Below are 46,714 nucleotides of genomic sequence, written 5' to 3' on the forward strand. Positions count from 1 at the left end.
GCGGACGCCCAGACGTCGGTCGTCGCGGGTGCCAACCACGACCTGTTCGGCAATCACTAAGCGTTCTGTTCTAGACGAACCTCAAAGCGGCGGGCTTGTCCCGCCGCTCTGCTTTTACGCAGCCGGCTATCCGGAGGGCCGGCTTTGCGGCTGCTGATCAAGCATTCATCACGAAGCGGTGATGCCTGTAACGGGGCCTGGGCTGCCGTCGAAGTGGGAGCAAGGGCCGTTAGACGGGGCCGATGCAAGGAAATTCAAGCGAGTGGAACGAGCGGGCAGCACCCCGGGCGATGTCCGAGGTCGTCCTGGCACCACTGCGTCATCGGATCGTCAACCGTGCCCGATCGAAAAGCGCAACCCCAGAACCAGGAGTATTTGAAATGACCAAGATCGCACTCACCGCAGCCGCTATTCTCGTCGCCACGGGCTCTGCCTTCGCCAGTTCCGACCATTACGGCTCGGCCAACGCCAACCAACCGGACGTCACCATCGATCGGACCGTGACGACCTCGATCACGAAGTCGGACGCGGATGTCCGCAGGCCGGTGGCGCAGGGCACCAATCACGACCTGTTCGGCAACCATTGATCCGGTGCGGAAATACCAGCGGCGGGCTTGTCCCGCCGCTTTGCATTTATACAGCCGGCTACCGGCAATATGAATCACTTCACAAGTTTCTGTATCACAAGCATTTGTAATCGCTTGCCTTTTTTGGAGCGAAGTCGAAGCCGACGCTGCTCCGGCCGCTGAAAAAGCGAACGCGCCGGGAATAAATCGCGGCCGCCGCGGGTCTTCTCGGCAGCGGGGCCATCCTCCCAAGGCCACCGCGATGGAACGACACAAACAAGGAAATCGAACATGACCAGGATTGCATTCGTCGCGGCCGCCATACTTGCCGCCGCCATGGGCACCGCATCCGCTGGCAGCGATCACTACGGCGCTGATGGCGTGAACCAGGCAGCCGTTGGCGCCGACACCAACGTCACGGCTTCGATCCCGAAGCACAAGACAGTCAAGCCGGCTCCGAAGGTTGATACCGAGATGAAGACTGGCGCGACCGGCGCTGCAGATTGGCCGGGTCCGCCATCGGACAACTGGGGCAATTGAGCTCGTCTTTGAAGATATTGAAGGCGGCGGGCTTGCCCGCCGTTTCGCTTATGGGCCGGCAGGCTTTGGGCTCTACGTCAAATCCTTCGGCCGAATGCAATGGGTCAGCCGCGCGCCGTGGAAGTCGAGATGTGCCCAATCTCCGTCCAGCGTGAAGCGGGCAAGCGCTGCCGTCGGAAACTTCGCTTCGATCTTCTTGAATGAACCCTCATTCGACCCGGCGCCGGCCAGCCGCAGCGCAAAATGCTGCAGGCCGGGATTGTGGCCGATCACCAGCAGGTTCGTCGCCCTGGCCTGCCGCACGCGCGCCAGGATGGCGGCCGGCGCGGCCTCGTAGAGCTCGTCCGCGAATTCCGCCTGCGCGTGCTTCGGCAGTTCCTGGGCGACCAGCCTCCAGGTGTCGCGCGTGCGCAGCGCCGGCGAGACCAGCGCCAGATCCGGCAACCAGCCGCGCCGCGAAAGCTCCTGCCCCATCAGCGGCGCCGTCTTCAGCCCGCGCGGGGCGAGAGGACGGTCGAAATCCTCAAGCTTGGGATCGTCCCAACTCGACTTGGCGTGGCGCAGGATGAGCAGTTGTCTGAGGGGCATTGCAGCCTCTACGGCGTGATCCGCGCCAACTGTTCGAGGTCGGTCTCCTCGCGCAGCGGGTCGGGCGCCATCACCACCGAGGTGGCGTTGTCGGCGTCGTCGGCGAAATGGGCAAGCACGGTGTGGCCCTTTTCCATGCGCGCCTTGCCTTCCGCGACGAGACCCAGCGCCAGCGGGTAGAGCCGATGCTCCACCTTCAGCACCCGCGCGGCTAAAGTGTCCTCATTGTCGCCGACCATCACCGGCACGGCGGCCTGCGCGATAATCGGGCCGTCATCCATCTCGGGCGTGACGAAATGCACCGAGCAGCCATGGATGCGAACGCCGGCGCGGATCGCACGCGCGTGCGTGTCCAGACCTTTGAAGGCCGGCAGCAGGGCAGGGTGGATGTTGACCATGCGCCCCTGCCATTTCTCGACGAGGCCAGGGCCGAGGATCCGCATATAGCCGGCCAGGGCGACGATATCGGCGCCGAAGCCGGTGAGCGCCGCATCGATTGCGTCGTCGTGGGCATCCTTGCTCGGATGGTCGGCGCGCTGGATGACCTTGGTGGCGATGCCGCGCGACTGCGCGATGCCGAGGCCGGCGTTGGCGCGGTCGGAAATGACGCCGACGATTTCCGCCGGATAGCTTGGATCGGCGGCGGCGGCGATCAGCGCCGTCATGTTGGAGCCGCGTCCCGAGATCAGGACGACCGTGCGTTTCCTGCTCATAGGCCGATCGAGCCCCGATAAATGACGCCCGCGTCGCGGCGCGGCACAATGCGGCCGATCGGCGTCACCGTCTCGCCGGCTTCCTGCAGCACCGCCGCCACCTGAGCCGCCTGGCCGGAGGCGACGGCGAGGATCATGCCGATGCCGCAATTGAAGGTGCGCATCATCTCTTCCGGCGCGACGCCGCCGGTCCTGGCCAGCCACGAGAACACCGGCGGCACGTCGATCGCCTCGAGGTCGAGCTCTGCGGAAAAGTCCTTCGGCAAGACGCGCGGGATATTTTCCGGGAAACCGCCGCCGGTGATGTGGGCGAGGGCTTTGATGCCATGCGTGTTGCGGATCGCCTTGAGGATCGACTTCACATAGATGCGCGTCGGCTCGAGCAACGCCTCGGCGAGGCTGAGCTCCTCGTTGAACGGCGCCGGATCGCTCCAGCCAAGCCCGCTCGCGGCAACGATGCGGCGCACCAGCGAAAAGCCGTTGGAATGCAGGCCGGAGGAGGCAAGGCCGAGCAGCACGTCGCCCTCGACGATATCGTCGGTCGGCAGCAACTGGCCGCGTTCGGCCGCGCCCACGGCGAAGCCGGCAAGGTCGTAGTCCTTGTCGTGATACATGCCGGGCATCTCCGCGGTCTCGCCGCCGATCAGCGCACAGCCCGCCCGCCGGCAGCCTTGCGCGATGCCGCCGACGATCGAAGCGCCCTGGTCCGGATCGAGCTTGCCGGTGGCGAAATAGTCGAGGAAGAACAAAGGCTCCGCGCCCTGCACGACGATGTCGTTGACGCACATGGCGACGAGATCGATGCCGATCGTGTCGTGCTTGCCGGACTCGATGGCGATCTTGAGCTTGGTGCCGACGCCATCATTGGCGGCGACCAGCACCGGATCGGTGAAGCCTGCGGCCTTCAAATCGAACAACCCGCCAAAGCCGCCGATCTCGCCGTCGGCGCCCGGCCTGCGCGTCGCGCGCACCAGCGGCTTGATCTTCTCGACCATCAGATTGCCGGCATCGATATCGACGCCCGCCTCGGCATAGGTGAGCCCGTTCTTGCGCTTGGCCTTGTCGCCCTTGCTCATCGTCGGCTCGTCCCTGTTTCCATTGCGGGCTCTTCGCATGAATGGTTTCGGGGAGCAAGGATGACGGATGTTGAGATGGACAAAACCGTGGAAAGTGGACGAGGCGCCGAAGCCGCCCCCGCTACTTGCGCCCGCCGCCCATCTCCCTCATCTATTCCCTATAACCCACGACGGGACGTGCGGTGACCATCCCCAATCTGATCACCATCCTGCGCTTGCTGCTCGTGCCCGCCGTGGTGCTGGCCATGCTGCAGTCGTTTTGGGGTTGGGCCTTCGCCGGTTTCCTCGTCGCCGGCATCTCCGACGGTGTCGACGGCTTCATCGCGCGCCGCTGGAACCAGTCCTCCCGCCTCGGCGCCTATCTCGATCCGGTCGCCGACAAGCTCCTGCTGGTCTCGGTCTTCGTCGTCATGGGCTTTGCCGGCGAACTGCCGCTCTGGCTGGTGGTGACCATGGTCTCGCGTGACGGGCTGATCGTCTGCGCCGTGCTCCTGTCCAGCGTGATGAGCCATCCGGTCGAGGTGAAGCCTCTCTTCGTGTCGAAGGCCAACACCGCCGCACAGATCGTGCTGGCGGCGTTGGTGCTGGGCGAACTCGCCTTTTCGGTGCATCTCGGCCCGCTGCGGACCGCGCTCATATTGCTGACCGGGGTCTTGACCGTGGCTTCGGCCGCAGCCTATCTCGTGGCTTGGCTAAGGCATATGAGCGGCTATGGCGAAGGCTCCCGGACGAGCAACTCCCAAACCGGCGACATCGAGTCGGGCGACACCAAGTCGGGCATCGGCAAATCGGGCGGCTCCGGCGCGGACGCCTGACAGCGATGGCGCGGTGATCGTCGCCGACGACGTCTCGGGCGGGCTTCGCCGCCAGATCTTCTTCTGGTTGGCGACGGCCGTGTTGCTGGCGCTGTTCCTCTACATCTTCTCGGGCATCCTCCTGCCGTTCGTGGCCGGCATGGTGCTCGCCTATTTCCTCGACCCGGTTGCCGACTGGCTGCAGCGGCTCGGCCTTTCGCGCCTCATGGCGACGGTGGTGATCCTGATCGCCTTCATCGTCGTTGTGGTGTTGGCTTTCGTCATCCTGGTGCCGGTGCTGGCGACCCAGATGGCCGATTTCGCCCGCAAGCTGCCGGAATATCTCACCCGCTTGCAGTCGCTGATCACCAGTTTCGACCCGAAATGGCTGGAGCAGCGCTTCGGCGTCAACGCCGCCGGCCTGCGCGAAGGGCTGAATTCGCTCTTGACCTCCGGCTTCAGCCTGCTCACCACCGTCTTCACCTCGATCTGGAGCTCGGGCGTGGCGCTGGTCTCGGTGGTGAGCCTGTTCGTCGTCACCCCGGTCGTCGCCTTCTACATGCTGCTCGACTGGGACCGTATGGTGGCCGAGGTCGACGGCTGGGTGCCGCGCGACCATGTCGAGACGGTGCGTGCGCTTGCCCGCGACATCAACACCGCCACCGCTGGCTTCGTGCGCGGGCAGGGCACGCTCTGCCTGGTGCTCGGCGCCATGTACGCGACCGGACTGACGTTGACCGGCTTGAACTTCGCCATCCTCATCGGCTTCTTCGCCGGGTTGATCTCCTTCATCCCCTATGTCGGCTCGCTGACCGGGCTGGTGCTCGCCGTCGGCGTCGCCTTCGTCCAGTTCTGGCCGGACTGGACCATGGTGGTTGCGGTCGCCTGCGTGTTCTTGGTCGGCCAGTTCATCGAGGGCAACATCCTGCAGCCGCGGCTGGTCGGAAAGAGCGTCGGCCTGCATCCGGTATGGCTGATGTTCGCGCTTTTCGCCTTCGGCGCGCTGTTCGGCTTCGTGGGCCTTTTGATCGCGGTGCCGGCCTCGGCCGCGATTGCCGTGCTGGTGCGCTTTGCCATCGCCCGCTATCTCGAATCGCCACTTTACCAGGGTCACGTCGCCCAGCCCGTGCCGCCATTGCCGGCCGATCGCGGCGGCGGCCACCGCTCGACGCAGGGCTGAAATGGCTGCTCAGCCAGCAGATACGCCGCGCCAGCTGCCGCTCGATCTCGGCCACGGCACCGGCTATTCGCGCGATGAGCTCGTCGTCTCGGGCACCAATGCGCAAGCGGCATCGCTGATCGACCGCTGGCCGGACTGGCCGTCACCGGTCGTGGTGCTGGCCGGGCCGCCCGGCTCAGGCAAGACGCATCTCGCCCGGATCTGGCAGGATAGGGCGCATGCCGTCGCCATCGATTCCGGCCGGATCGGCGACCACATAGCCGGTCTCGGCAGCAAGCCGGTGCTCGTCGACGACATCGACAAGGCGGCGATCGACGAGCCAGGCCTGTTCCACCTGATCAACGCCGTGCGCGGCGCGGGCTCGACGCTGCTGCTCACGGCGCGGCGTTTCCCCTCAGCCTGGCGCGTCGCGCTGCCGGATCTCGTTTCGCGGTTGAAGGCGGCAGCGACGATCGAGATCCACGAGCCCGACGATCTGCTGCTCGCCGGCGTCATCACGAAGCTCTTCGCCGACCGTCAGGTCGAGGTCGAGCCGCATGTGGTGCAATATCTGGTGCGCCGCATCGAGCGCTCGCTCGGCACCGCCATGCGCGTCGTCGAGCGACTCGACCGCGCAGCCCTCGAGCGCAAGACGCCGATCACCCGCGCGCTCGCGGCCGAGACCGTCAGCGCCATGGATGAGGGGCAGGGCGAGTTCGATATCTGATGTTGAACTGCCCGCGCGACGTTAGAGTGGCTGTCCCATTCCGGAACAGTCTTTCCGGCATCGCTCTTGCAACGCAGACAGTGCCGGCTGACCCCGGCCCCGATCGCGTTCCAGATCGGGTTGTAGGCTCGCCGGGCTCGAGGTGTTGGGGTTCTCGCCCGGCGGGTTTACCGTTCTAGCGGCACGAAATGGGCTAGGTCCGCGTACCCTTGAGCCTGTCCCGCAGCCTTCGCCATTTTCGCCGCCACCATGGTTTCGGTTTGCGCGGGACCAGCACCATCTTGCCGTCGATAACGGCGTCATCCACCCAGTCATGCACCTGCATGCGCCAGCTGGCCGAGACGCGGGCAAGCAGGGGAAGCGGATCGTCACCGTCGATCCGCACCAGTTCCGGATCCTTCAGCACGAGGTGGAAATCGAAACCCTGGGCGATGAGCGCGCGCAGGAAGACGATCTGCCGGCCCATGCGATGGAAGTCGGTGCCCTCGCCATTGACCATCGTGCGGGCGCCGATCCACTGATGGAGGCGGGCGCCTCTTAGTGTTTCGGCGGGCGGGCGGAAGGAAACCTGTTGGCGCCCGTCTTCGATGCGCCTTGTCGGTGTCAGCGGATACCAGAAATCGAGCGGCGCGCGGATCGGCACCCTGATGCTGGCGCTGGCAAGCGCGGCCTCGGTCGCGCCGCGCCGGAGGCAGATCGCGCTATCGGCCATAAATCCCAGTCCCGCCAGCGCGTCGAGCAGCAACTTGCCGCCACCCATGGCGAAGGCTGCATTGACGCGGTCATTTATGACGGGAGACCACAGGTCGCGCGGCACCCATGTCAGCCGTCGCCTGGCGCCATCCACGACGACGATGATGTCGGTATTGGCGTCCCAATTGTCCCTGTCGAGGATCGCTACGACCACCGCTGCCAAGGTGAGATCCCCTCTGGCCGGAATGCAAGGACGCCGAGACCGGCTGGTCTAGGAAGGAAGCGATGGTCGGAGTGGCGTGATTCGAACACGCGACCCCCTGATCCCAAATCAGGTGCGCTACCAGGCTGCGCTACACTCCGACATCCCGCGGCGTATAGGGGGCGCGCGCCTGGAAGGCAACACAAAAACGGAGGTCGAAAATGACCGTTCAGCTCAGCGCTTCTGGCCGGCGATCTTCCTGGCGATCGCAGCGCCCTGGATTATTGCGTTGGCAAAGCAGCCGCGAATGCTCGGCCGCATGCCGGTGAACCAGAGTCCAGGGAGCTTCGGATCGTTCGCGGCGCCGTTGAACAGCGGCACGCCCTTGGCGTCGAGCACGCCAAGCCCACCCAGCATCGTCTCCAGCCCGGTGCGATAGCCGGTGGCCGCAATGACGATGTCCGGCGCGATCGTCTGGCCGTTGTCGAGCACGACGCCATCGGGCCTGAATTCGCGCAATTGCGGCACGACGATGATGCGCCCGGCCTTGATGGCTTCGACCGCTCCGTCATCCGCGGCGATCGCCGTATAGTCGGAACCGAGCCGGCTGGCCCCGCCCGCCGGGGCAGGCGGCAGGCCGTATTTCGTCAGATCGCCGAACACAAGACGCTGCGTTGCGGCCATGGCCGCGTCAGCGAGCCTTGTCGGTAGGCTCGCCATGAGCGGCGATATGCGGTGCACGGCGATCTTGGCGATGCGTTTGGGCAGCAGCGAAGGTCCGTTGCGCGCCGCAAGCCACATCTGGCCCGTCTCGACATGGGAAAGATGGTTGAGCGCGTCGAAACCGGAATTGCCGGCGCCGACCACCAGCACCTTCTTGCCGGCATAGTCGCTTGCCTTGCCGAAATCGGCGGAGTGGATGATCGATCCCGAAAAATCCTCCATGCCCTTCCAGGCCGGAATGAAGGGTTGCCGGTCGCGCCCGGTGGCGATCACCACGGACCGCGCCGCCATCAAGCCCGTATTTGTCTGCAGTAGCCAGTGGTCGTCGCGAAATTCGATTTCGTCGACCTTGACGCCGAAGGAGATCGGCAGCCGGTGCGTTTTGGCGAAATCGTTGAGATGACGGATGACGGCGCTGCGATGCGGAAAAGCCGGCGTCCCTGCCGGATAGGAAACGCCGGGCAATGAGGAGAGGTCGCGATGCGTGTTAAGATGCAGGTTGTCGTGACGGCGGTGCCAGGGCTCGGCCAGCCGCCCCTCGCGCTCCAGGATTTGCACCGTCACGCCGGCCCTGGCCAGCGCATGCGCGGCGGCAAGCCCCGCGGCGCCCGCGCCGATGACAATCGTGCCGTCCAGTATCGCTGGCTCGCCGACCCCCGACGGCAAGACTTTCGCTGCCGCGCCCATTCGTGTCTTTATCGTCGTCATCATGCCTTCAAGTGGCACGATCATGTATCTGACATATGCCGCCCGCCCGCCAAAAGGAATAGATGGCTGTTGCAAAAACCGCCGGCATTGTGTCGCGGGTTTTACAAATGCTGGCTAATGAACCGGGTCGGCGTGGCGATGCACCAGCTTGAAGGCGCCATCCTCCAGCCGGAACACTTCCGTCACCCGCAAGGTCATCTCGGTCGACTCGCCGTTTCTGCCCATGCGGGTTTTGGCATGCTGCAAGCCGGTCCAGAAGGCCAGATCGCCGCTCGCTGAGGCCTGCAGCACCTCGAGGTCGGTGCTGCCGCCCTTGTGGAAGCTCGCAGCATCGCGCTCGTAGCGGCCCGCAACCGCCTCGGCGCCTTCGAGATGGTCGCCGCGCGGCGAAAAGAATGTCGCCGGCCCGGCATGGGTGACGATCGCCTTCAGCGAGGTGGCATCGCCGTTGACATAGTCCTCGGCGATCTTCTCGCGCTGCTTCATGAAGGCATCGAAGGACGAGCCGCCCGGATGCACCCTCCTGATCCAGCTTTCCAGGCCGGCCATGAAGGTCTCGAGAAAGGCCGCGGTGTCGGCATTGGTAACGGCGCCCTTGTCGTCGAGCAGCTGCGCGACATTGCCGATATAGGCCTCCGGCTGCTGCATGACCGGCATGTCGAGGAAGACGAAGGTCTGCCGAAGCGCCTGGTTGGAGCCGAAGGCGCCGATCTTGCTCGGGCTGACGCTGACGACCCCGGCGGGCAGGCCTTTGAACACGCTCTTGCCCGGCGGACGCGAGCCGACATCGAGCGCATTCTTCAGACAGCCCGGGATCGAGCGGTTGTATTCCGGGGTGACGAACAGCACCGCGTCGCATTCGCGTATCGCCGCGCGGAAGGTCGACCACGCCGCCGGCGGGCTGTCGCCGTCCAGATCCTCGTTGTAGAGAGGCAATTCGCCGATCTCGACGAAGCGGCAGCGCACCGAATCCGGCGCACGGGCGGCCAACGCCTTGGCGATCTTGCGGCTGAAGGACTGGGCGCGCAGGCTGCCAACAAGCACGGCGAGCTGCAGGACAGCATGTTCGGTTGCATCGGTCATGGCGAAACGTCCGTTTTGGTGGTGGCTCACAGGGAAGGCCGGCACGGCTCGGCCCGACGTTTCGATAATGTCGGCAGCGGAGCGAGGTTCCCCGCGCCGTCGCGGGCGCCCCTCGGCACCTGCGGCCTTGCCGCCGCGGTGATTGCACAGTAATGACGGGTTGGCGCGAGGTTTCAGGCTCCCGGTGGGGTCCTGGAAGCGGCGCTGAACGAGAGTGCCCGGTCTTCGGGCGGCAAAGAGGTGGTCATGTCCGCGCGCATTTTCAGTCCAGCCAAAACCGCGATGCAGTCCGGCAAGGCAAAGACCGGGTATTGGGTGCTGGAATTCGATCCCGCCCAGCGCAAGAAGATCGACCCGCTGATGGGCTACACCAGCTCGGGTGACATGCTGAGCCAGGTGAAGCTCACCTTCGACACGAAGGAAGAGGCGATCGCCTATGCCGAGAAGGAAAAGATCGCCTACCGCGTCGAAGAGCCGAAGGAAGCCAAGCGCCGGCAGATTTCCTATTCGGACAATTTCCGCTATGACCGCAGGACGCCTTGGACGCACTGACTCTGTTATTGCGTCGCCTCGGCGTAACATCAGCCGGCCCGGGCGGCCGACGGTCCCGTAGCTCAGCTGGATAGAGCACCGGCCTTCTAAGCCGATGGTCGCAGGTTCGAATCCTGCCGGGATCGCCAGTTTGGGCAATTCTTGTCGATTGCAAATGTACGCGTATTGCTTACATGAGATTGACTCGTGTACGCTATCTGCTTACGTGAGGCATGATCAAGTCATTCAAGAGCAAAGCGCTGGCCGACTTGTTCGAGACCGGGAAAACCGGGAAGATCGACGTCAAGATGCATAAGCGCATCCTGGTCAGGCTTGATCGCCTTGAGGCATCCGAGCGGCCGGAAGATATGAACCTGCCGGGGTTTGATTTTCACGCGCTGAGAGGCTTCGACCCGACCCGCTATACGGTTCACGTGAACGGCCCGAGGTGCATTACATTTGAATTCGACGGCGAAGACGCCGCCCGCGTCGATTTCGAGCAGTATCATTGAGGCGGACAGACTGGGGAAGTTTGATTGATGAGCGAGCACAAGCCGAAGCGTCCGATTGAGCGTTGCCCGTCCCACCCGGGAGCGCTGCTTGAGGACATCATCCCGGCGACTGGAAAGACCAAGGTGGAAATTGCCAGGCTGCTCGGAATCTCCCGACAGCAGCTCTACGATATCACCCGCGAACGGAAGCCGGTATCGCCGTCCGTTGCGGCTCGGCTTGGAAAAATGTTCGGCGACGGCGCTGCAGTCTGGCTTCGCATGCAGGCAGCCCATGATGCCTGGCACGCCGAACGTGAAGTGGATGTGAGCGCTATACCGACTTTGCACGCGGCTTAGAAGTTTGCTCGGCGGTCCCGTAGCTCAGTTGTAAAGAGCATCGGCCTCCTAAGTCGATGGTCGCAGGTTCGAATCCTGCCGGGATCGCCATTTTTGTTCAATGGCTTACGAGATCCGGTTGACTCTGGATTTAAACTTTCGCCAAGAGATCTGCCACGAAATCCACGAACGCCCGCACCTTGGCGGTGCGGTATTGTCGCGAAGGGTAGATCGCGTGGAGCGGGAAGAGTTCGTCCCGCCAGTCGGGGAACAGCTCGATCAGCCGCCCGTCGCGCACCTGCTCGCGCGTCGCGAATTCCAGAACCTGCGCGATACCGGCGCCAGCAAGGCAGGCGTTGAGCATGGTCGGCGCGTCCGAAGTCATCAGCCTGGTCTGGACGCTGACCGGCAGCACCTCGTTGCCGCGGCGAAATTCCCACTCATAGGCGCGGCCATGCGCGGCATCCCAGAAGTCGATGGCGTCGTGGTCGGGCAGATCGCCGGGGCGCTGCGGGCGGCCCCGGCGCTCGATGTAAGCGGGAGCGGCGACGGTGAGTATGCGCGTCTCAAACAACTTGCGCGCGGTGAGCGAGCCGGACGGCGGATCGCCGAAGCGCAAGGCGAGATCGAACCCGTCGGCCACCAAGTCCCCCACCGCGTCGCGCATGATGAGTTCCAGGCGCAATTCCGGATATAGGGACAGAAACCGGCCGGCATGCCCGGCCAATACCAGTTGCGAGAAGAACGGGTCGACATTGACGCGCAGCCTGCCGCGAACCACCAAAGTGGCACCTGTGGCCTCTACCGCCGCTTCCTCGATGCCGTCGAGGTGAGGGCCGACCCGCTCGTAGAAGCGCCGCCCTTCGTCGGTCAGGTGCATGGTGCGCGTCGTGCGGTCTAGGAGCCGCACCCCGATACGGGCCTCCAGCCGCTGGACGGCGCGGCCTACGCCCGAGGCGGTCATGCCGAGCGCGTCTGCGGCCCGCGCCATTGAGCCGGCTTCGACCACCGCCATCAGGACCGTCACGCCGGATAGCAATCTTCCGTCATAAGGCATGTGTCATTCCCAACCTGAAGTCCGGATTATGATGACATATCGGCGCTGGAATCAGCAAGAAAAGGGTGGGACAAGGCCGGCACCGATTTCCGCTGGCCTGGTTCCTGTTTCGTCGGCCGCGATCCCGATCAACCAGAACGATCCGAAAGGCATAATCATGTTCGCTGTTACAGCAATCACCGGCCGCGTGGGCAGCGCCGTAGCCGAAACGCTGCTCAAGTCCCGGCGCAAGGTTCGCGCCGTTATTCGCGACCAGGCCAAGGCCGCGCCCTGGCTTGCCAGGGGCTGCGAGATTGCGGTTGCCGATCTCGGCGATGCCGGGCCGCTCGCCGCGGCGCTGTCGGGCGTCGAAGGCGCATTCATCCTGTTGCCGCCGGTCTATGATGCCGAATTTGGCTTCCCAGACGTGCTGCCGAAAATCGCCGTCATCCGCGAGGCGCTGCACAGGGCGTTGCCGTCCAAGGTCGTCGTGCTGTCGACGATTGGCGCGGATGCCGCGGAGCCCAACCTGCTCAATGTGTTGCGCCTGTTGGAAGAGGCGCTCGCCGATCTGCCTGTGGCCGTGACGTTCCTACGTGCCGCCTGGTTCATGGAAAATGCCCAGTGGGATCTCGCCGCGGCGCGCGAGGGCGTCATCGACAGCTACCTCCAGCCGCTCGACCGACCGGTCGCGATGGTCGCTGCCGCCGATGTCGGCAGGACCGCTGCGGAACTTCTGCTGGAGGATTGGAGCGGCCACCGGGTGATCGAACTGGAAGCGCAACACAGAGTGTCGCCGAACCAGATCGCCGCAGCCTTCGGCAAGGTCCTCGGCCGCAGGGTGGAGGCGCGTATCATCCCACGCGAACGCTGGGAGACGATCTTCCGCGACCAGGGCATGCGCCATCCCGCCATGCGCATGCGCATGCTCGACGGCTTCAATGAGGGCTGGATCGATTTTCGCGAGCCGAACGCCCTAAGACGGCAAGGAAGGATTGGCATCGAGGAGGCGATCGCCAAGATCGCCGGGGCGGCTTGCCGTACCTGACAACTGCCGACTTAAAACGACCACCTATCCCGCTGGCGCCATAGGTCCATGGGAGTTCGCCACAAGCGATACCAGCCGGCTCTCCTTATCTGCTCCGCAATTGGAGCGTCACCGTACATCTCGAAGAATTGCAGCACGCGCGGACTGGCAAAAGCTTTCTTTCCTCGGGTGTTGTAGTCGCTGACCGGAAGGTGGTGTCGGCTGACAGCTAGCTCATTTCGGGAGAGCGCAACACCGATGCAGAACTGCTCCGGTGCATCGGTATTGGTCAGTTCGCGTACGGCTAGCATCGCGGCATAGGCCTCGGTCAAGGCACTGATGTTGGCCCGATGAATGCCAAGGATTCCGCTTTGCCACATCGGTTCGTCGCCCGTCAGAGTGTAGTCTCCGATCTTGACGCCTTTGCCTGAGAGAACCGGATAACGCCGATGCCGGCCCTCACACTTGCGCATGAAAGAGCGTATCGGGGTAATTTGCCGAAATCCTCTGGTCGGATCGAGATAAGGGTAGTGGTCGGAGTCCATGAAGATGAGGCGGTCCGCCCGATTCAGGATTTCGATCAGGCACGCAGCCTTGATTCCGAAATGATAGCGCCAGCCGAAAGACATCAACTCTTTCTGGCCGGCCGTTATGGTCATCGTCTCGACGGGGTATGGACGAAAGAATTCGGGCCTGTCTGTTGCGACGATTATATTGGCATGAGGGCAATGGTACAAAAGCTTAAGTGCGCTTAGCAGTGCGCCAAAATGATAAACCTCGTTATCGCCATAGGCGACATAGCCAAAAACGTCGTTCATTCGATCATTTGGGAGAAGTGTCTGGGATGCTCCCACTACCAACACGCGCAAATCCAATCCACCCAAAAGTTCCCATGGAGGAGCTAGGTTTGGTGGATCGGTCCCTTGCGCCTGTACAAAGTTTTTTGGTTGATCGGTCGATCGGTCCAAGTCGCAACGAGCGTTGGGGAGGTATCTGGAATGTCGGCGCTTTCCAAATGGCTGAGGGACCTGCGTTCCAAATTGCCGGAACACGTCAAGGTCGGCCGTCACACTTACGGCGTGACATGGCGAAAGGTCCTGTTTTCCGCAAAGGACGCTCCGCTGGAAATCGGCGCCTTCTGCTCGGTCGCCGGTCAAGTGCTTTTCATTTGCTCTGGCCAGCATCCAACTGAGAGTGCAACCTCGTTTCCGATTTACAGCCGGTTGCTGAAGCAGCCCGAGCCGGTCGCAAATGCCGGCAGGCCAGGCGGCATTGCTGTCGGCAATGATGTCTGGATCGGCAATGGCGCGATGATCTTGCCGGGTGTGGAAATCGGCGACGGTGCTGTCGTCGGGGCAGGGGCGGTGGTCACGAAGAGCGTGCCGCCTTACGCGATCGTCGGCGGGTCACCGGCAAGGTTGATCAGATACCGCTTTTCGCAGGACGTCATCTCGAAACTGCTCGCCATCCGGTGGTGGCATTGGGACGACGAGAAGATCAAAGCCGAGGCGGCCGCGCTGACCGGCCCGATCGAGACTTTTATCGAGAGGCATTCTGTGGCAGGCACCGCGACGAAATGACGGGCAGCGGTTAGCGGAACGATGAAGTCGTGTTTCTTCCTGGCGGCGGATGCCAACTACTTTCCGTATGCCTGCCTGACAGTGCGCCGGATACTGGATGTCTCTGCACCGATCGACGGCTTTCTGCTTTACACCGGTGCGAGCGAAACGGATCTTGAAGTCGCCAGCCGCCTGTTGAAAGGCAGGGTCGAGCTGGTCGATGTCACGGACTTCATGACGAATTTCGGCTTCCGTTTCGGAACCTACAGCATTGCCGCTTACGTTCGGCTTTTCGCCGACCGGTTTCCGTTCTTCGAGCCATATGATCGCATCGCATACACAGACTGCGATGTTCTCTTCAATCGAGATATCAATGACCTGGCTGGACAACCGCTGCGCGCCCCTCTGCTCGCCGCGCATGACGACTATATGTATTTCAGGCCTTCTTACCGGCAAAGGCTCAAGCTGGCGCCCGGTGCGCCATACTTCAATTCCGGGGTCGTTGTCTTCGATATGAACGCCGTTCGCGAGAGTGCCCTGTTGGAGCAGACGCGAAAGACCGCCGTCGAAGGTCAGATGAACGACCAGAACGCCCTCAACATCGCCTTCGAAGGCAAATGGCAGACGATGCACCCGAACTGGAATTTGCAATCGCTGGGGACACGGGAATTTCGCTTCTCCCAGGCCTGGGCCAGGCATTTCGCCGGCGGCAAGCCGTGGGGCAACCAGGTCGGGGTCGAGCTGGAAGCGCTGAGCATCTGGCGCGACCTGGCAAAGGACACGCCCTGGCGTAAGCCGTTCGAGCAGCGCATACCCTTCGAGCGCGGCGTGATGAAGCGCTTCTTCCGCCGTTTCGACGCCGTCGCCGGTCTTTTCGGCAAGGATATCCAGCGCCGCCGCGCCAGATATGACGGCGCGAAAATGCATCAGATTTACGCCCGGCAGGCTGAAGAAGGCGCACTGGCGGTCCAGTTCCCGGAAGTTCTTGGTGGCTTTGCCTGATCCGGCCGCGCGCCCGATTGGCGCCGCGCCATTGTGGATAATAACCGCCCGTTTACCATGTCCCTGTGCTCGCGTTGCGACCTGCCGGCCGACTCGGCGAAATGGAGCGGCCTGAACCCGTCAGGCAACCCCAAAGCCAGGCGGCCGGCGTTTTCATGTACCCCACGGGACGCGTGCTTGAACGCGTTCCAAGTATGCGTCGGCCGTCACTGCATTGAAAACGCAAGCCCGCCGCGGCAATGGGAAACCGCGACGGGCTTGGTGGCGCCGCTCATAGGGCGCCGTGGGAAAATCGGGGCTACGCCAGCAGGCCGGCGACCTTGGCAGCCTTGCGCAGCGTCTTGCGGGCCTCCACCGGGCTGCGCAGGCCATCGAGCGCGTCGCGGCAGACACGGCTCGCCGAGCGCCAGGTGCGGTCGCGCGCCTGTCTGGGCCAGCGCTGGTCAAGACATTCCATGGCCTCGAAGCAACTCGAAACCTTGCGCTGGCCGTTTGGTTGGAAATCGATCACGACTGGCACGGAAAACCAGACATCGTTCATCACTTCCTCCGTTCTTATGATCGTCTTTTGAGCAAGCAATCGGCGCCGGACGGCGCCCGATGCGGCTCCGCGATTGCGGACCCGCGCGTTAACAAAATTCCGGGCGTTAGGTTCCGAAGAATTTCAAGCCCAGGCATTCCAGGCAAGGTGCGACCGGATAAGCTCCGGCAGCTTCGCTGTAGCTCCTCTCCGGAATTGTGTAAAAACAAAGAGATACAGCGATCCGTCGTTCTGTGAAACGATGAAACGCTCTAGGACAAGCACCCGGACGGGGGTCAAGCATCGGCCCATCGGTACTGGGTGCTTTTGTGACTTTGCTATCGATAGGCAGCCCCGTGGAGGGAAGGGCCCGTCATGCTTTATTCCACCAGCACATGCGCCTCGCGCGCGGCGACGATGAAGGCCTCCCTGGCGTTGTCCGCCGCAACGTCGCCGCGGATCGCCCGGCGGCAGGCGCGCAGTGCCGCGCCATGCAGCGCACTGCCGGCATCACGCCATTGGCCGGTCAGCAGTTCGATGGCCTGCTCGGCGTTGGATATATGGCGGATCGAGCCCGAGATCCCGACGGCGACTTCGACCGGCCTGGAAAACCATCCCTGGATCATCGCTGAAACCTCCCGAAGTATATCGGATCGCGATATATTTTATCGTAGCGTTGCGTCGCAAAACCTCAATTTAACGTGAAGTCGTTCTACGAAGGCGGCGCAGGCTCCTCATCTTCCAAGCGGCTTCCGCGAAAGCTCGATCAGTTCCGCCTCGTCGGTGATCCCCGCCATGTAATTGGCGATGATGCGCGAGGCGCGCGCTTCCTTCTGCTCGGCAGTCTCGCCTTCGAAATTGCCGTTTTTGTAAACACGGCCAAGCATGGCCGTCTCGTCGGGGTTGAACGTGTTGCGTACGATGGACATGGCTTCCTCCTCCAGCCCGGCCCCTCTTGCCCGGCTAATAATAGCACGCTTCGAGACTGGGAGTGAGTCGCGGCAAGATCATGGCCGAGGTCTCTTCAGCCAGGCACGCCGGTTGCTGTGCTTCCTGCCTGCAACTGGCTGTTGTTTGCCGGCCTCGTTATATTCTTGCCGAACGAGCGCTACGCTGATACGCATTAGCAGCGCGGAATTTTTCCGAGTCTGCATTGACTTGAGCCCAGAAAAACGCCGCGCGTTCTGTCCGAGACCAGCGACCCCGACGTGGTGGCAACCGGGTTTGCGAAGGGGTTCTGGTCGAAAAGAAGCAGGGCAGGTCCCGCGTCCAAACCGGGGCAGGCTCATCAACGCTCTGGAACTCTGAAGCCATTGCCCCCGTGGCCTTCGGAAGAGCTTGAACCATGGGGAAATCGATGGTTACCAAGAAACTTACCGCCAACGCAGAAAGCGCGGCAGCCTTTCTTGCGGTGATGGGCAACGAGAAGCGTTTGCTCATCATGAACTACCTCGCCGAGGGCGAACTCTCGGTTGGCGTGCTCGCCGACAAGGTCGAACTCAGCCAGTCAGCGCTGTCGCAACACCTGGCCAAACTGCGCAGGTTTGGCCTGGTCGAAACCCGCCGCGATCGTCAGATGGTCTATTATTCCTGCAAGTCTTCGGCAGCGCGCGAGCTTCTGGCGCTGCTCGATGGCCTGCTGGCCACGGAAAAGCCGCTTGCCGGACCGGCAAGACAGGCTTTAGTCGAGAGAATGCGGCGGCCGCAAGCTGCCTGAACGGACCGCCACGCACGGACGAGGCCGGGGGGCCTTCGTCCGCCGCGGCGCCCCGATGGCGCGGATGCAAAGAGACGGCAATCGGGGGGCTCTACCGCAGGCGTCTCGTCCCTTCGCCGAAGTCTTACGAACTCTTAATTTAGCGGCCACACGTCTGCCAGGAACGCGTTCGAAACGGGAACCCTGTCAAACGGAGCCGCACAGCATGGCCGTCGCCAGGACCTACACGTCCGCCCAGAAGTTTCTTCACTGGACGTTGTTCGTCCTTGTCGTCCTGCTCTACGCCCTGACCTACGGCGACGCCTTCTATGCCCGCGGGGAGCCGGCGGTAGCATTCTTCTGGCGATTGCACATCTCGTTCGGCCTTCTGTTGGCCGCTCTCGTGTTTTGGAGGGTGGTGCTGCGCAGCCTTCGGGGCGCGCCTGACCTTCCATCGGAAATGTCCACTGCCGAGCGGGCCGCGGCGAAGATCGGGCATTTCATCCTTTATGCCCTGCTGATCGCCATTCCGGTCCTCGGCATTTTGTTGACCTGGTTCCGAGGCGACGCGCTGAGCTTCTTCGGCCTGTTCACGATTCCCGCGCCCTTCGCTCCGGACAGGGCGACCGCGCGGACCATTCGCGAGCTTCATTCGCTATGCGCGAACGGCATACTGATCGTGGCCGGCCTGCACGCCTTGGCTGCGCTCTATCACCACCTGATTCGCCGGGACACGATCCTGACCAGAATGCTGCCGGGAAATCGCTAGCCAGCGGGGCTCCGCGCGGCCGCGGACAGGCCTTGGTCGTGCCGGTACCCCATCACTTTTGATTGAAGGGCACTGCGCCGGCGCGGCCGAGAATGTTGGAAGGCTATGATAATATGTCTCTTTTGCCGGCGCCGCTCGATCCTGCCGGCGCGAAGATTACGGATTTGTAAGTCGCCCGGCCGGGCGCTGTTGGCTAAATTCCGAGCTGATCCACACCCCCGGATCATCACGGCGCCGAACTTCCACTTCGGCCCGTAAGAGGCTCGCCGCTCCCGGCGGGCCTCTTCGTTTTGAGGTCCCGTGCCTTGCCGCGCCGACCAAGGGCGATCACCGGTTTGATATCGCCGGGAGGTTCCCTAGGCAGGTTCGGCCGCGTTTCGGTCAGGTTTGTTTGGGTTTCAGCGTGCGGCGCGCTGCCTTGTGACGACGCTGCGAACGACGAGCACCAGCACGGTGATGATGATCAGGATCACCGAGAGTGCCGCGATCGCCGGGTCGATATTGTCGCGCAGGCCCATCCACATCAGGCGGGGCAGGGTGATGGCGTTGACCGAGGTAATGAACAGCGTCACGCCGATCTCTTCCCAGGAGAGCACGAAGGAGAGCAGCGCCGCGGTGACGATGCCGAATTTGATGTTGGGCATGATGACACGCGTCGCGCGTTCCCACACGGTTGCGCCAAGCCCGCGCGCGGCAAGGTCGATACGGCGGTCGAGCTGGCTGAGCGAAACGAGGATCAGCACCGTCGCAAATGGCACCGTCATCACCGAATGCGCCATGGCGACGCCCAGCCAGGTGTCGTAGCCGAAGAACGAGGTGAGGCCGGAGACCGAAGTGAGCAGGAAATAGAGCGTCACCGCCGAGACCACCGGCGGCACCACCATCGGCAACAGCACGAAGCCGACAAGGGCGGCGGTGAAGCGCGGCTGGAACATCCAGCAACCAAGGCTGAAGGTGAGGGCAAGCGCGGTGGAAAGGACGCTGCTCACGATGCCGATTCGGAGTGACAGCAGGATCGAATCCAGCCAGCGCGGATCCTCGATCAGCGAGCGGTAGTGGCGCAGCGACAATTCGCCCGTCGGCATGGTCAGCATGCGACTCGGCGTCAGCGACACCGGGATGACCGCGAGCAGCGGCATCAGCAGGAACAGCGCCACCAGCACGGCGAGGATCAGCGAAACGGGACCGGGACGGTAGGTCGGCATCGCGCTACACCAGTTGCTTCGGTTTGACGTAGCGGAACAGAAGCGCCATCAGCGCGCCGACGAACACCACCAGCACCACGCTGATCGCCGCACCCAGCCCCCAGTCGGGACTCTGGAAGATGCGCAGATAGATCAGCTCCGCGATCATCACGCTGCGGCCGCCGCCGAGGATCGCCGGCGTGACGAAGAAGCCGAGCGAAAAGACGAAGGTGATCAGCGCCGAGCCGATGATGCCGGAGCGCGTCATCGGCACGAACACCGTCCAGAAGGTGCGCATGCGGCTGGAGCCAAGCCCGCGCGCCGCGAGCAGCACGCGCTCGTCCAGGCTGCGCATGGCGGACGCCAGCGGGAACACCGCGAAGGGAATGAGGAAATGCGACATGCCGACGATGACGCCGAATTCGTTGCGAACCAAAGTCAGCGGCTCGGAGATGAAGCCGATCGATTGCAGCCAGGTGTTGATCAGACCGCGGTTGGACAGCAGCGCCACCCAGCCGAAGGCGCGCGTCAGCACCGAGATCCAGAACGGCACCAGGATGCAGAATTCGGCGAGCACGCGCTGCGCCGGGCTGCCGCGAACCCACACCACGGTAATGGCATAGGCGGCGGTGACCGAGACCACGGTGACGATCGCCGCGATGCGCAGCGTGCGGATGAACACCGATCGCACCAGCTCGTCGGTGAGCAAGGCATGGTATTGGCCGAGCCCGGGCGTCGGCAGGGTAAAGCTCCACTTCACCACGCCGAGGAACGGCCAGGCATAGGCAAGGATCAGGAACAGGAGCAGCGGCGCCATCAACAGCGCCGCGCCCATCCTGTCGGAGAGGGGTCCTCTCATCGCCAAGTAGCTCTCGGCCCGATCAGGCCGAGATGATCTTGGTGTATTCGTCGAGTGCTGCGCCGTAATTCTTGGCGTACCACTCCATGTCGAGCGGGATCTGCTTCGACATGTTCGCCGGATCGACCGGGTTGATGCGCTTCTTATCGACCGGGATCAGCGCGTCGGCCGCCGGGTTTGCCGGGCCCTGTCCAAGCTTGTCGAACATCACCAGTTCCTTTTGCGGATCCTGGGTGCTGGCGATGAACTTCATCGCCGCTTCCTTGCCGCCTGGGTTGTTCTTCAGGACCGCCAGCGCGCCGGGCGAGATCAGGCCCTGGTCCCAGATGAACTTGATCTGGCCGCCAGAGTCCTGCTCGATCAGCGAGGCGCGTGTCGACCACACGATCGCCATCGAGGCCTCGCCGTTGAGCAGCACGCTCTGGCTTTCGGCGCCGCCGCCCCAATAGGAGACGACGTTCTCCTTGAAGGCGGCGATCTTGTCATGCGCGCGCTTGAGGTCGAGCGGATAGAGCGAGGCGGGAGCGACGCCGTCGGCGAGAAGGGCGGCTTCCCAGCTCGACACGCCCCATTTGTAGAGCGAGCGCTTGCCCGGGAATTTCTTGACGTCGAAGAAGTCGGCCATGCCGGTCGGCGCGTTGGAGCCGAATTTCTGCGAGTCGTAGGCGATCACATAGGAGAAGAAATAGGTGGACGCCGCATATTCCCAGCCGAAGCCCGGCCGCATCTTGCTCTTGTCGACGATCTTGTAGTCGATCGGCTCGAGCATGCCCTGGCCGCCGAGCGTGATGGCCGAGAACGGATCGACGTCGACGAGGTCCCAGGTCGGCGCGCCGCTCTTGAACTGCGCGGCGATCGCGCCTTCGGTCGGGCCCGAACCGTCCATCTTGACCGGGATGCCGGTTTCCTTGGTGAAGGCCTGGCCGTAAGCGGCGTCGTAGGCGGTGATCGCGTCGCCGCCCCAGTTCACCAGCACCAGCCCCTTGGTCTCGGCGTGAGCGCCGGTCGAGCGCAAGAGCATCGGCGAGCCAGCGAGCACGAGGCCCGCGAGCCGTGCGAACTGGCGGCGCGAGATCTCGCCGCGCTTGGTCCGCTCGGCAAGGGATTCAATCGTCTGCTTCTTCGTATCGTTCATGTCAGTTCCCCTTGTTGTCGTTGATCTGAACCGGATGCCGATGCGGCGAGTTCAGCCGCAGCGGCGATGCTTACTGTCCTCCGTCCGGAAGGAGGAAGCCCTTTTCCGCCGGCCAGGTCAGCCAGACGGAATTGCCCTTGCTCAAGGCAGCCGCCGCGACCTCGTTCGGCACTGAGACGGTAACTTTGGCGCCCTGGCGGGTGGTGAGGTCGAGCTTGGTCGCCGCACCCAGATAAGTCGAGGCGACAGCGGTCGCGGCAATGCCGTTCTGGTTGGCCGACGCTTCCGGCGCGATCGACATGTCCTCGGGGCGGATGGCGAGGATCGCGTCGCCTTTGATCGCTTCCGCCTTGCAGCGCATGTTGACCGCGCGGTCCTCGCACAGCCCGGTGGCGCCGTTGTCGGCGGGGCGCACGCCCTTTACCGGCAGCATGTTGATTTCGCCCAGGAACTCGGCGACGAAGCGGTTGGCGGGCCGGTCATAGACCTCGTCTGGCTTTCCGACCTGCAAGAGCTTGCCGTGGTTGAAGATGGCGACGCGCGACGACAGCGCCAGCGCCTCGCTCTGGTCGTGAGTGACGAAGACGAAGGTGGTGCCGGTCTCCTGGTGCAGGCGCTTCATCTCGGCCTGCATCTGGCCGCGCAGGCTCTTGTCCAGCGCCGAGAACGGCTCGTCGAGCAAGAGCACGCCGGGTTCGAACACCAAGGCGCGCGCCAGCGCCACGCGCTGCTGCTGGCCGCCGGAAAGCTGCGCCGGCAACTTCTTCTCATGGCCCTTGAGGCCGACGCGTTCGATCATCTCGCCGACACGGCTTTTGATCTCTGCCGCGGATTTCTTGCGCACCTTGAGCGGGAAGGCGATGTTCTGCTCCACGCTCATATGCGGGAACAGCGCATAGCCCTGGAACACCATGCCGGCGGCGCGCTGCTCGGCCGGCCGATCGGTGATATCGACGCCGTCGCTGAAAAGCCTGCCTTCGCTCGGCTGCACGAAGCCGGCCAGGATCATCAGGAAGGTGGTTTTGCCGGAGCCGGATGGCCCGAGCAGGGTCAGGAACTCGCCGCGGCCGATATCGAGGGTAAGATTGTCCAACGCCCGGAACGAGCCGAAGCTCTTGCCGATTCCGTTCGCCTTGATCTCCGCGGCCCGGCCGGGTTGCTGCATCCTGGCTCTTTCCTCAGTTCCCAATGAAATCGTAGGCATGGCTGCGGCTCACCGCAACCGAATAGTTTTCGCCTGATCGGCAAATTTGATTCACGGGTGGCGAAGGCGGCGGCGCTGGAGCTGCCAATCTCAATACTTCGCCAGACTGCTCTCCGACAGCTTCGCCCTCAGCCAGTCGCCGAAGGCATTGAGCACCGGGTGCCCGGCCTTGGCGTGCTCGAAAACCAGGAAATAGGATCGCGGCGAGGGCACCGACGCCTCGAAAGGCTTGACCAGCCGGCCTTCGCTCAGCGCCTGGCGGCCAGTCAGCTCGTCGCCGAGCGCAATCCCCTGGCCGGCAATCGCCGCCGAGAAAACGAGGTTCATGTCGGAAAAGAAGATGCCTCCCTCGGTATTGGGATTTTCCACCTTGGACAGCGCCAGCCAGCGCGCCCAGTCCTCGGTGTCGGAAAGATGCAGCAGGTTGGCGCGCAGCACGTCGGCGGGCTTTGAAAAGCCGCCGACCTTGTTGAGCAGTCTCGGACTGCAGAGCGGCGTGAAGGATACTTCGCAAAGCAGTTCCACGGCCCGGTTCGGCCAGTTGCCGACGCCGAAGGCGATGAAGGCGTCGGCATCCGGATTGCTGACATCGTCGAGCCGCCGCGGCGTCAGCACCGACAGCGTCACGTCCGGATACATTTGCTGGAACTCGCTGATATGCGTGCATAGGAACATCGAGGCGAAGCCCGGCGGGCAGGAGATGGCGAAGGAGCCGCCGACTCCGGCGCCGCTGTTCTGGGTCCTCGCGTCACCGAGGACGGTCAACGCCTTTCGGACGTCGGCCGCGTAGCGCTGGCCGCGCGGCGTCAGCGCCACGCCCTTGCCGATGCGCTGCAAAAGATCGAAGCCGAGGTCGCGTTCGAGCAGCCTCAGCTGGTGCGAGACGGCGCTGCGGGTGAGATGAAGCTCGTCGGCGGCGCGCCATACGCTGCCGTGACGGGCGAAGCTGTCGAGGGCGCGCAGCGCCTGCGTGGAAGGTATTCGCAAGAGGCCTCAGGTGAACCGAATTTGCACGAGCCGGGAAAACATATCACTTTTTGATGAGCCGCTTCACTGCTTTCTTTGGGGCATGGACAAACCGGTGACGACCTCGGCGCAAGAAACCGCGCTCGCCTGCATCGACAGCATCCAGCCGCTGCTGTCGGCCTGGACGCGCACCATCTTCGATTTCGGCGAGACCGCCTGGCGCGAGTACCAGTCGGCGGCCTGGTATGTGGATCGGCTGAAGCGCGAAGGTTTTTCGGTCGAGGAAGGGTCCGGCGGCATGCCGACGGCCTTCTGCGCCCATTGGACGAATGGCGACGGCCCGGTGATCGGCATGTATGGCGAGTACGACGCCGTGCCCGGCAACTGCCAGGATGCCGCGACGGTGAAGCGCGCGCGGCCGGGTCTCGGCGTCGAGGCGGGCGGCCACACCGATCCGCATTCGGGTCTCGGCATCGGCAGCCTCGGCGGATTGCTCGCCACCAAGGCGGCAATGCTCGAACACGGCATCAAGGGCACGCTGCGCTTCACCGGCGAGCCGGCGGAGAAGGTGAGGGGCTCGAAGCCGATCCATGCCGCCAAGGGCTATTATGACGGCCTCGCCGGCATGATCTCCTTCCATCCCTTCTACATGCTGCCGCTCTGCAACACCGCGCGCTGGGACACGCATTGCGGCGCCGCCTATTCGATGATCTACCGCTTCGTCTGCGACGAGCCTGAAAACTGGGTCCGCGCCGGCGACGGTGCGCCGATCCCGCAGGCACATTCGGCGGTCAGGGCGCCCGGCGCCAACGACGCGCTGATGATGATGTACATGGCCTCCAAGGCGCTGCGCGATTCCATGCTTACGCATCAGGGCGGCTGGTCGATCAGCGAGGCGATCCTGACGGCAGGCCAGGCGACCGCCGACAACCTGCCGGCCGGCCTCGCCGAGCTCCAATACATGATCCGCGTGCCGACCATTGCCATGGCCGAGCAGGTGACAGCCGTGCTCGACCGCAATGCGGAAGCGGCGGCGAAGATGAGCGGCTGCCGCTACGAGCGCCATTGGGTCTCGAAGTCGCGGCCGGGGCTCGCCAATCACGCCATGGCTGAGATCACCTATCAAGCACTCTCCACCGTCGGCGCGCCGCGCTGGAGCGAGGAGGCGAAAGGCATCGCGCGCGAGGTCCAGGTCAATGCTGGCGGGGAGGCGACCGAGAACCCGTTCATCGACGAGCTCGAACGGCTGATTTCGCCGCAGGAGGCCGAGGCTATCCTGCGTCGCGACCTGCCGCCGTCGCAGGTGAATTCGACCTCCGACGACTATACCGACATGAGTTGGCATGCGCCGACGTCGCGCTTCTATATCGCGCGTCCGGCGCTGCGCGCGGCCGGCGGCCACACCTATCCGGCGTGGGCAATGAATGCGCTCGGCGGCATCCCCGCCACCATCGATCCGATGGTCACCTGCGCTGCCAAGACGGTCGCGCTGACCGCGCTGCGCCTACTGGAAGACAAGGCCGCGCGGGACGCCGCCATGGACGAGTTCGTCAAGCGAACCGGCGGCGGCATTGGCGGCTCGAACTGGATCGCGCCGCTCTGCGATTACGAGCCGCCGATCAACTTCCGCTGGCCGGAATATGTCACCACGCCGCGCGGGCGCGACTGGTGGATCCCTTCCACTTCCACCGCATGACCGATCAACAGAATAGTCCAGAGGAGAACCCCATGACCGTCCATGACCGCATCGTCGCCGAGCCGTTCTCGCTGCAGCGCCGCAACCCCAATGGCGGAACCAAGCCGCTGACCGGCTGGGGCTTCGCAAACGAGACGGATGTGCTGACCGACGTGCTGCTCGGCTCGCCCAATTTCCTCCGGCATCTGTCGACCAGCTCGCTGTCGCGCAAGCATTTGCGCGAGGCGCCCTGCAACATCCAGATCGCGCAGGCACAGCACAAGGACCTCGTGGCCGCCTACGAACATTTCGGCGTCAACATCCATTGGCACGAGCCGACGCCGGAACTGCCCATGCAGGTCTATTCGCGCGACTCCAGCGTTATGACCCCATACGGCGCATTCATCACCGCCATGGCCAACTGGTGGCGGCGCGGCGAGAACTACGCCGCCATTCGCACCTATGAAAAGCTCGGCATCCCGATCTACGACATGGTGACCGCCGGCACCTTCGAGGGCGGCGATTTCAACGTCATCGAGGAGGGTGTGGTGCTGATCGGCTGCGGCGGCGCCCGCACGCAGGAGGAGGGTGCCCGCCAGGTGCAGGCCTGGTTCGACAAGGAAGGCTGGGAGACGAGGCTCGCCTTCATCGACGAATATTACGTCCATATCGACCTGATGGTGGTGCCGATCGCCGAAAAGCTCACCGCCGTCTGCCTCGCCTGCACCGAGCCCGGCATCGTCGACTGGCTGAAGGGCAAGGGCCACGAGATCATCGACGTGCCCTTCCAGGACACCATGGCGCTCGGCTGCAACTTCATGTCGCTCGGTAAGGACAGGGTGATCGCGCCGACCTCGAGCAAGACGCTGATCGGCCAGTTGAAGGCGCGCGGCTTCGAGGTCGCGGCGGTCGACATGAGCGAGATTTCCAAGACCGGCGGCGGCATCCACTGCATGGCGCAAGCGCTGAAGCGCGTGCCGGCATAACGGGCTTCAAGGTCCGAACCACGAAGGGGAACGCTTGTCCCCTTGGCCGCCGGGCCAAAGGGGATATTTTTCTTTGTCGACCCGACATGTCAGGAGGCTTCGCCGTGGCCGTTCCGATCATTCCGGCCCTGCGCTAGGCTCCGGTCAGCCGAAACAGGATGCCGTAACAATGATCGTTCAGGCCTGCATCAATGGCGCTCGTTCCGCCGACTTCCATCCGGCGCTGCCGCTCGACCCCGAGGCCATGGCGCGCGATGCGACGGCCTCGATCGCGGCGGGCGCGGCTGAGCTCCATGTTCATGCGCGCGGCGCCGACGGCCGCGAGAGCCTGGCGCCGGAAGCGATGGACAGGACGGTCGCGGCACTGCGCCGCGCCTGTCCGGGCACGCTGATCGGCGTCTCCACCGGCGCCTGGATCGAGAAGGACGATCTGCGCACGCTGGTCGCCATCTCCGGCTGGCGCGAGCTGCCAGACTATGCCTCGGTCAATCTCAGCGAGACGGCGGCGCCCGTCGTCATGGAAAGCCTGCGCCAGCGCGGCATTGGCATCGAGGCTGGTCTGGCGTCCATCGCCGACGCCGAGCGCTTGGTCGGGCTCGACCATGGCGGCCGGGTGCTGCGCGTGCTGATCGAGATTTCAGAGCAGACGCTGGACGAAGCCTTTGCGGTGGCCGACGGCATCGAGAAGGTCTTGCGGCGCGCCGGCATCCGCCGCTCGATTCTGCTGCATGGCGAGAACGCGACGGTTTGGCCCTTCGTCGAGCGCGCGGCGGCGCGGAAGCTGTCGACGCGGGTCGGGCTAGAGGACGGCAAGGAGTTGCCGGACGGCAGCGTCGCGGGCGGCAATGCGGCGCTGGTTGCGGCGGCGGTGGAGATTTATCGCGGGGCGTTATGACAGCTAATCTCCCCCCGCGGGGGAGATCAGCGCTCGGGCCTCACTGCGTGTCCGCGTTGGCCCTCAGCTCCGCCCGTTTCTCGTCCGACACCACGGCAAGGTCCAACACCTTCTGCAGTCCCGCAGCGTGGCGGAAAGTCGGCTCGGTCTGCACGCCGCTCCTCACCGCTTCGGCGAAGCGCTGATAATTGGTGGGCACGGTGCCGGGGTCGAGCTCTTCCCACTTGGCGTTTTCCACATTGTCGCCGACGCAAGCCTTGAGGAGCGAGCCGTCGAGATTGTGCACCACCTCGATGGCGCCCTTGTCGCCATGGATGCGCAGGCGCAGTTCGTTGATATGGCCGGTGGCCCAGCGGCTGGCATGGACCACGCCGAAGGCGCCGTTGGCGAAGTCGAGCGTCATGGCGAAACTGTCGTTGGCGTCGAACTGATACTCGCCGATGCGGTTGCCCGGCGCCTTGTCGAAGGCGCGCAGCCGGCAGAAGACATGGTCGATGCCGAGCGCGGCGCCATAGCTGGCGAAATCGAGGATGTGGATGCCGACATCGCCGAGCACCCCGTTGGAGCCATGGCCGCGCGACAGCCGCCACAGCCATTTCGGATCGGTGCGCCAGTCCCCCCAGAATTTCGACACCAGCCAGCTCTGCAGATAAGACGCCTCGACATGGCGCACCGTGCCGATCTCGCCGGCCTGCACCATCTGGCGCGCCTTCTGCAGCGCGGCCACGTTGCGATAGGTGAGGTTGACCATGTTGACGACACCGGCGGCTTCCGCGGCATCGGCCATCTCGCTGGCCTTGCCGAAATTCTCGGCCAACGGCTTCTCGCACAGCACCGGCTTGCCGGCGGCGACCAGCGCCATGGTGGTCGGGTGGTGGATGCGATCGGGCGTGACATTGGCGACCGCGTCGAAATCGCCCCAATCGAGCGCCGCCTCAAGCGAGGTAAAGCGCTTCGGGATCTTGTAGGCGTCGGCGTATTCGCCGACACGGGCCGCATCGACATCGACCGCGCCGACGATGTCGACGCCTTCGATGGCGCCGAAGCGGCGGGCATGTTCCTGCGCCATCCAGCCGGTGCCGAGTATCAAAAGCCGCATTTTCTGCTCCTTCGAGCGGTTTGGTTCGATTCAATAATGGAAGGCGAATGTGACCCAGGCACTGTTTCCGCGCAATCCCAAGCGAGGCGGAGAGGCGCCTTTTCTAGCGGAAGCCGGCCTCGCCATGCGCATGCAGCTTGGGCCCGCGCTCCTCGATCGGCTCCAGCGCCTTCTCCACCGGCACGTTCGGCGCATCGAGGATGGCGGGCTTCGAGCCTTGCGGGTTGTGTGCCCATTTCACTGCGTTGCGCAGCACCTTCTGCACGGTGGCGTCGTGATAGGTCGGATAGGTCTCGTGTCCGGGGCGGAAGTAGAAGATATTGCCGGCGCCGCGGCGATAGGTGACGCCCGATCGGAACACCTCGCCGCCCTGGAACCAGGAAATGAAGACGGTCTCCAGCGGCTCCGGCACGGCGAATTGCTCGCCATACATCTCCTCGTTCTCTAGCTCGAAATACTCGCCGAGGCCTTCGGCGATCGGATGGCTGGGGCTCGTCACCCAAAGCCGCTCCCGCTCGCCGGCCTCGCGCCATTTCAGTGTGCAGGGCGTGCCCATCAGCCGCTTGAAGATTTTCGAGAAATGGCCGGAATGGAGGATGATCAGCCCCATGCCCTCCCAGACGCGGCGGGCGACACGCTCGACCACCTCGTCGGCCACCGCGCCATGATCTTTGTGTCCCCACCAGACGAGCACGTCGGTTTCTGCAAGGCGGGATTCCGGCAGGCTGTGCTCCGGCTGCTCCAGCGTCGCGGTCGAGGCGGAGATCGCCTTGTCGGCATTCAGCGCTTTGGCGATGGTCGCGTGCATGCCTTCCGGATAGATGGAGGCCACCACATCATTGGTCCGCTCATGGATGTTCTCGCCCCAGACGACAGCGCGAATTGTCATGGATTGCCTCGTGAGTGATTGGGAGCCGCCCCGCGCCATAGATAGCGCCTTCGCCCGGTATTGAAAGCGGTTTTCGACCTTCGCGTCGATGCACCTGCCGGCTTCGGCTTTCGCGCGCCGCACAATCCGTCGTCTTCACGTGCCTCATTTCCGGAGCGCTGGTGGCGGCGGCGGTCTATTTGATCATCGACATGGACAGCCCTTCTCAGGCCCGATCCAGGTCTCGCCGGCGCCCCTGCAAAGGGCGCTGGCGGAACTGACGACGCAATGAGTTCACCGGCCGGATTGGCCCAGCAATTCAATCAGCAGCCTTGCCGCCACTTCGGCGCCGTCGACACGAATCCTGCCAGCCGCGGCCGCTGCGCGAGCGCGGGTTGCAGGCGCCAGCGCCGTCTCCAACGCCTCCGACAATGACTGCGCCGTCGGCAACGGACCGTCATGCGTGACGCCGATGCCGAGTTCGGCCGCGCGCCGCGCCCAGTAAGGCTGGTCGCCGATCTGCGGCACGATCACCTGCGGCGCCCCGGCCCGCGCGGCGGCGACGGTGGTGCCCGCGCCGCCATGATGGATGACGGCGGCGACGCGGCCGAACAGCGCCTGCTGGTTGACCTCGCCGACGGCGAGGCAGTCGTCGCCATCGTCGACGGGGCCGAGCTCGGCCCAGCCCTGCGCGAGCACCGTGCGGAGGCCCTTGGCGCGGATCGCCTCGATGGCCGCCCGCCCGGCTTCGCTCTCGACCGATATCGAGCCGAAGCCGACATAGACGGGCGCCGGGCCGGCACCGAGGAAGGCTTCCAGCGCGTCGGGGAGGGGCCGCTCATCCGGCAGGGTGAAAGCGCCGGTCTGCACGGCATCGATCAGATCCGAGGGCAGCCATGGTCCCAATGTCGGATCGCAGGCGAGCAGAACGGGATTGCCGTAGACGTAATCCCGGACATTTTGCACCGGGGGCAGTCCCAATGACGCGCGCTTCCCGTTGATCGCCTCGCCGAAGAGGCCGTTCTTGGTCCGGATGTCCATCTCCCACAAGAGCCGGTTGTCGGTCACGCCGGGAGGCAGCGGATGGCCTGGATATTCATGCGGCCGGTTGTGCGGCGAGGGCAGCCAGATGGGGCAGAACGTGCCGAGCATGTAACGCATGCTGCGTTGTTCCGCGACCAGCCGCGCGGCGGCGCAGGACGGGAAGAGGCCGAATGCCACCACGGCGTCGCAGCCTTCGGCGGCCGCGCTCAGCGCCTCATATTGCCTGGCGACGATCTCGGCCGCCTGGCCGGAAATGAGCCTGGCCCTGTCCTCGGGCGAGGCCGATCGCGACCGGTTGATCATCTCCTTCGCCCATTCGCGTACTGGCGCGAAGGCCGGTGCCAGCGGCACGCCGGCGCGGGCCAGAAGCGCGGCAAATTCCGCGTCGGCCGGCGCGCTCACCCTGGCCTCGACGCCGTGCGCCTGCAAGGCCGCTCCTAGCGCCGCCAATGGCTCGACATCGCCGCGCGAGCCGTAAGTCGATAGCAAGATCCGCATTCCATGCTCCGTCGTGGTTTTTCGGAGCAGCGTTGATACGCCATGGCCGGGGGCTTGCCGCAAGCCCGGGCCGCGCCATATCTATATCCTGGGAAAGGTCTTATCGCTTCCTCGGGTGAGGTGCTCGCCATGGTTTAAACGGCGATGGCAAACACCCGAGTGCTTCTTGGCGCCCGGCCCTTCCGATCAGCAAGTGGGGATCGATAAAAGCTGGCGACCCGTTCGCCGGCCAATGAAGATTTAACCCTGGCGGCCTTCCTGGGCGACCTGGGTGAGGGGCCTTGTGAGCCGCGGGACGACGACAAGGCGCTTGATCTTGCCCTTTTTGTAGGCGGCAAGGAAGCGGTGATAGTCCTTGAAGACGACGCAGCCGTTGGACTCGGCGCGCCCGCCGCGCAGCATATAGGTGTGCGCGAGCAGTCCGTTGCGACCGTATTTGTTCCGGCCGCTGGCCGGTGTCAGGCGGATCGCCTCGACGCCATGGAAGCGCGATTCACGTATCGACAGATTGTAGGTGTCGGGCGGCGTCGGACCGACATTCTTGCGGTCGACGAAACGCGGCTGGTCGACCATCGAACCCAGGCCTGAATGCGCTTCGAGCTTCGAGCCGTCGGGCATGTAGACGGTTCTCGCCGAGATATCGTAGACGGCGACACCATTGCCCGTGGAAGGACCGTTGAAAAGATTGCGGAAGGCGCTGCCGAGGCCGCCGCTCTCCGGTGTGTCGGGCTTGGCATAGGCGAGCATCTCGGATGCTTGCGCCTTGCGCTTGCCGGGCTTGGACTCGGCAACCACCGGCTTCGAGCCCGCCACGCCCGGCAGGGCCTGGTCGCCGCTTCTGGGCGAGACTGCCGTCGGCGCGCTTTGCGCAGTGTCGGCCGCGGCCGGCTGTGGCCTTGTCTTCACGGTCTGCGGCCTGGCGATCTCCGGCTTCTGCGGCTTGGCCGCGTTCTGTTCGGGCGCCTGGATGGCGCGCTCAAGCGTGGTGCGCGGGCGAAGGCCGGGCACGGCGATCGTGTCGGGCAAATCGTCCTGCGGCGGCAGCGAGGCGACCTGGTACGCGCCGTCCTGGCCATTGTCCGGCTTGTCGGCGACTTCAGGCGCGTCGCTGTTTTGCAGCGCTACGGCGGTTGGAACGTCGGCCGTCTCCTCTGGCGATATGTTGGCGAGCGCGAGCGCCAGCTCGGAAGCGCCGGCGATTTCGGCAGGCTGCGAGCCAAAGCGGGCTTCGATCGGGGCCTCCGGCTGCGCGCCGCCGAAGCGGCTCGCCGAAGGCAGGCTGGCGAGCAGGAACGGCGCGTTCTCGGCGCGGGCAAAGGCATTGGCAAGCTTTTGCGGCGAAAGCGCCGCGCGCTTCACCACGCTGTCGAAACGGTCGGCGGCTCCGGCGGCCGAAGCCACAACCACGACATTTTCCTGCGCGACGCTGTCAGGCGCCGGCAGCTTGAGCCGCGCCATCTTGCCGCCGCCGCCTTCATTCTTCAGCTTTTCAAGAGCTTGGCCGCCATGCCTGAAGCTGGCCGCGAGGCTGAAGCAGCCGGCGTCGCAACCGCCGGTGAGCGAACCGGCCTTGTAGCCGTCAGTGGCCGTCAGATGCGGCGCCCAGGCATTGGCGATCTGCCGGCGCTGATCGCCAAGCGCGATGTTGCGCGGCGAAAGCAGGCCTTGCGGCAATCCGTTGGAAGCGGCGGTCAGCGAGGTGCTTACCGAATAGAGGCCCGCCAAGGTGCCGGCAGACCACAAGGCAAGGGCGGCGCCGACAGCAGGCACCACGAGCCAACGATGACCAGACCTTTTCGAAGTTATCTCCCCATGAGGAGCATCACCCCGGTTTCTCAAACGCAAAAACGCCATACGACCACTCTCAATCGGCATGCCGGTTTGCGGACCTGGCACCCGTCACGATCACAGTTCGCCGGTGCCCCCTGCACCTTCACGCGTCTGTTGCCGATTGATTCAAAAGATGGACAAAGATGGTTAACCAATCCCTCCACCAATCGCCGATTTGGCGACGGTCCATGCGAAAAAAGAGCCCTCCATGGTCTCCGCCACGGTAAAAATGCTCTCCCTCACCCGCCTTGCTGCCCGTTTTTCCGGCCTCTGTCAAGAAACCGTGAACAACGGAACCGCAGCAATCTTGGCCGCGTATCGAGCGATTTGGGTCAAAATGCGGCCCGCACGCCTGGCGCTGGAACAAGCCGGCCAAGATGCGGTGGGCCAGCCGGTAAAGCAGAGGGAAGATATTTGGGGGCCGGAACACCCCAAAAAAGTTACCTCCGCCGGGGGCGGAGGCGACATGAAGAGAGGAACTAGAGGTTGCGGCGCTTTTCGACCGGCGGCCGCATCAGGCGCTCCTGGCTAGGCTAGGGCGGCCACGCTGGCGCCTTCAACGCATGTCGTCCGTGCCATCGGCGACACCGACATGATGCCGGTAAACCATTCCCCAGCCTTTCCAGCCGGTGAACAGAAGCATGAGAACAACGATCAGCGATAGCACCAGGCCGACCGGCACAACGGCCGCCTCCGCGTGAGCATATCGCGAATACCAATTATAAAGTTCGATCAGGACGACGATCACATTGCCGCCGGCGTGAAGCCATGCGTCGCCAAGATTGCGGATCTGGGCATCACCCAGAACGTCGGTCAGCCCGGCAAGGGCGGCCAGCGCGGCCATGATCAGGCCTGCGCCGAGAAGCCAGAGCGAAGCGGTGACCCAGCCCGGATTGCCGGTCCGCCAGAAGATCAGGTCGCAAACGAAGGTCGCGACGAAGAAGGCGATCGGGAACGGTATCAGCATTGCATGGATGGGATGGCCGGCAATGCTTGCGGTGCTGTGCGGATTGTGTGGGATCGTATGCTGGACCATGGATGCCTCCCGCAGGCGTGGCGAGCGCCGCCTCATGCCACGTGGCGACACAGGCTCGGCGGCAGGAGCCGGATCACATACGAACTCCGGTCGCCCCTGAATGTTCCAATGCGAGGCGTGCTCATCGGGCCACGCGCCCCGTCAGCCAAAACCCGGCGCCGCTCTCGTCTTGCCGCTGAGCCGCGCGCCCAGGGTCAGTGCTTGCGGAAAATTGCGGAGGAAAGCTCTCAGCATGGGGCCGCCGCCGGGGCCAATGGCGATGCGCGCGATGGCTTCTGCGGCGAGCACACGGGTCGAGAATAATTCTCTCCAGCCCGCCTCGTAGCGTCTGCCGACCGCTTCGCGTCTCGCCTGCCCACTTGCTGCCGCGCCGAGTTCCAGCGCCAGAAGCCAGCCGGATTGAAGCGCCATCGATATGCCCTCTGCGATGATCGGATGCGACTCGCCGGCGATGTTGCCAACGCGAAAGATGTCCCCGTCGTAGCCGGAGCGGATGCCCGGCCGGATCGGGCCGGCGGCAAGCCATGGACCGTCGAGATTGGCTCCCTCCAGCGCCTCTCGCGCGCCCCGGCACGTCGCCCTGAGATGATGCTCGACGGTTTCGGCCGCCGAGACCTGGCCGCCGTGCTCGCGGGCAAGGCTGCCGCGCAACCGGGCGAGCACATCGCGCCTTATGCAGCAGGAGATGGACATGCGGCCATGGTCTGCGAGCACCATGCCGCCATAGCCGCCGGGAAACGTCAGCAGCGGCATCAGGTCGGGCGGCAGCGTCGATCCTGAAAAATGCGCCTTGAAGCCGAGCAGGTCCGAGGGACGGCCGTTCTTCTCGAGCTGACTCGGCAAAGGTCCCGCTTCCCATGAGCCATGCGCGGCGACAATCACCGGTGCCCGCAGGATCGTCGCCTCGTCGCGGGAACTCGCGGCTCCTGCCTGGATCCGCACTGCTTGGCAGGCGCCGTCGCGTTCGACGGCGATGGCGCGGCAGGGCTGAAAGACCTCCGCGCCGGCCGATCGGGCCGCATCCAACAGCAGGGAGTCCAGTATGTCACGGCCAAGCGCTCGGCCGAAACCGTCTCCTGCCGCGGGCACCGACTTCGCACGCGGCATCGGCGCCTCGACGCTGATATCGCCTGAAAAGAAGCCGACCCGGCGAATTTCGGGACCGGCCTCGGCCCGCCACGCATCGAGGATCTCCAGTCGCTCGAGGAGCGCGAGATTGCTTGCCGAGATATATTCGCCGCACACCTTGCGACGCGGAAACACGCTCTTTTCCACAATCGCCACGGTCCAGCCGCGACGGGCCAGCGCCAGCGCCGCCGACGTGCCTGCCGGGCCGGCACCGATGACGATCGCATCGTGGGTCGATGCCGGTCTCATGGCACATCTTTGGCAGGCATCAACGCGGCACCGGCGAAGACATGGGAGAAGGGGCCGGCGCGCCGCTCCTCGAGCGGCCGGCCGCCGGCAGCGCTCCAGAGATCGGAAAGTTCGCTGCCGCGAAAGCCGGCGCGCACGCTCTGGGCGGCGTCATGCCTGGTGACGTCATTGGCGCCCATCGCCGGCAGAAGGCGGATCGTCGCAAGCGCCAAGCCTGCCCTCAGCGGTTCCGTCGCCAGGAGCAATGGCGCCCTGCGAATCAACAGCGAAAACAGACGTAGCAGTCGGGTGTTGTCGAAATGATGCAAAAACAGGTTGACCGTGATCACATCAAAGGCCCCGCCATCCGCTTTCTGCGCCCAGTCGAAAACATCGGCGGTGAAGGTTTCGAGCTTCCATCCCAGACCGGCGAAATCCGCCGTGAGCTCGGGCGTGACGAGGCCGACGCGATCGAGCATCGTCAGCTCCACCTCCGGCCAGTCTTTTGCCATGCGCCGGGCCACTTTCAGCATGAAGGTGCCGTCGCCGGCGCCGATCTCAAGGATGCGGCAGGGCGCCTTGGCCATGAATTTTCTCATGAGCGACGCCATGATCGGCGCCTGGAACATCAGCGCGTTGATCCGGCGCAGATCGCGACGCGAGTGGAGCGCCCGCGGATCGTCGGCGGCGAGCCGATCGAGGATTTCCGGGACAAGTGTCCGTTGATCAAGCGCGTTCATGAGGCGGTCCGGAACAACATGGTCTCGGCCGTCAGCCCGGGTCCGAACGACATGCCGCAGCCGAGTTGACCGCCCGGCGCCTTCAGCATCTCTTCCATTACGAACATCACCGTTGCCGACGACATGTTGCCGTATCGGCGCAGCACCTCGCGCGACGGCCCGAGTGCGGCCGGCGCGAGGTCGAGCGCCCTCTCGACGGCATCGAGAATACTGCGCCCACCGGGATGCACGGCCCAGAGGTCGATCGCCTTCGGCGGCCGGCCGCCGAGGATAGCGTCCCGGTTGCCTCGCAACGTTTCCTGGACCGCCGCAGGCACCTTGCCGGAGAGAAACATATCGAAGCCGTGGTCGCCGATATCCCAGGTCATCAATTCCCGCCGCTCCTCAGCGACGGTGCAGCGGAAGGAGTCGAGCTCGATACCGGACGGCTCGGCGGTTACGAGCGTCGCCGCGCAGCCGTCGCCCCAAAGACAGAAGGACAGCAGCTTTCCCAGTTCGGTGGTTTCCCTCAGATGCAGGGTGCAGATCTCGATATTGACCAGGAGGACCCTGGCCCGCGCCTCGGAGCGGACAATGTGGCGGGCAAGCTTGAGGGCATTGACCGCGGCGTAGCAGCCCATGAACCCGATCATCGTGCGTTCGATACCGTCTGACAGGCCGCATCGCGCGGCAAGGTCGAGGTCGATGCCCGGCGCGGAGAAGCCGGTGCAGGTGGTGACGATGAGATGGGTGATGCGCGATGCCTCGGCGCCAAGCCGCAGTCCGTCGACGGCCTTTTGCGCCAGAATGGGTGCTGCTTGGCTGAACAGAGCCATCCTGACGGCCGTTCCGGGAAACGCGCCGCGCCTGAAGATCCCGGCAAGGTCGGCCGACTCCCCTTCGGGGTCGAGGGCCGGCGCAAAGCAGGAAAAGCGGTGCTCGATGTCGGCAAGGCCGGCCATGCGTTGGAATATCCTCCTGCGATCGGCGGTCAGCATGGAGGCCGCGTAGCGCAGGTAGAACTGATGGACGTCATGCTCCGGAACCGCTGTCGCGATCCGGTTGATATAGGCGTTGGCGGACATCTGCTGTCTCCCTGGGCCTCGGGCGCGGAGCGCGCCGTCGCCGGAAGGGTTCCTTGCTCATGAGCGCCCTCGTCAGGCGCCAGACGCTGAGCGTTGCCTGTTCGATAAACGTTTCGGAAAACCTGTTTCTTCCCTGGCGCGTGATCCCGAACGTAAAAGATTGGGAGAGAATGATAGGCAAAAACAAAGCATTACAGCCTTCTCCCTGCCTTGGTGGGCAAGGACTTCGGGCCGATCACTTGCTGCCCTGCGCCGCGCCGGGCACGATCAGCGCTCCCTGATCGCGCTCCGAATATCTGAAGCCGATAAAGAACACGGCAATGATGACGAGACAGACCGCCAGCACGGTGACGAGGATCCTTCCCGGGTTTTCGGCAGGCGGTTTGTTTTCCATGGCGGTACGCCTCGCACATAAACCCTGCGAGAGCGGCAAGGGTTCCGAACTCCAGGCGGGTTTGTCGGGCTGGGGAATGCGGAGCGCGCCAGCGTGATCACGTGACGTCGATAACAATCATCAGACCGCCGCCGCCCTTTTCCCTCGGCATTGTTGTTCGCAGTGAATCAGCATCAGCGGCCATTCGAAGTTCCGGCAAAAGCCACCGTAAAAGCTGTCACCGGCAAGCGCTTTTCTGCACAATTAAATCAGTTTGTGCTAATGTACGAATGCCATGCTCATCCGTGCATGACAGGTCTAGGGAGGATGCGATGAAAACGATGAATCGCAGGTCTGCAATCGCGCTCGGCGTGACGGCTGCAACGGTTGCTCCCCTGTTCGCAACGGCGACATTTGCGAAAACCAAGAAGTACGCTGCGAATGAAGGCAAGGAGATCGCGCCCGGCGTCAGGATAGTGGAAGTCGGCACCGGCAATTCCGACATTCCCGCCTACAAGAGCATCACCCTCGTCGATGCGGTCTTTCAGCCAGGAGCCACGGCTCCTGCGATGGTGATGGACAACGACATGGTGTGCACGATCACCTCTGGCGCCTTCACGATCAAGAAGGTGGACAAGGAGTTCAAACTCAAGGTTGGTGACGTGTACACTTGCTCCAAGGGCAAGACCGACCAGGCGACGAATACGAGCAAGGACGTCGGCGTGCATCGGATCGCCATCCTGATCCCAGCGTAACAGATAGCGCGCTTGAGCTTTTGGATAGATCGCTGAACCGCTCCAACTGCTTGTTCTTACTGCCCCTGATGGAAGGCCTTGGCGATTTGCCAAGCCTTCCTGAACGGTGACGACACGGCTCGCAACTCACCCGTCGACACGGCTGCGCTCGGCGCGCCATGTGGCAGCGCGCCGACTTTCGCCACGAAAATCTTCAGCGACGCCGGCTCCAATTCCATCGGCGCGCATCACAAAAGTGACGCGCTCGATCCGCTATATGCTAGGCTCCTGCCGCCAAAACAGGGTTCATCATTATGGATGCCAGCGAATTGCAGGCCATAGGTGATACGCTGATGCGCGTTGTCACCCCCGATATGAAACCGAAAGACCTGCTCAAGGCGGTGCGAAAACTGCATCCGGGCGCCAAGAAGAAGGACATCGCCCGCGCGGCCTTCCACGCCATCATCGCCAATGCCGACCAGGATCCCGGCAAGTCGCGCAATCTCCAGGCCTTCGCGCTTGCCGAGCGTACCCAGCAATCGGAATAAATTGCCGCGAATTGTAGTGTTGGGCTTGCCGGAAATTTAATAAGCGATTTCTAATTTAATGGCTCAGCCGGCAGCTAGCCCCAACCGGTAGTGCGCTCATGACCAAAAACCTCGGCAATGCCAAACCCAGCGCTCCCGCCAAGGAGATAAACCCCTCGCTGTTCAGCAAGGCCGCGCCGGCGCTGTTTCCGCTGGTCGTCGCGGCGCTCGGTTATCTCGTCGGCCGGCATTTCTTCGGCTTTTGACGCAACCGGCGTTCGACACGTTTTCACAGTCGGTCCAAGCGCAACCGGGCGTGTGGGCGTACCCGTGCAGCTTTGGTCCTAGGGCCTAGGTCGTTCTTGTCCTTGGCCGGGTCCAGGCGCATGCTCATCGTAGCCGGCGGCCTCGCAAACTCCGGTCAGGCCCGGCCGCCGAACCCAGTATCACCCCCCCCCAGGCTGCCGGGCCGCCGCCGTGCGGCGAATTCGTCCGCACTCGCGCACGGCCAAGTGCCGGACCGCGCGATCCACGCTTCCACCCGGACATTTTAGACATCCACTGCCGCGCCGTCTCGCAGACCGAAATGTCGTAGCGAAGTCGAACTCCGCTGCGCCAAGATGCAACGGCATGCCTGTTCCGCCATGTTCGTTTCTGTTCGCGAGGCTCCGCAAAAGTGTTGAATAACGGCGAGCCGTTTTGCACTAGAGGCTGATAGGCCCCACTTTTCGGCAACTCCAGGCGCATTAGATCATATTGGGTCGGAGTTAGGCAATTCTTCGAGCGAAGAGCAGGAGCTGTATATGGTAACGAGCGAGCCAGACAGTGTCCGCGTAAAACCCGTCAATGACCAATGGATCGTGCGTGTCGTCGATGGCGGCAGGCTGAGACAGAAAGTGTTCGATGTTCATGCGCAGGCCGAGACCTTCGCCGAGGAAGAGCGGCTGCGATTGGGTCTGCCGGGGGAGCCGCCGACCGAGGAGCCGGTCGGGCCGCTGCAACGCGGGCAGCCTCGCTAGCTTATCTGCCCACGAGGGGGAGACGGCCCGCTAGCCCAGATGCTCAGCCCTTAGCCTCTCTTTCATCCGCTCGAGCGCCGGCTCACCGCCGGCCGCGAGTTCATCCGCTATCCGCGCCAGCTTGTCGTCGGCGTTGCGGTATTTGCTACCCCAGGCACCCAGCGTCACCAGCACCGGCAAAAGGTCGATGCCGGCTTCGGTCAGCCGGTAGATCGCTTTCAGCGCGTGAGTCGGGTCGTCGCTGCGGGTGACGATGCCTTCGTCCTGCAGCGTCTGCAGCCGCTCGGCGAGCGTCCGGGACGAAATGCCTTCGTCGGATTGCAGGAACTCGCGAAAATGCCTTTTCCCGGCGAAGACCAGGTCGCGGATGATGAGCAGCGTCCAGCGGTCGCCGACGAGTTCGAGCGAAAGGCTGATTGGGCAACCGGATCTTTCTCGCGCCGCCATCCTATGATTCCATTTTTAAATCACTTCACTATTGACACCACTCTTTGGGTGCGTCAAACGGTTCCAAAAGTAAAGCGTCGAGGTGAGGAAACGGACATGAAAAAGCTCGTCCTGCAGATGCAGATGTCGGTCGACGGTTTTGTGGGCGGCGATGAGGACCACCGCTGGCAGCTCTGGGAGTGGGGCGACGACAGTGCCTGGGACGAGGAGCTCAAGCAGGACTTCAACGCCGTCTTCACGACCATCGACACTATCCTTTTGAGCCGCAAGATGGCTGAGGAGGGCTATCTGACCCATTGGGGCAATGCGGCAAAGAAATATCCGAATGACCCTTTCTATGCTTTCGCGCGGCGCATCGTCGAGGCTGAGAAGGTGGTGGCGAGCGATAAGCTCGAAACATCGCGCTGGGAGCGCACGCGCGTCGTAAGCGGCGCCCTGCCGCGCGAGGTGCGCAGGCTGAAGCAAGGCGAGGGCGGCGACATCGCCGTGTTCGGCGGCGCCGGATTTGCCTCGGCGCTGGTCGCCGCCGGCCTTGTCGACGAGTACCAGCTCTTTACCAATCCGGCGGTTCTAGGCAGGGGCCGCCGCATCTTCGACAAGGGCGGTTTCAGCAGGCTGAAGCTCCTCGGCTCGAAGCCCTATGCCTGCGGCATGGTGGTGAGCCGCTATGCACCGGCGCAAGGACGGCCAATGATTGAGGCGCTGCCCTGAATCAATCTGGCAGTGCGTTCTCTCAACCGGCTGATTGGCCATGCCTTTCCCGGATCGACCGGGAGCCGCCTCCGCTGACGAGCCGCAATTGCCCGGCTGGCCGGGCGGGCCGCGGCCAGGCTGCATGATCGTTGCCCGCGGCGACGAACCAGCGGGCCGCGCGCGATGTCAGGCCGATAAGCACCCGGCCGGCATATTCCGCCGGCGCCCCATTGCCCGCATCGAACACCGCCCAGCTGCTCCCAGGCGGCTCCTGAACCGCGATGAACCTCATCGGAGACTCCATCTGTGAAGAGATGGGCAATGTAGCAAGTGCGGCTTGATGTTCCTATGACGTGGCTCACATTGGCACACATTTGCGGTGGATCGCAGAACTCAGACCGGGGCCGTCGCGCCCCGAAGTCCTGGCGGCGCAGCCTTACTGCCCCGCTTGGTCCGCGTCGGTCAGCGTGCCGAGGAAGGCAACGATGTCGTCGATCTCGGCGTCGGTCAGCGCCGGCTTGTCGCCTGGCTTTCTGCCGTTGAACGGCGGATCGGTATTGAGGTTCGGCCAGTAGGCTTTAGGCAGGTCATCAAATTTGTCGACCGTGCCGTCCGCCTTGCTCGGATACCAGCGCGCCGGGTCGCTGTCGCGGGTGGCGTAGAAGGCGACCGCCTCGCGCAGCGTGTGGAAATAGCCATTGTGGAAGAAGCTTTTCCGCAAGGCCACGTTGCGCAGGGTCGGGGTCTTGAACAGGCCGCAATATTCGGCGCGGCCCCTGAAGTCGGTGCGCAGCGGACCGCACAGGCCGAGGTCGACATAATTGGGATCGGCATTCGCTGGAATCGCCGGATTGCGCGGCACGGCAATCGCGATCAGGCCGTAATCGGTGAATTGCGGCGGCTCGCCGTCATTGGCGGGCTCGCTCAAATGGCAGCTCGCGCAATTGCCCTTCGACTCGTCCTCGAACAGCATGCGGCCGCGCAATTCCTGCGCGGAAAGCTGCGCCTTGCCGGCGAGGAAGGCGTCGTAGCGGCTGGAATAGGGGTAGAAGTCGACGCTGCTTTGCTCGAATGTGCCGAGCGCCTCCACCGCGGCATCGAAGGCGTCCTGCGGATGGTCGAAGACATCGGCGCCGAACGCTGCCTTGAAGGCATCGGCATAGGGCGCCTTGCGCAGGCTGGCGACCACCTGGGCCGCGTCCTTGTTGCCCATCTCGAAGGGAGAGAGCAGCGGGATCTTCGCCTGGTCCTTGCCATGGTCGGCGCGACCGTCCCAGGTCAGGCCGCCGGTCGGGCCATTGTCGACGCTTTCGTCCCCTTCGTCCTCGGAGTCGTAGAAATGCTCGGTGAAGGCGGGCGCCGCCTGCAGGTAGCGCAGCGACGGCACGGCGCGGACGCCGGGCTGGTCGAGCTTCGCTCCGCCCGTTTCGACCGGCGAGGCCGAGGCCGGTCCGAAAGCATGGTTGGGATCGTGGCAGGACGAGCAGGCCTGCTTGCCCGATGCCGAGAGCGACGGGTCGAAAAACATCTGCCGCCCAAGCGCCGTCAGCGCGTCGGCGCGGGCGAAGGCCTCCTTGCGCGACATCGGGCCGGGATGGACGCCGAAGGGTTCCGCGGTATTGGCAGGCGCGGTCAAGCCGACAATCGAGGCCGCCAGAAGGGCGATCGCGTGATTTTTCCGTACCATCGTCCGCGGCGACATCCGTGATTTCCTTCGCTCGATTTCGCTCGCGTAAGGTTCGAGTGCCACGGATTGATGACCGGCTGTCTCCCTCACGAAACCGTGTCCGGAGGCTGCAGAACTGTCACATAGGTGACAAGGCATCGAAGTAGCTGGGCATTGATGCAGCCGCGTTCCTGCATTGCTGTCCTCCAGCCATTCCCAAGCCACGAGGCATTTCCCGATGACCCGAACCTTTCTCTCTCTTTGCATCGCCTCCACCGCGCTGGCATCGCTCTCTGCTGCTGCCCAGGCGGCTCCTCCCGGCTATGACAAGATCGACACCGTCGTTGTCATCTACGCCGAGAACCGCAGCTTCGACAATCTATATGGCGGCTTTCCCGGCGCCAACGGCCTGGCCAACGTGTCGCCCGACCAGGCGCGCCAGCTTGACCGCGACGGCAAGCCGCTTTCCGAACTGCCGCCGGTCTGGGGCGGGCTGACCGGCAAGGGTGTCACGCCAGCGGTCACGGAGGCGCAGAGCGTGCATCTTGCCAACGCCACCTTCGCCATCGACGACCCCAAGGGCTTCAACGAGGGCACCAGCGTCATCACGCACGATCTCTGGCACCGCTTCTACCAGGAGCAGATGCAGATCGACGGCGGCCGTAACGACAAGTTCGTCGCCTGGGCCGATTCCGGCTCCCTGGTCATGGGCCATTATGACGGCTCCAACCTGCCGATGTGGGCGATCGCCAAGAAATACGTGCTGGCGGACAATTTTTTCCAGGGCGCCTTCGGCGGCTCCTTCCTCAACCACTTCATGCTCGCCTGCGCCTGCGCGCCTTACTATCCGAACGCCGACACCAGTCCTGTGAAGGGCCAGATCGCCGTCGTCGAACCGGACGGCGTGACGCTGAAACCGGCCGACAATTCACCGCCTTCGGCGCTGGGCGGCGTGCCGAAATTCGTCAATGACGGCGCCATCACGCCAGACTTCTACGCCGTCAACACCATGCAGCCGCCTTACCAGCCGAGCGCCAACAAGCCGGCCGAGGGCGGCGACAAGGCGCTGGCCGATCCGGCTGTGCCCACCACGCTGCCGCCGCAGCACGAGATCACCATCGGCGATCTGTTGTCGCTGAAGGGCATTTCCTGGGCCTGGTATTCGGGCGCCTGGCAGGCGGCGCTTGACGGCAAGAACGCGACCCCTGTGCCCAATTTCCAGTTCCACCACCAGCCCTACAACTATTTCGCGGCCTATGCGCCGGGCACGGCCGCCCGGGCCGAGCACCTCAAGGATGGCGGCCTTGACGGCAGCGAGTTCATCAAGGCGATCGACGACGGCAAGCTGCCGGCCGTGTCCTTCTACAAGCCGCAGGGCAACCTCAACGAACACGCCGGCTATGCCGACGTGACGTCCGGCGACCGGCATCTGGCCGACCTCGTTTCGCATCTGGAGAAGAGCCCGCAATGGGCTCACATGCTGGTCGTCATCACCTATGACGAGAATGGCGGCTTCTGGGATCACGTCGCGCCGCCCAAGGCCGACCGCTGGGGCCCGGGCAACCGCATCCCGGCCTTCATCATTTCGCCCTACGCCAAGATGGGCATGGTCGATCACACGCAGTATGACACCACCTCGATCCTGCGCTTCATCACCAACCGCTACGACCTGCCGGTGCTGCCCGGTATCGTCGCCCGCGACAAGGCACTGCGCAATAACGACCAGCCGCCGATGGGCGACCTGACGGCGGCGCTCGATCTGACGAAGTAGCCGTCGAAATCATTCTTGCGAAAGGCCCGCTCCAGCGGGCCTTTTTCGTTGGCGCGCCGCAAGGGGACTTGCCACGATCGGTCTTCCTGCCACACAAGGTGCTATGCCCGATAATTACCTGCATATGGTTCCTGATGATCCGTACTGGCAGCCCGACAAGACGGCGGCGGAAGAGGCTGCCAACTTGATGCGTGGACTGTTCCCACAAGCCGAGCATGTCGGAATCGAATACAAGGAAGCGGTGACTTTCTTCGATGCAGGCGCGAATACAGAAAGCGTCCACTGTGCCTTCTGCGGGAGCGACCTGGAGGATTGGTGGGGCGATGCCATGGATCAGGCAGCCGCTTCGGATTTTAGCAACCTCACGATCGTGACGCCTTGTTGCAGCAAATCCACGTCGCTCAACGACCTCCGCTATGTATGGCCCGCCGCGTTCGCTACGTGCTCGCTTACAGTCGTCAATCCCGGCGCGACCACCCTTGGTGCTGACCAGTTGCGACGGATTGAGCAGGCGATTGGCTCGCCCCTCAAGATGATCTGGCAACATCTCTAAGCCAGCCGAGGGCCGGGTAGATCAACCGAGCGGCTGAGCAGGGCGAGGGAAACACGATGGCAGAACTGAAAGTCAGAACCCGAAACGCCAGTGCTCTCGCCGTCCTGCCGCCGGGCGGCCTGCCCATCATAACCACCCCGACAGGCGGCACTGTCGATGTGGTCACGCAGGTCAGCGCCCCCGGCTTCAGCCCGCTCGACCTGCTCTACGCCTCTTTGGCCGCCTGCATGGTGCTCAGCGCCCGCATCGCCGCGGCTCGGCTTGGCATCGCCGACCGGCTAGGCGAGGTGAGGGCGGAGGTCACCGGCGAGAAGGCGAAAGACGAGCCCGCGCGGGTCGAGACGTTCACCGTCAGGCTCGAGATCACCGGCGACCTGGATGCCGCGATGAAAGAGCGGATCCTGGCGGATGCCGAAGACATCTGCACCGTCTCCAACACGCTGCGCGGCGCGCCCGCACTTCACGCGACGGTGGGGTGAGTGTGATGGCGCATCTCGCCGCGATCGATTACGCGACCGCCTCCGACGAAATCCGTGCCGAGCACGACCGCGAGCTCGCGCTGCGCGGCCGCATGACCAACATGAAGCGCATCCTGCTTCGCTCGCCCGCCGCCCACCGCATCTACGCCGAATGGTTCACGCTGCGCGACCTGCTGAAGCCGACGCTCGACGACCGCGCCATCTGGCTGTTCTCGAAGACGATCGCCGAGACGATGCGCGCCGAGGTTCCGGTGACGTTCTTCCGCCGCGCGCTTATCGACAGCGGCCTCGATCCCGAAGCGATCGAGCCCATTGCGCATGAGGCGCTGCTGACGAAGTTCGGCAAGGCGGTCGCGACCGATGCCAATGCCGTTCCGGACGAGGTCTGGGCCGCGCTCAAGGCGCGCTATGACGAGACGCTGCTCGTCAACCTCACCGCCTTCGCCTGCATCATGGTGGCGACCTGCGTCTTCACCAATGCGGTGAAGGTGGATCTCGATCCGGAGCTGGAGAAGTATCGCAGGCTGTGAAGCTGCCAATCTCCGCCCTTGCGGGGAGATTAGCGCTGCCGCGCCTCGCCATCTTGTCGTGTATCGGGTGGCTGCGTCCCGTCGCGCGCCCCATCTTCGTGGGCAAGCAAGGAGTCAAGCCCATGACCATCCATTCCCTCAACACCAAACGCACCAGCCGCTCCGCCGAATCCCGCGTCGCCGCGCAGGAATGGCGCGGCATCGTCTCCGAGCTCAACGCCTATGGTTGCGCCGTCATGCCGGGCCTGCTCTCGCCAGAGGAATGCGCCGAAATCGCAGCGCTCTATCCGCATGAAGAGCATTTCCGCAGCCATGTGGTGATGGCCCGCCACGGCTTCGGCAAGGGCGAATATCGCTACTTCAAATATCCGCTGCCGGACCTGGTCGACGGCTTGCGCACGGCCCTCTATCCGCGCCTCGCCACCGTCGCCAACGACTGGAACGAGAAAATGGGTGTGGCGCAGCGCTATCCCGTCGAGCACGCCGCCTTCCTGAAGCGCTGCCATGACGAGGGCCAGACGAGGCCGACGCCGCTCCTGCTGCAATACGGCCCCGGCGACTTCAACTGCCTGCACCAGGATCTCTACGGTGCGCTCGCCTTTCCGCTTCAGGTGGCAATCCTGCTCTCGGAGCCCGGCGAGGATTTCACCGGCGGCGAATTCGTGCTCACCGAGCAGCGCCCGCGCATGCAAAGCCGCGCCGAGGTGGTGCCGCTCAAGCGCGGCGACGCGGTAATCTTCGCCGTGCACAACCGGCCGGTGCAAGGCACCAAGGGCTATTACCGGGTGAATTTGCGCCACGGCGTGAGCCGGTTGCGTTCGGGGCGGCGGCATACGGTGGGCATCATCTTCCACGACGCGAGGTGATTAGGCAGTAGGCAGTAGGCAGTAGGCAGTAGGCAGTAGGCAGTAGGCAGTAGGCAGTAGGCAGTAGGCAGTAGGCAG

General features: G+C 64.0%; 54 protein-coding genes and 3 tRNA genes. 28 read left to right on the forward strand and 29 right to left on the reverse strand.

The annotated features are described in order from the left end of the window. Positions 1 to 380 precede the first annotated feature (380 nt). Together P9273_RS23995 and P9273_RS24000 are read left to right on the forward strand one after the other, a co-directional pair. Entirely contained in the window at positions 381 to 587 is a 207-nt protein-coding gene (locus P9273_RS23995; protein ID WP_278050975.1) for a DUF680 domain-containing protein, read from the forward strand. Between the two features lie 270 nt (positions 588 to 857). After that, complete coding sequence (locus tag P9273_RS24000; protein WP_278050976.1) at positions 858 to 1,106, forward strand: DUF680 domain-containing protein; 249 nt, start codon at positions 858 to 860, stop codon at positions 1,104 to 1,106. 72 nt (positions 1,107 to 1,178) lie between these two features. Here P9273_RS24000 and P9273_RS24005 read toward each other — a convergent pair whose 3' ends face one another. The 3 genes from P9273_RS24005 to purM are packed head-to-tail and all read right to left on the reverse strand — an operon-like array spanning position 1,179 to position 3,483. Further along, positions 1,179 to 1,694, reverse strand: coding sequence for a SixA phosphatase family protein (locus P9273_RS24005; protein ID WP_278050977.1), 516 nt, complete (start codon positions 1,692 to 1,694; stop codon positions 1,179 to 1,181). Between the two features lie 8 nt (positions 1,695 to 1,702). Further along, positions 1,703 to 2,407: a phosphoribosylglycinamide formyltransferase gene (gene purN / locus P9273_RS24010; RefSeq protein WP_278050978.1), complete on the reverse strand. Its 705-nt coding sequence runs from the start codon at positions 2,405 to 2,407 to the stop codon at positions 1,703 to 1,705. Continuing rightward, a complete protein-coding gene (gene purM, locus P9273_RS24015) occupies positions 2,404 to 3,483 on the reverse strand; it encodes a phosphoribosylformylglycinamidine cyclo-ligase (RefSeq protein WP_278050979.1) in 1,080 nt (359 codons plus the stop codon). The genes purN and purM overlap by 4 nt, the downstream gene beginning before the upstream one ends. Positions 3,484 to 3,665: 182 nt before the next feature. Here purM and P9273_RS24020 point away from each other — a divergent pair, with 182 nt between their 5' ends. Genes P9273_RS24020 through hdaA form a run of 3 tightly spaced genes read left to right on the forward strand, consistent with a single transcriptional unit; the run spans position 3,666 to position 6,163 of the window. Further along, entirely contained in the window at positions 3,666 to 4,298 is a 633-nt protein-coding gene (locus P9273_RS24020) for a CDP-alcohol phosphatidyltransferase family protein (RefSeq protein ID WP_278050980.1), read from the forward strand. Then, the gene (locus tag P9273_RS24025; protein WP_442920253.1) at positions 4,195 to 5,457 is read left to right on the forward strand and encodes an AI-2E family transporter; all 1,263 of its coding nucleotides are present in this window, start codon (positions 4,195 to 4,197) and stop codon (positions 5,455 to 5,457) included. Before P9273_RS24020 ends, P9273_RS24025 begins: the two co-directional genes overlap by 104 nt. A 1-nt stretch (position 5,458) precedes the next feature. Next, positions 5,459 to 6,163, forward strand: a complete 705-nt coding sequence (hdaA, locus tag P9273_RS24030; protein WP_278050982.1) for a DnaA regulatory inactivator HdaA — start codon at positions 5,459 to 5,461, stop codon at positions 6,161 to 6,163. 193 nt (positions 6,164 to 6,356) lie between these two features. Here the strand turns inward: hdaA and P9273_RS24035 are convergent, their stop codons facing one another. The 4 genes from P9273_RS24035 to P9273_RS24050 all read right to left on the reverse strand — a co-directional run bounded on the left by P9273_RS24035 (position 6,357) and on the right by P9273_RS24050 (position 9,572). Continuing rightward, positions 6,357 to 7,079, reverse strand: coding sequence for a hypothetical protein (locus tag P9273_RS24035; RefSeq protein ID WP_278050983.1), 723 nt, complete (start codon positions 7,077 to 7,079; stop codon positions 6,357 to 6,359). Between the two features lie 63 nt (positions 7,080 to 7,142). After that, positions 7,143 to 7,219 (reverse strand) — tRNA-Pro (locus tag P9273_RS24040). 73 nt (positions 7,220 to 7,292) lie between these two features. Continuing rightward, positions 7,293 to 8,468 (reverse strand): flavin-containing monooxygenase, encoded by a 1,176-nt coding sequence (locus P9273_RS24045; protein WP_278051027.1) that lies wholly within the window; start codon positions 8,466 to 8,468, stop codon positions 7,293 to 7,295. 135 nt (positions 8,469 to 8,603) lie between these two features. Then, positions 8,604 to 9,572: an NAD(P)H-dependent oxidoreductase gene (locus P9273_RS24050; RefSeq protein WP_278050984.1), complete on the reverse strand. Its 969-nt coding sequence runs from the start codon at positions 9,570 to 9,572 to the stop codon at positions 8,604 to 8,606. Between the two features lie 246 nt (positions 9,573 to 9,818). On the opposite strand from P9273_RS24050, the gene P9273_RS24055 reads away from it, so the two are divergent. The 5 genes from P9273_RS24055 to P9273_RS24075 all read left to right on the forward strand — a co-directional run bounded on the left by P9273_RS24055 (position 9,819) and on the right by P9273_RS24075 (position 11,041). Beyond that, positions 9,819 to 10,124 (forward strand): ETC complex I subunit, encoded by a 306-nt coding sequence (locus tag P9273_RS24055; RefSeq protein ID WP_041001802.1) that lies wholly within the window; start codon positions 9,819 to 9,821, stop codon positions 10,122 to 10,124. A gap of 51 nt (positions 10,125 to 10,175) precedes the next feature. Continuing rightward, positions 10,176 to 10,252: transfer RNA gene (locus tag P9273_RS24060), tRNA-Arg, on the forward strand. A gap of 84 nt (positions 10,253 to 10,336) precedes the next feature. Next, positions 10,337 to 10,615, forward strand: coding sequence for a type II toxin-antitoxin system RelE/ParE family toxin (locus P9273_RS24065; protein ID WP_278050985.1), 279 nt, complete (start codon positions 10,337 to 10,339; stop codon positions 10,613 to 10,615). Positions 10,616 to 10,642: 27 nt separating this feature from the next. Continuing rightward, positions 10,643 to 10,951 (forward strand): HigA family addiction module antitoxin, encoded by a 309-nt coding sequence (locus P9273_RS24070; RefSeq protein WP_278050986.1) that lies wholly within the window; start codon positions 10,643 to 10,645, stop codon positions 10,949 to 10,951. A gap of 13 nt (positions 10,952 to 10,964) precedes the next feature. Continuing rightward, positions 10,965 to 11,041: transfer RNA gene (locus tag P9273_RS24075), tRNA-Arg, on the forward strand. A 40-nt stretch (positions 11,042 to 11,081) separates the two neighbouring features. Here the strand turns inward: P9273_RS24075 and P9273_RS24080 are convergent. Continuing rightward, on the reverse strand, positions 11,082 to 11,987 hold the full coding sequence (locus P9273_RS24080) for a LysR family transcriptional regulator (protein WP_278050987.1): 906 nt from the start codon (positions 11,985 to 11,987) through the stop codon (positions 11,082 to 11,084). A gap of 157 nt (positions 11,988 to 12,144) precedes the next feature. On the opposite strand from P9273_RS24080, the gene P9273_RS24085 reads away from it, so the two are divergent. Next, positions 12,145 to 13,014, forward strand: coding sequence for an NmrA family NAD(P)-binding protein (locus tag P9273_RS24085; RefSeq protein WP_278050988.1), 870 nt, complete (start codon positions 12,145 to 12,147; stop codon positions 13,012 to 13,014). An 11-nt stretch (positions 13,015 to 13,025) separates the two neighbouring features. Here the strand turns inward: P9273_RS24085 and P9273_RS24090 are convergent, their stop codons facing one another. After that, positions 13,026 to 13,811 carry a hypothetical protein gene (locus P9273_RS24090; RefSeq protein ID WP_278050989.1) on the reverse strand — a complete coding sequence of 262 codons (786 nt, stop codon included), beginning with the start codon at positions 13,809 to 13,811 and terminating at the stop codon, positions 13,026 to 13,028. A gap of 180 nt (positions 13,812 to 13,991) precedes the next feature. Here P9273_RS24090 and P9273_RS24095 point away from each other — a divergent pair, with 180 nt between their 5' ends. Continuing rightward, the gene (locus tag P9273_RS24095) at positions 13,992 to 14,573 is read left to right on the forward strand and encodes a CatB-related O-acetyltransferase (protein WP_278050990.1); all 582 of its coding nucleotides are present in this window, start codon (positions 13,992 to 13,994) and stop codon (positions 14,571 to 14,573) included. 21 nt (positions 14,574 to 14,594) lie between these two features. Beyond that, positions 14,595 to 15,554, forward strand: a complete 960-nt coding sequence (locus P9273_RS24100) for a glycosyltransferase family 8 protein (RefSeq protein ID WP_278050991.1) — start codon at positions 14,595 to 14,597, stop codon at positions 15,552 to 15,554. 298 nt (positions 15,555 to 15,852) lie between these two features. On the opposite strand, the gene P9273_RS24105 is transcribed toward P9273_RS24100, so the two are convergent. The 3 genes from P9273_RS24105 to P9273_RS24115 all read right to left on the reverse strand — a co-directional run bounded on the left by P9273_RS24105 (position 15,853) and on the right by P9273_RS24115 (position 17,003). After that, positions 15,853 to 16,095 (reverse strand): DUF982 domain-containing protein, encoded by a 243-nt coding sequence (locus P9273_RS24105; RefSeq protein WP_278050992.1) that lies wholly within the window; start codon positions 16,093 to 16,095, stop codon positions 15,853 to 15,855. A gap of 359 nt (positions 16,096 to 16,454) precedes the next feature. Beyond that, positions 16,455 to 16,700 (reverse strand): DUF982 domain-containing protein, encoded by a 246-nt coding sequence (locus P9273_RS24110; RefSeq protein WP_041001788.1) that lies wholly within the window; start codon positions 16,698 to 16,700, stop codon positions 16,455 to 16,457. Between the two features lie 108 nt (positions 16,701 to 16,808). Then, positions 16,809 to 17,003, reverse strand: a complete 195-nt coding sequence (locus P9273_RS24115; RefSeq protein WP_041001786.1) for a hypothetical protein — start codon at positions 17,001 to 17,003, stop codon at positions 16,809 to 16,811. Positions 17,004 to 17,431: 428 nt separating this feature from the next. Between P9273_RS24115 and P9273_RS24120 the strand changes: the two genes are divergently transcribed. Continuing rightward, positions 17,432 to 17,791, forward strand: coding sequence for an ArsR/SmtB family transcription factor (locus tag P9273_RS24120; protein WP_041001784.1), 360 nt, complete (start codon positions 17,432 to 17,434; stop codon positions 17,789 to 17,791). 205 nt (positions 17,792 to 17,996) lie between these two features. Then, positions 17,997 to 18,539 carry a cytochrome b gene (locus P9273_RS24125; protein WP_278050993.1) on the forward strand — a complete coding sequence of 181 codons (543 nt, stop codon included), beginning with the start codon at positions 17,997 to 17,999 and terminating at the stop codon, positions 18,537 to 18,539. A gap of 398 nt (positions 18,540 to 18,937) precedes the next feature. Here P9273_RS24125 and P9273_RS24130 read toward each other — a convergent pair whose 3' ends face one another. The 5 genes from P9273_RS24130 to P9273_RS24150 all read right to left on the reverse strand — a co-directional run bounded on the left by P9273_RS24130 (position 18,938) and on the right by P9273_RS24150 (position 23,908). After that, on the reverse strand, positions 18,938 to 19,744 hold the full coding sequence (locus P9273_RS24130; protein WP_278050994.1) for an ABC transporter permease: 807 nt from the start codon (positions 19,742 to 19,744) through the stop codon (positions 18,938 to 18,940). Positions 19,745 to 19,748: 4 nt separating this feature from the next. Beyond that, positions 19,749 to 20,582, reverse strand: a complete 834-nt coding sequence (locus tag P9273_RS24135) for an ABC transporter permease (RefSeq protein ID WP_278050995.1) — start codon at positions 20,580 to 20,582, stop codon at positions 19,749 to 19,751. A gap of 22 nt (positions 20,583 to 20,604) precedes the next feature. Then, on the reverse strand, positions 20,605 to 21,717 hold the full coding sequence (locus tag P9273_RS24140; protein WP_278050996.1) for an ABC transporter substrate-binding protein: 1,113 nt from the start codon (positions 21,715 to 21,717) through the stop codon (positions 20,605 to 20,607). Between the two features lie 70 nt (positions 21,718 to 21,787). Further along, positions 21,788 to 22,882 (reverse strand): ABC transporter ATP-binding protein, encoded by a 1,095-nt coding sequence (locus P9273_RS24145; protein ID WP_278050997.1) that lies wholly within the window; start codon positions 22,880 to 22,882, stop codon positions 21,788 to 21,790. A gap of 129 nt (positions 22,883 to 23,011) precedes the next feature. Then, a complete protein-coding gene (locus P9273_RS24150) occupies positions 23,012 to 23,908 on the reverse strand; it encodes a LysR substrate-binding domain-containing protein (RefSeq protein ID WP_041001773.1) in 897 nt (298 codons plus the stop codon). An 82-nt stretch (positions 23,909 to 23,990) separates the two neighbouring features. Between P9273_RS24150 and P9273_RS24155 the strand changes: the two genes are divergently transcribed. The 3 genes from P9273_RS24155 to P9273_RS24165 all read left to right on the forward strand — a co-directional run bounded on the left by P9273_RS24155 (position 23,991) and on the right by P9273_RS24165 (position 27,443). Beyond that, complete coding sequence (locus tag P9273_RS24155) at positions 23,991 to 25,583, forward strand: amidohydrolase (RefSeq protein WP_278050998.1); 1,593 nt, start codon at positions 23,991 to 23,993, stop codon at positions 25,581 to 25,583. Positions 25,584 to 25,615: 32 nt separating this feature from the next. Further along, positions 25,616 to 26,548 (forward strand): dimethylarginine dimethylaminohydrolase family protein, encoded by a 933-nt coding sequence (locus tag P9273_RS24160; RefSeq protein WP_041001769.1) that lies wholly within the window; start codon positions 25,616 to 25,618, stop codon positions 26,546 to 26,548. 169 nt (positions 26,549 to 26,717) lie between these two features. Next, complete coding sequence (locus tag P9273_RS24165) at positions 26,718 to 27,443, forward strand: 3-keto-5-aminohexanoate cleavage protein (protein WP_278050999.1); 726 nt, start codon at positions 26,718 to 26,720, stop codon at positions 27,441 to 27,443. A gap of 40 nt (positions 27,444 to 27,483) precedes the next feature. Here the strand turns inward: P9273_RS24165 and P9273_RS24170 are convergent, their stop codons facing one another. The 9 genes from P9273_RS24170 to P9273_RS24210 all read right to left on the reverse strand — a co-directional run bounded on the left by P9273_RS24170 (position 27,484) and on the right by P9273_RS24210 (position 37,372). After that, on the reverse strand, positions 27,484 to 28,542 hold the full coding sequence (locus P9273_RS24170; protein WP_278051000.1) for a Gfo/Idh/MocA family protein: 1,059 nt from the start codon (positions 28,540 to 28,542) through the stop codon (positions 27,484 to 27,486). A 103-nt stretch (positions 28,543 to 28,645) separates the two neighbouring features. Beyond that, a complete protein-coding gene (locus tag P9273_RS24175; RefSeq protein WP_278051001.1) occupies positions 28,646 to 29,431 on the reverse strand; it encodes a ThuA domain-containing protein in 786 nt (261 codons plus the stop codon). Positions 29,432 to 29,704: 273 nt separating this feature from the next. After that, positions 29,705 to 30,952, reverse strand: a complete 1,248-nt coding sequence (locus P9273_RS24180; RefSeq protein ID WP_278051002.1) for a glycosyltransferase — start codon at positions 30,950 to 30,952, stop codon at positions 29,705 to 29,707. Positions 30,953 to 31,192: 240 nt separating this feature from the next. After that, the gene (locus P9273_RS24185) at positions 31,193 to 32,722 is read right to left on the reverse strand and encodes a tlde1 domain-containing protein (RefSeq protein WP_278051003.1); all 1,530 of its coding nucleotides are present in this window, start codon (positions 32,720 to 32,722) and stop codon (positions 31,193 to 31,195) included. 616 nt (positions 32,723 to 33,338) lie between these two features. Beyond that, positions 33,339 to 33,818, reverse strand: coding sequence for a DUF2231 domain-containing protein (locus P9273_RS24190; RefSeq protein ID WP_278051004.1), 480 nt, complete (start codon positions 33,816 to 33,818; stop codon positions 33,339 to 33,341). Positions 33,819 to 33,959: 141 nt separating this feature from the next. Further along, the gene (locus tag P9273_RS24195) at positions 33,960 to 35,195 is read right to left on the reverse strand and encodes an NAD(P)/FAD-dependent oxidoreductase (RefSeq protein ID WP_278051005.1); all 1,236 of its coding nucleotides are present in this window, start codon (positions 35,193 to 35,195) and stop codon (positions 33,960 to 33,962) included. After that, positions 35,192 to 35,914 (reverse strand): methyltransferase domain-containing protein, encoded by a 723-nt coding sequence (locus P9273_RS24200; protein WP_278051006.1) that lies wholly within the window; start codon positions 35,912 to 35,914, stop codon positions 35,192 to 35,194. Before P9273_RS24200 ends, P9273_RS24195 begins: the two co-directional genes overlap by 4 nt. Beyond that, on the reverse strand, positions 35,911 to 36,978 hold the full coding sequence (locus P9273_RS24205) for a type III polyketide synthase (protein WP_278051007.1): 1,068 nt from the start codon (positions 36,976 to 36,978) through the stop codon (positions 35,911 to 35,913). Before P9273_RS24205 ends, P9273_RS24200 begins: the two co-directional genes overlap by 4 nt. A gap of 235 nt (positions 36,979 to 37,213) precedes the next feature. Beyond that, complete coding sequence (locus P9273_RS24210) at positions 37,214 to 37,372, reverse strand: hypothetical protein (protein ID WP_278051008.1); 159 nt, start codon at positions 37,370 to 37,372, stop codon at positions 37,214 to 37,216. 311 nt (positions 37,373 to 37,683) lie between these two features. Here P9273_RS24210 and P9273_RS24215 point away from each other — a divergent pair, with 311 nt between their 5' ends. From P9273_RS24215 to P9273_RS24230, 4 genes are all read left to right on the forward strand, one after another. Beyond that, positions 37,684 to 38,106, forward strand: a complete 423-nt coding sequence (locus P9273_RS24215; protein ID WP_041001752.1) for a hypothetical protein — start codon at positions 37,684 to 37,686, stop codon at positions 38,104 to 38,106. A 332-nt stretch (positions 38,107 to 38,438) separates the two neighbouring features. After that, positions 38,439 to 38,633 carry a hypothetical protein gene (locus P9273_RS24220; protein ID WP_336619403.1) on the forward strand — a complete coding sequence of 65 codons (195 nt, stop codon included), beginning with the start codon at positions 38,439 to 38,441 and terminating at the stop codon, positions 38,631 to 38,633. A 98-nt stretch (positions 38,634 to 38,731) separates the two neighbouring features. Beyond that, on the forward strand, positions 38,732 to 38,878 hold the full coding sequence (locus P9273_RS24225) for a hypothetical protein (RefSeq protein WP_201414544.1): 147 nt from the start codon (positions 38,732 to 38,734) through the stop codon (positions 38,876 to 38,878). A 537-nt stretch (positions 38,879 to 39,415) separates the two neighbouring features. After that, on the forward strand, positions 39,416 to 39,631 hold the full coding sequence (locus P9273_RS24230; RefSeq protein ID WP_041001749.1) for a hypothetical protein: 216 nt from the start codon (positions 39,416 to 39,418) through the stop codon (positions 39,629 to 39,631). 30 nt (positions 39,632 to 39,661) lie between these two features. Here the strand turns inward: P9273_RS24230 and P9273_RS24235 are convergent, their stop codons facing one another. Next, on the reverse strand, positions 39,662 to 40,078 hold the full coding sequence (locus tag P9273_RS24235; protein WP_278051009.1) for a winged helix-turn-helix transcriptional regulator: 417 nt from the start codon (positions 40,076 to 40,078) through the stop codon (positions 39,662 to 39,664). A 96-nt stretch (positions 40,079 to 40,174) separates the two neighbouring features. Between P9273_RS24235 and P9273_RS24240 the strand changes: the two genes are divergently transcribed. Further along, positions 40,175 to 40,789, forward strand: coding sequence for a dihydrofolate reductase family protein (locus P9273_RS24240; RefSeq protein ID WP_278051010.1), 615 nt, complete (start codon positions 40,175 to 40,177; stop codon positions 40,787 to 40,789). A 22-nt stretch (positions 40,790 to 40,811) separates the two neighbouring features. On the opposite strand, the gene P9273_RS24245 is transcribed toward P9273_RS24240, so the two are convergent. Then, positions 40,812 to 41,063 (reverse strand): hypothetical protein, encoded by a 252-nt coding sequence (locus tag P9273_RS24245; RefSeq protein ID WP_278051011.1) that lies wholly within the window; start codon positions 41,061 to 41,063, stop codon positions 40,812 to 40,814. A 144-nt stretch (positions 41,064 to 41,207) separates the two neighbouring features. Beyond that, positions 41,208 to 42,473, reverse strand: coding sequence for a cytochrome-c peroxidase (locus P9273_RS24250; protein ID WP_278051012.1), 1,266 nt, complete (start codon positions 42,471 to 42,473; stop codon positions 41,208 to 41,210). A gap of 202 nt (positions 42,474 to 42,675) precedes the next feature. On the opposite strand from P9273_RS24250, the gene P9273_RS24255 reads away from it, so the two are divergent. From P9273_RS24255 to P9273_RS24275, 5 genes are all read left to right on the forward strand, one after another. Continuing rightward, positions 42,676 to 44,208, forward strand: a complete 1,533-nt coding sequence (locus tag P9273_RS24255; RefSeq protein ID WP_278051013.1) for an acid phosphatase — start codon at positions 42,676 to 42,678, stop codon at positions 44,206 to 44,208. Positions 44,209 to 44,311: 103 nt separating this feature from the next. Beyond that, a complete protein-coding gene (locus P9273_RS24260; RefSeq protein ID WP_278051014.1) occupies positions 44,312 to 44,761 on the forward strand; it encodes a hypothetical protein in 450 nt (149 codons plus the stop codon). A 56-nt stretch (positions 44,762 to 44,817) separates the two neighbouring features. Further along, positions 44,818 to 45,240 carry an OsmC family protein gene (locus tag P9273_RS24265; RefSeq protein ID WP_278051015.1) on the forward strand — a complete coding sequence of 141 codons (423 nt, stop codon included), beginning with the start codon at positions 44,818 to 44,820 and terminating at the stop codon, positions 45,238 to 45,240. Between the two features lie 5 nt (positions 45,241 to 45,245). Then, complete coding sequence (locus P9273_RS24270) at positions 45,246 to 45,770, forward strand: hypothetical protein (RefSeq protein ID WP_278051016.1); 525 nt, start codon at positions 45,246 to 45,248, stop codon at positions 45,768 to 45,770. Positions 45,771 to 45,892: 122 nt separating this feature from the next. Continuing rightward, positions 45,893 to 46,636, forward strand: coding sequence for a 2OG-Fe(II) oxygenase (locus P9273_RS24275; RefSeq protein ID WP_041001735.1), 744 nt, complete (start codon positions 45,893 to 45,895; stop codon positions 46,634 to 46,636). Positions 46,637 to 46,714: the final 78 nt, after the last annotated feature.

The sequence above is a fragment of the Mesorhizobium sp. WSM4935 genome, assembly GCF_029625735.1.
GTDB lineage: Bacteria > Pseudomonadota > Alphaproteobacteria > Rhizobiales > Rhizobiaceae > Mesorhizobium.

Excerpts from the sequence above, each read along its gene's own strand:
- P9273_RS23995 (WP_278050975.1), top strand. The coding sequence starts at position 381 with ATGACCAAGATCGCACTCACCGCAGCCGCTATTCTCGTCGCCACGGGC.
- P9273_RS24000 (WP_278050976.1), top strand. The coding sequence starts at position 858 with ATGACCAGGATTGCATTCGTCGCGGCCGCCATACTTGCCGCCGCCATG.
- P9273_RS24005 (WP_278050977.1), bottom strand. The coding sequence starts at position 1,694 with ATGCCCCTCAGACAACTGCTCATCCTGCGCCACGCCAAGTCGAGTTGG.
- purN (WP_278050978.1), bottom strand. The coding sequence starts at position 2,407 with ATGAGCAGGAAACGCACGGTCGTCCTGATCTCGGGACGCGGCTCCAAC.
- purM (WP_278050979.1), bottom strand. The coding sequence starts at position 3,483 with ATGAGCAAGGGCGACAAGGCCAAGCGCAAGAACGGGCTCACCTATGCC.
- P9273_RS24025 (WP_442920253.1), top strand. The coding sequence starts at position 4,195 with ATGGCGAAGGCTCCCGGACGAGCAACTCCCAAACCGGCGACATCGAGT.
- hdaA (WP_278050982.1), top strand. The coding sequence starts at position 5,459 with ATGGCTGCTCAGCCAGCAGATACGCCGCGCCAGCTGCCGCTCGATCTC.
- P9273_RS24045 (WP_278051027.1), bottom strand. The coding sequence starts at position 8,468 with ATGGGCGCGGCAGCGAAAGTCTTGCCGTCGGGGGTCGGCGAGCCAGCG.
- P9273_RS24050 (WP_278050984.1), bottom strand. The coding sequence starts at position 9,572 with ATGACCGATGCAACCGAACATGCTGTCCTGCAGCTCGCCGTGCTTGTT.
- P9273_RS24055 (WP_041001802.1), top strand. The coding sequence starts at position 9,819 with ATGTCCGCGCGCATTTTCAGTCCAGCCAAAACCGCGATGCAGTCCGGC.
- P9273_RS24065 (WP_278050985.1), top strand. The coding sequence starts at position 10,337 with ATGATCAAGTCATTCAAGAGCAAAGCGCTGGCCGACTTGTTCGAGACC.
- P9273_RS24070 (WP_278050986.1), top strand. The coding sequence starts at position 10,643 with ATGAGCGAGCACAAGCCGAAGCGTCCGATTGAGCGTTGCCCGTCCCAC.
- P9273_RS24080 (WP_278050987.1), bottom strand. The coding sequence starts at position 11,987 with ATGCCTTATGACGGAAGATTGCTATCCGGCGTGACGGTCCTGATGGCG.
- P9273_RS24085 (WP_278050988.1), top strand. The coding sequence starts at position 12,145 with ATGTTCGCTGTTACAGCAATCACCGGCCGCGTGGGCAGCGCCGTAGCC.
- P9273_RS24090 (WP_278050989.1), bottom strand. The coding sequence starts at position 13,811 with ATGAACGACGTTTTTGGCTATGTCGCCTATGGCGATAACGAGGTTTAT.
- P9273_RS24095 (WP_278050990.1), top strand. The coding sequence starts at position 13,992 with ATGTCGGCGCTTTCCAAATGGCTGAGGGACCTGCGTTCCAAATTGCCG.
- P9273_RS24100 (WP_278050991.1), top strand. The coding sequence starts at position 14,595 with ATGAAGTCGTGTTTCTTCCTGGCGGCGGATGCCAACTACTTTCCGTAT.
- P9273_RS24105 (WP_278050992.1), bottom strand. The coding sequence starts at position 16,095 with ATGAACGATGTCTGGTTTTCCGTGCCAGTCGTGATCGATTTCCAACCA.
- P9273_RS24110 (WP_041001788.1), bottom strand. The coding sequence starts at position 16,700 with ATGATCCAGGGATGGTTTTCCAGGCCGGTCGAAGTCGCCGTCGGGATC.
- P9273_RS24115 (WP_041001786.1), bottom strand. The coding sequence starts at position 17,003 with ATGTCCATCGTACGCAACACGTTCAACCCCGACGAGACGGCCATGCTT.
- P9273_RS24120 (WP_041001784.1), top strand. The coding sequence starts at position 17,432 with ATGGTTACCAAGAAACTTACCGCCAACGCAGAAAGCGCGGCAGCCTTT.
- P9273_RS24125 (WP_278050993.1), top strand. The coding sequence starts at position 17,997 with ATGGCCGTCGCCAGGACCTACACGTCCGCCCAGAAGTTTCTTCACTGG.
- P9273_RS24130 (WP_278050994.1), bottom strand. The coding sequence starts at position 19,744 with ATGCCGACCTACCGTCCCGGTCCCGTTTCGCTGATCCTCGCCGTGCTG.
- P9273_RS24135 (WP_278050995.1), bottom strand. The coding sequence starts at position 20,582 with ATGAGAGGACCCCTCTCCGACAGGATGGGCGCGGCGCTGTTGATGGCG.
- P9273_RS24140 (WP_278050996.1), bottom strand. The coding sequence starts at position 21,717 with ATGAACGATACGAAGAAGCAGACGATTGAATCCCTTGCCGAGCGGACC.
- P9273_RS24145 (WP_278050997.1), bottom strand. The coding sequence starts at position 22,882 with ATGCAGCAACCCGGCCGGGCCGCGGAGATCAAGGCGAACGGAATCGGC.
- P9273_RS24155 (WP_278050998.1), top strand. The coding sequence starts at position 23,991 with ATGGACAAACCGGTGACGACCTCGGCGCAAGAAACCGCGCTCGCCTGC.
- P9273_RS24160 (WP_041001769.1), top strand. The coding sequence starts at position 25,616 with ATGACCGTCCATGACCGCATCGTCGCCGAGCCGTTCTCGCTGCAGCGC.
- P9273_RS24165 (WP_278050999.1), top strand. The coding sequence starts at position 26,718 with ATGATCGTTCAGGCCTGCATCAATGGCGCTCGTTCCGCCGACTTCCAT.
- P9273_RS24170 (WP_278051000.1), bottom strand. The coding sequence starts at position 28,542 with ATGCGGCTTTTGATACTCGGCACCGGCTGGATGGCGCAGGAACATGCC.
- P9273_RS24175 (WP_278051001.1), bottom strand. The coding sequence starts at position 29,431 with ATGACAATTCGCGCTGTCGTCTGGGGCGAGAACATCCATGAGCGGACC.
- P9273_RS24180 (WP_278051002.1), bottom strand. The coding sequence starts at position 30,952 with ATGCGGATCTTGCTATCGACTTACGGCTCGCGCGGCGATGTCGAGCCA.
- P9273_RS24190 (WP_278051004.1), bottom strand. The coding sequence starts at position 33,818 with ATGGTCCAGCATACGATCCCACACAATCCGCACAGCACCGCAAGCATT.
- P9273_RS24195 (WP_278051005.1), bottom strand. The coding sequence starts at position 35,195 with ATGAGACCGGCATCGACCCACGATGCGATCGTCATCGGTGCCGGCCCG.
- P9273_RS24200 (WP_278051006.1), bottom strand. The coding sequence starts at position 35,914 with ATGAACGCGCTTGATCAACGGACACTTGTCCCGGAAATCCTCGATCGG.
- P9273_RS24205 (WP_278051007.1), bottom strand. The coding sequence starts at position 36,978 with ATGTCCGCCAACGCCTATATCAACCGGATCGCGACAGCGGTTCCGGAG.
- P9273_RS24210 (WP_278051008.1), bottom strand. The coding sequence starts at position 37,372 with ATGGAAAACAAACCGCCTGCCGAAAACCCGGGAAGGATCCTCGTCACC.
- P9273_RS24215 (WP_041001752.1), top strand. The coding sequence starts at position 37,684 with ATGAAAACGATGAATCGCAGGTCTGCAATCGCGCTCGGCGTGACGGCT.
- P9273_RS24220 (WP_336619403.1), top strand. The coding sequence starts at position 38,439 with ATGCGCGTTGTCACCCCCGATATGAAACCGAAAGACCTGCTCAAGGCG.
- P9273_RS24225 (WP_201414544.1), top strand. The coding sequence starts at position 38,732 with ATGACCAAAAACCTCGGCAATGCCAAACCCAGCGCTCCCGCCAAGGAG.
- P9273_RS24230 (WP_041001749.1), top strand. The coding sequence starts at position 39,416 with ATGGTAACGAGCGAGCCAGACAGTGTCCGCGTAAAACCCGTCAATGAC.
- P9273_RS24235 (WP_278051009.1), bottom strand. The coding sequence starts at position 40,078 with ATGGCGGCGCGAGAAAGATCCGGTTGCCCAATCAGCCTTTCGCTCGAA.
- P9273_RS24240 (WP_278051010.1), top strand. The coding sequence starts at position 40,175 with ATGAAAAAGCTCGTCCTGCAGATGCAGATGTCGGTCGACGGTTTTGTG.
- P9273_RS24245 (WP_278051011.1), bottom strand. The coding sequence starts at position 41,063 with ATGAGGTTCATCGCGGTTCAGGAGCCGCCTGGGAGCAGCTGGGCGGTG.
- P9273_RS24250 (WP_278051012.1), bottom strand. The coding sequence starts at position 42,473 with ATGTCGCCGCGGACGATGGTACGGAAAAATCACGCGATCGCCCTTCTG.
- P9273_RS24255 (WP_278051013.1), top strand. The coding sequence starts at position 42,676 with ATGACCCGAACCTTTCTCTCTCTTTGCATCGCCTCCACCGCGCTGGCA.
- P9273_RS24260 (WP_278051014.1), top strand. The coding sequence starts at position 44,312 with ATGCCCGATAATTACCTGCATATGGTTCCTGATGATCCGTACTGGCAG.
- P9273_RS24265 (WP_278051015.1), top strand. The coding sequence starts at position 44,818 with ATGGCAGAACTGAAAGTCAGAACCCGAAACGCCAGTGCTCTCGCCGTC.
- P9273_RS24270 (WP_278051016.1), top strand. The coding sequence starts at position 45,246 with ATGGCGCATCTCGCCGCGATCGATTACGCGACCGCCTCCGACGAAATC.
- P9273_RS24275 (WP_041001735.1), top strand. The coding sequence starts at position 45,893 with ATGACCATCCATTCCCTCAACACCAAACGCACCAGCCGCTCCGCCGAA.